This is a genomic window from Lachnospira sp. (genome assembly GCF_016290755.1).
GTDB lineage: Bacteria > Bacillota > Clostridia > Lachnospirales > Lachnospiraceae > Lachnospira > Lachnospira multipara.
Map to the genome: position 1 here is coordinate 1 of NZ_JAEEVD010000004.1, position 57,671 is coordinate 57,671.

A 57,671-nucleotide genomic window follows, 5' to 3' on the forward strand; every position below is an offset into this window, starting at 1 on the left:
CAGTGATTTCATCTCCTGCCACAGGAATCATGCCAAAGGCAATAATGCTGCCATCCTTAGTTAGGCAAATATCGGAAGTTCCAGCTCCCACATCCACCAAACCTAGATTAAGCAGTCTAAAGTTTTCTGGTACTGCAATATTAATAGCTGCAATAGGTTCTAGAGTAAGGCTAGCCACCTTTAGGTCAGCGTGCTCCACAGCCATATACAAGCTATCTACAACTTCTTCTGGTAAAAATGTAGCAATTAAATCTACTTCTATCTTCTTTGCCTTATGGCCTTCAAGATTGCTAATTTCAAAGCCATTAAGAAGATATCTTACAGCGGAATGACCTACGCAAAAGAATTTCGCTTCGGTATCCTCTTCGTTTACCTTTTTATGTGCATTTTCAATGGCCTGTAATTCCATAGAGAAAACGTGATCCTTAGTGATTCTTGTTTCCTCATCAAATTCCATTATGCCCTTTGTATTAATAGTCTTTAATACTCGACCAGCCGCAGCAATACACACATCCTTAAGTTTAGTGTCAAGTTGAGCCTCTAAGTCGTTTTTAACCTCAAGGATTTTCTCTCCAACCTTGTAGATGTCATGAATCTGACCATCAAGCATAGATCTGCTCTCATGCTCCCTCTCAGACATAGCTACAACCTTAAAGATGTCATTTTCTACACAACCAACCACACCTACAACATTTCTTGTTCCGATGTCCAACCCGAAAACAAGGCTGTCTAGACCAATTCGTGTTTCCATCCCAAATACCCCCTAAATATAAAGTAAGGTCAACTAGTATATTAAATTCACGTTTAAATTATTTTTAATATATCATAAATTTAGCAAACTAGCAAGTTTTCCTTTAATATTCTCTATACTTGTATCATTGTCTATTGTATGGTCTGTTCTATTTTTAAAGTCTTCTTCTGAGAGCTGGGCCTCAAAGATTTTGTCGATTTTCTCATCTGAGTAGCCACGACTCTCTCTTAATCTATGCCTTCTTGTTTCTTTACTTGCGAAAATGTACCAAGTCTCGTCACAAAATACATCATAGTGATCTTCTAGCAAAAGGGCAGCCTCAACAAAGCAAAAATCCACGTCTTCCTTAATCTTATGCTCAGTGATTTTCTTTATAATCTCCTGCTTAGTTAAGGGATGAACTATGCTATTTACAAGGATTCGCTTGTTGGGATTATTATAAATAATCTTTGAGAGCTTACTTGTATCAATGGCATCTTTTGTCTCATTTAGAATTTCTTCCCCAAAGAATTCTATTAAGTCTTCAAAGGCCTTATTTCCCTTAAAATACATGGACTTTGCCACATCATCTGCCATTATAATTTCGCAGTTTGTCATTTCCTTTAAAAGAGAAAGGACGAGGGACTTTCCAGCCCCCACGCCTCCTGTAATACCTATTGTTTTCATATTATTCCTTTTAATTAATGGCATTCAAGCCAGTTTTTACCAATATTTAAATCAATTTCAAGGGATACCTTTAATTTAGCAGCTTCCTTCATGCCCTTTTCAATGATTTCTCTTACCTTCTCGATTTCATCATTAGCAACCTCTACTAATAATTCATCGTGAACCTGTAAAACAAGGTGTGACTTTAAATTTGCCTTCTTTAATTCATCATAAACTCTAATCATGGCAATCTTAATAATATCTGCTGCAGTTCCCTGAATTGGAGCGTTCATGGCGATTCTTTCACCGAATTTTTTTTGCTTAAAGTCAGATGCCTTTAATTCAGGAATAGGTCTACGTCTGTTAAACATAGTGATTGAGTATCCATTTTCCTTAGCATTCTCAACTAAGCCATCAATAAAGTCCTTAATAGATGGGTAGCTTTCAAAGTACTGATCGATATACTGCTTAGCTTCTTTTTTTGAAATACTTAAGTCTTTACTTAAACCAAAGGAGCTAATTCCATAGATAATACCAAAGTTTACGGCCTTGGCATTTCTTCTTTGAAGGTCAGTTACATCTTCAAGCGGTGTGTTAAATACGTGAGATGCAGTAGCTCTATGAATATCTACGTCTGAATTGTAGCTTTCAATAAGCTTTTCATCCCCTGACATATGAGCAAGGATTCTAAGCTCAATCTGTGAGTAATCCGCATCAATAAAGCTAAAGCCTTCTCTTGGAATAAATACCTTTCTAAATAACTTACCCATTTCCATTCTAATTGGAATGTTTTGTAGGTTTGGATTAGTAGAGCTGATTCTTCCAGTAGCTGTAATTGTCTGGTTGAAGTTTGAATGAATTCTACCATCCTCTCCTATATATTCTGTTAAACCGTCAGCATAAGTTGACTTTAACTTAGCTAACTGTCTGTATTCTAGGATATCATTAACAATTGGATAATCCACTGCTAACTCTTCTAAGACATCAGAGGCAGTTGAATAACCACTCTTTGTCTTCTTCTTTACAGGCATGCCAAGCTTTTCAAAAAGAATAACACCTAACTGCTTTGGAGAATTAATATTAAATTCCTCTCCTGCAGCCTTATAGATGCTTGCCTCAAGGTCTTCTATTCTTTCTGCAAGAACTGCTGAGTAGTCAATTAATTCCTGTTTATCTACTCTTACGCCCTGCTTTTCCATTTCGTATAAAACAAAGATCAGTGGCATTTCCATATTAATAAATAAGTCATACATGTCCATTTTTTTCAAATTATCAAGGATATTATTGGCAACCTTTAAGTAAATGTATGACTGTAGGCAAGCGTACTTAACTAGATTCTCATTATTAGTCTGGCTAGCCTTTTCTAAGTTGTCCTTACCAATTAACTCAGCTCTTGCTGGCAGGTTAGTGTCCATATAAGTTCTTGCAAGGGCTACATAGTCGTAGCTTTCATTGTTTGGTGCAAGTAAATATTCTCCAACAGATACGTCAAGGAATGCATTTTCAGGGACATCTGAGTATTCATAAAGACTTGTTGTGTCCAAAAATTTCAAAACAGATTTCAAGCCTGAAGTAACAATTAATCTGCCATCTGCTAGCTTAATTGCCTCACGAAGTCTTGTTACAAGGTAGTTTTCATTCACAAAACCAGTGCATGGAATATAGTAAATCTCCTCATCTGAGAGACTAAGGGCAATGCCTGATAAACTTTCCTCTGCAAGTACTGCCAAACCGATTTGCTTGCTGCTCTCTACCATTTCCTTTACTTTATTAAAAATGTTTTCCACCTCGCTAAATTCAGTAACTTCCTTGAAATTATCGTAAACTTCAAGTTCTTTTTGAGGCATGTCCTTATCAAATTTAGATAACATATTCTTAAAGTTATAACGCTTAAATAATTCATAAGAATCTGCATTAAACATATCATCAAGGCCTGCTGACTCTAATTTAAAGCCAAGGTCTACATCTGTTTTAATTGTAACTAAGACTTTACTTTGTCTTAAAACTTCAATGTTATTTCCAATATTTTCCTTCTGCTTTGGCTTTAGTTCATCTAAATGCTCAAATACATTTTCCATAGACTTATACTGGGCAATAAGCTTAGTGGCTGTCTTCTCACCAATACCAGGAGCACCAGGAATATTATCAGATGTATCGCCCATTAAGGCCTTAACATCAATAAATTCAAGAGGTGTAACGCCGTAGGTCTCGAAAACATTTTCAGGTAAATAATCTTCAACCTCAGTGCCGCCCTTCTTAGTTTTTGGAATTCTAATCTTAATATGCTCCTCGCAAAGCTGGAGTAAATCTCTATCACCAGAGACGATTACTACATCAAGTCCGTCTCTTGCGCTTGTCTTTGCAATAGTTCCAATAATGTCATCTGCTTCAAAGCCTTCGCAAGTTACAACATTAATATTCATGCTTCTAAGTAGGTCCTGCATAAGGGGCACCTGCTGCTTAAACTCTGGTGCTGCGGCCTTTCTTGTGCCCTTATATTCCTTATACATTACATGTCTAAAGGTAGGGACAGGCAAGTCGAAAGCTACAGTTAAGTAGTCAGGCTTTTCCTCATCAAGGAACTTAAACATGATATTAAGAAATCCATACATGGCATTAGTGTGGATTCCTTCGCTGTTTGTTAGGTCAGGTATGCCATAAAAGGCTCTATTTAAGATACTGTGACCATCTATTAATACAATCTTCTTTCTCATTTTTCCTCCAATTAATTACAAATAGTTTATGATAAACCAGATTATACAAGTTAAAAGCATAAGCATATTAACTGTCATTAGGAAATATCGATTAAGCTTTCTGCGTTTCTTTATTCTTTCTTGTTTTTGCTCTTCAAGCTTTAATTTCAAGTCTACTATACCTGCAAAATCAAGAGAATCGAAGAGCTTTTGAAAAGCGTGCCTGTTGGCAAACTCTTCCTTTGATCTCATCTGATTATCTATTATATCATCATCGGATAATCCATATTTAACAATGTAATATATCTCAAGCTCTTCCCTACAATCGGGACAAGTTTTTAGATGATTAATAAAATCCTCATTCATTTTAAATGATAATCTTGATTTATCAAAGTCTTCGAATTGATTTTGAAAATCTTTACATTTCATATAAGACTCCTTTTTATCCCTGCTTAGGATTTCTCCGACTAAATTAAAAAAACCACCTAAGCCAACTGACTTAAGTGGTTAAGTTAATGCGGATGGCGGGACTTGAACCCGCACGATGTCACCACCGGCAGATTTTGAGTCTGCTGCGTCTGCCATTCCGCCACATCCGCGCGCTTAATTAGAATATCATAACTTTGCACTAAAATCAAGGCTAATTCAGAACAATTCTAACTTTCAACTATCTATTTTTTGAAGATAAAAGACATCTAATATTGTAAAGCGGACATTCGGAATCCGCTTCGCTACTTCCTCATGAACGCAGTGGCACTTTGTGCCACCTGTCAGAAGGGGCTTTAACCCCTTCTGACACTAGTAAGCTTTATACCCCCGCTTAAAGCTTACGCTTTTGAAGCGGGGATTGCTTACACTGCGTTCAAAAAACATTTTATTCATCTAGCCAAATTAATTTGACTAGATGAATAAAACAAAAATAAATTCTAAAATTAATTGTAATAGGAATTACAAAAGCAATTAGTATAAAGATCTATATAACTCTTCATACTTCTTAGCAGATGTCTTCCAAGAGAAGTCTGCATTCATGCCTCTATCTACAATCTTATTCCACTCTCTCTTGTGGTTGTAGTAAACGTCCTTTGCGTAGTTTACAATGCCAAGCATTTCATGAGCGTTATAGTTTGCAAAGGAGAAGCCTGTTCCCTTGCTTTCATATTCATTATAAGCCTCAACTGTATCCTTTAGACCACCTGTTTCACGAACAATAGGTACTGTTCCGTATCTTAGGGCCATTAACTGGCTTAAGCCACATGGCTCAAAGAGTGATGGCATAAGAAATGCATCACAAGCCGCATAAATCTTATGTGACATTGCTTCTGAATAGTAAATATTAGCTGAAACTCTGTCATTATATTTCCAATCGAAATGTCTAAACATGTTCTCGTAACGTTCTTCACCGGTACCAAGTACTACTAACTGAACGTCTTCACTACATAGCTCATCCATAACATAGGCAATTAAATCAAGACCCTTCTGATCTGTAAGTCTTGATACAATACCAATCATAAACTTTGACTTATCTTCCTTTAAGCCAAGTTCCCTTTGAAGTGCTACCTTATTCTTCCACTTTTCCTTACGGAAAGTAATCTGATTATAATTAGCAGCTAAGTTAGTATCAGTTTCTGGATTGTATGTTTCGTAGTCGATACCATTTACAATACCACTTAGGCAATTAGATCTAGCATTCATAAGTCCGTCTAGATTCTCACCATAGAATGGTGTCTTAATTTCCTGGGCATATGTTTCAGAAACTGTTGTAACTCTATCGGCATAAACAATACCACCCTTTAAATAATTAGCATCATCATAAGCCTCTAACTTATCTGGAGCAAAATATTCATCAGGAAGTCCTGTTATATCCTTTACCTTCTTTAAATCCCAGATACCCTGGAACTTAAGGTTATGAATTGTCATAATTGATTTAACACCTGAATAGAACTCACCCTGTGAGAAACGTTCTTTTAAATAAACAGGAATTAAACCTGTCTGCCAATCATGACAGTGAATAATATCTGGATTAAATCCGATTACTGGAATTGCAGAAAGAGCTGCCTTACTAAAGAAGGCAAATTTTTCAATATCTTCATGGATCCAACTATAAGGCTTTGGACCACCGAAATAGAATTCATTATCAATGAAATAAAAAGTTACTCCGTCCCATTCTAGTTCAAACACACCTACATACTGAGTTCTCCAAGCGAGATCAATATAGAAATGTGTCTTATAGACCATCTTTTCTCTGTACTCCCAAGGTATACACATAAACTTTGGAAGCATTACTCTTACATCGTATTCCTCTTTGTTAAAATACTTTGGAAGAGAACCTACAACATCAGCTAATCCGCCAGTTTTAATAAAAGGTACCGCCTCTGATGCTATAAATAATACGTTTTTCATTCCTTCCCTCCTAGAACATATAAAATATGCTTTAATTTAGCCTCTCCCTAAGGCTAAAAAATTAGCTTTATTACTTCTCCATTAAAGCTAATAATCTATGGCAAAAATAGCAAAAAAAATAAGTGTGGCCACAGACCACACTTATTATAACATATTTAACTTCCAAACACTAGTTAAATAACGAGATATTCTAAATTTACCAATATCTTCTAATTGATGTTATAGACATTCCTAATCCATATACATTAATTGTACATACCTTCTTACCAGGTACTGGTGCATGAATCATCATGTTATTACCAACGTAGATACCTACATGTCCTGGATAACATATGATATCGCCAGGTTGAGCTTCACTAATACTTGAAATCCTAGTTCCGCCTGATGCCTGTCCAGAGGATGTTCTTGAAACGGAAATTCCTAACTGATTGAAAATGTAATAAATCAATCCAGAACAGTCAAAACCTGTAGATGGTGAAGCACCACCACTTACATAACTATAACCAGTATATGAGTAAGCCATGCTTACAATCTGGTTTGCTACCGAACTGTTATTATTAGCTGTAACAGTTGTAGTTGTAGTTGTAGTTGTAGTAGTTGTTGTTGACTTCTTTGCTGATGCTGCTGACCTAGCTGCTGCTGCAGCGGCTGCCTTCTCAGTTGCATCTGCGATTAATTCATCGTAGTTTTCAATAGAGGCTTCCTGCTCTTCAATAGTAGTATATAGACTTGCTTGCTTGTCAGTTAATTCCTGACTTGTCTGTGCTAAAGCTTCTTCTTTTTCTTCAACTTCAGCTTTAAGATCTGCAACAGCCTGTGCTGTAGCTGCCATCTCATCTAACTGTTCACGATCATAAGTGTATACTGACTGTAAGTAGTTAGTCTTATTAAGTAATTCACTCATGTCTGCAGAAGATAAGAAAACATCTGAGATTGTTGCTGACTGATCCTCGTACATGTACTTGATACGTAACTTCATATCATCGTACTGCTGTGCAAGTTTCTCTTCAGCCTCTGCTAACTGTTGATTAACCTCTTCTTTCTCTTCAGTTAAATCAGCTGCTTGTTGTTCTAATTCATCAATCTGTACAAGCACGTAAGCTAACTGATTCTTTAAATCATCAAGTGTGCTTTCTGCCTGACTCTTTTGATTCTTTAGAGTTGTTACATCATCATCAGCAAAAACTGCTGAAGCTGCAAGTGATGTAATCAACAAAGTTGCTGCAAATGTCTTAAATACTCTCTTGCGCATACTCTTCCTCTCCATTATTTTATTACAGAATTATTAAAATCCTGTTAAAACACTTTTAAAGTATACTCCACCTTTAGGAAAAGTTCAAGTTTTTAGAACGACTTTTTAATTCCTTGGCATTAGTAAGAGTTGCTTTTGTCATCTCTCCATCACCAAGAAGTCTAGCAAGTTCCTTAATAGACTCTTCTTCAGATAAAGCTTTTATATTACTAATAGTTCTATTATTAGATAAGGCCTTTTCAATAATAAAATGCTTAGAGGCCATAGCTGCAATTTGTGGTAAGTGAGTGATACAAATTATCTGATTTGAATTTGATAGACTAAGAAGTTTAGCTGCAACCATAGAGGCTGTCTTACCACTAATACCTGCATCAATTTCATCGAAAATGTAACTAGTCTGATCATTTTTACTTGCCATAATACTTTTAAGCGCTAGCATAATTCTTGAAAGCTCACCACCAGAGGCAACCTTTGATAAAGGCTTAATCTCCTCACCTGGGTTTGTGCTAATCATAAAGGTAATCTTATCAACACCCTTTGCACTAAGTGGACTTTCACTAAAGTCAATTTCAAACTTAACATCAAGGAAATTAAGTTCCTTTAGAGCCTTAACAAAAGCAGCTTCTAATTTTTTAGCTCCAGCTTTTCTAAGGTCACTAAGCTTAGCTGCAAGTTTTTTACACTCTTCTTCTTTAGCTGTAACTTCCTTTTTCTTTTTACTATATACATTGTCAAAATCTAAGTATTCTTCAAGTAAAGCCTGCTTTTTATCAAGATTTTCTAATATATCCTCAATAGTCTTACCATATTTCATCTTAAGATTATTGATTAAATCAAGTCTTTCCTCAAGTTCATTAAATCTCTCTTCATCAAATTCTAAATCATCCATGTAATTTGAAACCTGATGTGCCACATCTGAAATTAAATCCTCAATAGATGATAAAGTGTTTGATAAATCCTCTAGGCCTTCATCATATTCAAGGGCCTTATTGGTATGTCTTAAAATGTCTGAAATCATATCAGATACATTAGTTTCACCATCATATAGATTTTCCGATACAAGGGCTAATTCAGAAACGATTTTTTGATAATTTCTCATCTTTGTGTATTCATTTTCCAAATCAGAATCCTCATTAGGACTTAAATTAGCGGCACTAATTTCATTAATCTCAAATTCAAGGAAAGAAGTTTGTCTATTTCTTTCTTCCTCGTTAATATTAAGTGCTTCAAGGGCCTGCTTAGCCTCTTTAAATTCTTTATAGGCAGACTTTAAGTCAGATAAAACTACAGCTGCTTCGTTTTTAATATATTCATCAACGGTCTCAAGCTGTTTATTCTCATCTATTAAAATCTGATTATCTCTTTGTCCATGGATATTAATTAAGAGATTGGCTAATTGCCTTGTTTGACTTGATGTAAAAGATTGTCCGTTTACTTTAATAGTTGAACGGCTTGGAGAAATTTTTCTAGAAATCACTAATTCCCCCTCATCAATATCTAAGATACCAAGCTCTTTAAGCTCTTGTCTTGTTTTTTCATCTTCTACATAAAATGTTACTTCGGCTAGGCCGTAATCGCAGCCCGTTCTAATAAAATCAGGGCTAGTTTTAGCACCAAGAGCTGCGTTAATTGAACCTAGGATTATAGATTTACCAGCGCCAGTTTCGCCAGTTAAAATATTTAGACCTTCTTCAAAGTCGATGTTCTCTTCCTCTATAAGAGCAAGATTTTTTACATGTAAATTAACTAACACCCCACTACCTCTCTTTACTCAAAGTCCTCATTTCCATCTTTGTGACTTGGTTCCTCAGCTACAAACTTTCTAATTCTACTCATAACCTCAAGAGCTTCCTTCTCAGTTCTAATAGCACAAAGAATTGTGTCATCACCTGCAACAGCACCTACAATTTCAGGCCACTTTAGGGCATCGAAGGCCGCACAAACAGCCATTGCCATACCTGAAACTGTCTTTACTACTAAAATGTTTTGAGCCACGTCACATGATAAGAAGCCCTGTCTTAAAACACCTTCGAATCTTCCGTTAAGGGCTACATTTTCATTAGTAGGAAGGGCATACTTCTGGCTTTTTGAACCAGAGGCTACTTTAGTTAAGTTAAGCTCTCTAATATCTCTTGATATAGTTGCCTGAGTAGCGTTATAACCTGCATCAAGTAAGGCCTTAGCTAATTCATCCTGTGTTGCTATATCGTAAGAAGTAATAAGCTCAACAATTTTTTGTTGTCTTGCATTCTTCATTTTAAAATTTTCTCCTTTTTTACATTTCTTTATTACATTTTATCCCTTATTCTTTCTAGGAAAGAAGCCTTGTTGGTCTTAATAAACTTGGCTATCTTCTTTGATCTACATACCTTAATTTTATCCCCTGGTAAGCAATCAATAAATTTTTCTCCGTCAAAGGTTGCAACTCTTCTATCTGCCGCCTTTTTATTGTCTTTAATAACTATAGTTACGCAATCCTCTGCTCCAAAAATAATACTTCTTGAATTAAGAGAATGTGGGCAAATTGCAGTCATTAAAATAAGATTGGCATTTGGCTGAATAATTGGACCACCTGCAGATAAGCTGTAGGCTGTTGAGCCTGTGGCAGTGGATAAAATCACGCCATCCGCCATGTAAGTAGTCAAATACTCATCATTTACATAGACGTCATACTCCATAATAGAGAGATTACCTGACCTATTTAATACTACATCATTAAGGGCGGTCTCTTCAAAGATAAGTTTGTCGTCACGATAGATTTGTCCATTGAGCATCATTCGCTCATCAATTAGGTATTGATCTTTAAAGAGCAAATCGATGGTGTCATAGACATTTGCCATATCTGTATCTGTTAAATAACCAAGAGTTCCAATATTAACCCCTAGAAACGGAAGATTTAAGCCATTTAGATCATCCGAGGCCTGAATTAGAGTACCGTCTCCACCAAGCACAATTATACACTCCACACCTTCAGGAATATTTTTGCAGTCCGTATAATTACAAGCATTCCCAATTAGCTCATAACTATAAATGCTACAAGTTCCGCCCATATTCTTTATATATTGGCATATTCTGTTGGAATAGAGTCCCTCCCTATCCTTTAAAGGATTGGCTACAATAAAAAAATTTTTCATTTGAGCCTCCAAAACACATTTATCTACTAATTTAAATTATTTATCTAATGAATCGTGTGCAGCATTTACCACATCACTAATATTAAATGGCATTTCTTCGTAACTGCCTTCTGTATGCTTCTGAAGATGAATTAAGTATTCAATATTACCTTCAGGTCCCTTAACTGGTGAGAAATCAAGGGCTAAGCACTCAAAGCCTATTGAGATTGCAAAATCAGCAACCATCTTAATTACGCTTTCATGTACTGACTTATCTCTAACTACGCCATGTTTTCCAACCTGCTCTCTTCCAGCCTCAAACTGTGGCTTAATAAGACAAACCATCTGGCCATCATCTGCTAATAATTCCTTTGCAGGGCCTAAAACCTTAGTAAGAGAAATAAAGGAAACATCACAGCTTGCAAGCTGAATCTTATCATCAATATCCTCTGGTGTAACATAGCGGATATTGGTTTTTTCCATGCAAACTACTCTCTCATCGTTTCTTAATTTCCAAGCAAGCTGACCATGTCCTACATCTACTGCATAAACCTTAACAGCACCATTTTGTAACATGCAATCAGTAAAGCCACCTGTTGATGAACCAATATCCATACAAACCTTGCCATTTGGTGTAACATCGAAGTTTTCCATAGCCTTTTCAAGCTTAAGACCACCACGGCTAACATACTTTAAAGTATTGCCTCTAACCTCAATATTAACTGTTTCTGCAAATGTAGTACCAGCCTTATCTTCCTTCTGGCCATCTACATAGACAATGCCAGCCATAATAATGCTTTTAGCCTTCTCTCTTGAAGGTGCTAAATTTCTTTTTACTAATAAAACATCTAATCTTTCTTTTGCCATTATATCTCCTTATGAACTGAAAGGATTCTCTCTTCAATGGAATCCACATCAATTCCAGCTTCTTTCATTAAAATATCAACACTACCATGTTCAATATAATCATCTGGTAGAGAAATTTCTAAACATCTAGGTTTTAATTTTGTATCATTAATCATCTGACAGACTGCTCTACCGAAGCCTCCAGATGCTACATTTTCTTCTAAAGTAACAATTAAACTATGATTCATGCTTAACTCTAATATAAGCTTTTCATCAATAGGCTTAACAAATCTAGCATTAACTAAGGTTACATTAAGGCCTCTAGCCTTAAGTCTTTTTCTAACTTCGTCCCCTAGTTTAACCATGCTACCAACTGCAAGAATTGCTATATCTTTCTCTTTATATAAAATCTCCGACTTAGCAAGCACAATCTCTTCCTTAAATTCGTGGAAGTCAGTGCAAGCCTCACCTCTTGGATAACGAAGGGCTATTGGACCGTTATGTTCTTCAAGGGCAAACTTAAGTCCTTCCTTTAATTCCCAGTCATTCTTTGGAGCAAAGATAGTCATGTTAGGAATTGAAGATAGGAAAGAAAGGTCAAATATACCTTGATGAGTCTCTCCATCTGCACCTACAAGTCCCGCTCTATCTATGGCAAATACCACATGAAGCTGTTGAATACAAACGTCATGTAGGATCTGATCGTAAGCTCTTTGAAGGAAGGAAGAATATACTGCAAATACGGGTTTCATGCCCCCTGCTGCCATACCCGCTGCAAAGGTTGTGGCATGTTCTTCTGCAATTCCCACATCAAAGAATCTGTCCGGGAACCATTTTGAAAATTTAGTAAGGCCCGTTCCATCTGGCATAGCCGCTGTAATTGCACAAATCTTCTTATCCTTCTTTGCCAAATGACAAATTGCATCTGAAAATACACTAGAATAAGTTGGATTCTTTGGCTTGTTTAAAACATTTCCAGTTTTTACATCAAATGGAGCAATACCGTGGAACTTACTAGGATTTCTCTCCGCCTGCTTATAGCCTCGACCTTTTTGAGTAACCACATGAACTATAACTGCGCCATTAATTCTTTTGGCTACCTTTAAGGTCTTAATAAGTTTTTCTGTATCATGACCGTTAACTGGTCCTAGATAAGCAATTCCCATACTTTCAAACAATTGATTTGGAAGGATAATCTGCTTTAGGTTATTCTTAGTCTTCTTTAGGGCGCTAACCATGCGGCTGCCCCCTGGAATCTTATATAAAGAATTAGCTAAATTTTCCTTAAAATCAATATATGAATCCGATGAACGAATATCACTTAACATATATGAAACACCGCCTATATTCTTAGATATAGACATGGCATTATCATTAAGAACAATAATGAAATTTGTCTTTAGTGAAGAGGCGTTATTTAGCGCCTCATAGGCCATACCCCCTGTAAGGGCACCATCACCTATTACTGAAACTACGCTGTAGTTTTGACCCTGACAGTCTCTAGAACAGACGTAACCTAGACCTGCCGAGATAGATGTAGATGAATGACCTGTATCAAAGGCATCATAATTACTTTCATTTCTCTTAGGGAATCCACTCATTCCACCAAACTTACGAAGCCCGTCAAACTGGTCCTTTCGACCGGTTAAAATCTTATGAGTGTAAGACTGATGTCCCACATCCCAAATAATCTTATCCTTTGGTAAATCAAAAGCCAAATGTAATGCAATTGTAAGTTCAACAACGCCTAAATTAGACGCAAGATGTCCACCTGTCTTACTAATATGATTAATAAGAAAGTCTCTTATTTCTTCTGCCAACTGATTATATTCAATTGGCGATAATTTTTTCACATCACCAGGTTTATTAATTTTCTCAAGGATCATAATTTCATCTCAACCACTTTCATTTTATTTAAACGAAAACTAATTTTAGCATTTAGCTGTATTTTTGGCAAATTTTAAACCTTTGTAAGGCTTATTATATCTACTTTTTTCTGCCAATTAACATAACTGCTAATTCAATTAAAAATTCGTTATTGCCAATTTCTTCTAGAATTTCAATTCCCTTTCTAGAGTAGGAATTAACATCTTCATTTGCCTTATCCATGCCATATAAAGTCACATAAGTTGTCTTATTGTTCTTATCATCAGAACCTACTGGCTTTCCAAGCTCATCCGTAGTACTTGTAACATCTAAGATGTCGTCCTGAATCTGGAAGGCAAGGCCAATAAATCTACCTGCAAGCTCTAATTTAGTAATTGTTTCTTCATTAGCACCTGCTAAATAACCGCCTGCCATAAAGGCACATTCTATTAAGGCAGCAGTTTTATTTTTGAAAATGTAATCTAACTCCTCTGCCTTAACCGGCTTATTAGTTAAATACACATCTAAACACTGTCCACCTACCATGCCGTAAACACCTGCCTTTGAAAGTATTACATTGGCGGCATTTGTAGCATTTGTAATTCTTCTAGTCTCTGCCTTAATCTTGTTCTTAACTATTGTCATATTAGCTTCATTAAGGTCAGAATCTAGAAGTTTATTAATCTTTTCCTTAGCATCCTTTGAGATTTCGTTAACTCTATTAAGAATTAGCTCAGCGGCATAATTTAAAAGGCCATCTCCTGCAAGAATAGCCATATCCTCGCCAAAGGCCTTATGTGTAGTTAACTTACCTCTTCTGTATTCATCATTATCCATGGCTGGTAAATCGTCATGAACAAGTGAATATGTATGAATGCACTCAAGAGCTGCCATAAAGTCGTAAAGCACATTGCAGTCATTACCACCGCAAAGTCTGTAGCTTTCAAGCATAATTAAAGGTCTAATTCTTTTACCACCAGCATCTACGCTGTAGTTCATAGCCTTAATTACCTCAAGGGCGTAACCCTCTTCCTTTGGCAATCTCTCATCAATTATATCATTAATAAAATCAACCTGACTAGTTAGTTGCTCTTTAAAATTCTCCATCTGTCTCTTCAATCTCTCCATCTTCATTAATAATAATAATTTCTTTTTCTACTTTATCTAATTTATTATTACAGTCCTTAACAAGGCTTACACCCTCTTTATATAACTTAAAAGAATCATCTAGGCCAATCTTTCCTTCTTCAAGGGCGCCAATAATTTCTTCAAGTCTAGTAAAAGACTCTTCTAGACTAAATTCCTTATTATCTTCTAAATTAAGCTCATTATCAGCCTTTGCTTCAATCACTTCTTCTTTAATCTTCTTTGCCACTTTTACCTCCTACTATAGCCTCTAATTTACCATCCTTTAGGTAGATATTTAAGCTATCCCCTGTGTTAACGTCCTTAATTGAGGATACATTTTTTCCATTATGCTCCACATAAGAATAGCCAGAACTTAGCTTCTTTAGAGGACTTGCCCCCTCAAGCCTTGTAATTAAAAGCTCTAGTTTGTTCTTTTTATTTTGTAAAATGTTACTAAAGGCGTCTTCTAATTGCTCTTCAAGTCTAATTAAATCCTCGCGATTTTTATTAGCTACATTGATTGGATCTAGGAATTTAAGTCTTAATTCATACTTAGAGATTAAATCCCTGTAGCTTGTAATTTTTCTTGACATAGCCAGGTCTAAGCGCCTATTAAGATTATCTATTGTATTCTCTATAACAGTTATATCGCTAACTGCAAGTTCTGCTGCCGCCGATGGTGTTGGGGCCCTTAAATCCGCTGCAAAGTCAGAAAGTGTAAAGTCAATTTCATGACCTACGGCAGAAATTATTGGTGTCTTAGAATAAAAAATCGTCTCAATAACCATAGGCTCATTAAAAGCCCATAAATCCTCAATGGAACCACCGCCACGACCAACAATAATAAGATCTAGGTCTAGTTTATTAAGGGTTTCAATGCCTTTTACAATTGAGTATTTGGCATTCTCTCCCTGAACTAATGCGGGATATAGAACAATCTCAATATAAGGATTTCGTCTCTTTGAAACATTAATAATATCCCTTATGGCAGCACCTGTTCTTGCAGTTACAACGCCAATTCTTTTAGCAAAGGCAGGAATAGGTCTTTTATATTCCGGGGAAAATAAACCCATTTCCTCATATTGTTGTTTTAATTCTAAATATCGTTTATTTAAATCTCCAATTCCATCTTCTTCTATGCTTGTGACATAGAGCTGATATTTACCATCGCGTTCATAGACATCTACTCTTCCATGTACATTTACAGCCAAACCATCCTTAAGGGTGAATTTAAGGCTTTTCGCATTGGAAGCAAACATAATACAAGCAATGGCTCCGGTCTCATCTTTTAAAGTAAAATAAATATGACCGGAGCTATGATACTTGCAATTCGATATCTCTCCCTTTACTTGAACGCTTTTAAGAACGAAATCTTGCTGAAACATGTTCTTTATATAGGAATTGATCTGAGTTACAGTATATACTCCGGCCATTTATTATCTCTCCAAATTAATTATTAAGCTTTGCAAGTACACCATTAATAAATGATGGTGCATTATCAGAACCATACTTCTTAGCAAGTTCAATAGCTTCATTAATCGCTACATTCGTTGGAATGTCATCATCATACATTACTTCATAGGTTGCAAGTCTCATAATTGATAATTCTGCCTTACCAAGACGAGTTGTTGGCCAACCTTCTGAAATCTCATTTATCTTAGCATCAATATCAGCTAGATTATTCTTGATAGCTATTGCTTTATCATGAATGTAGTTATAATCCGCTTCATTAATATCAATGCCTCTCTCTTCCTTAGTTCCTTCTCTTAAATTCTCAAAATACAAAGAAATTTGTTGTTCAAATTCGACAGTGTCATGGAATTCCACTCTGAATAAAAGCTTGAAAATATGCTCTCTCATCACTGTTCTGTTCATTCTAGACATATTATATAACTCCTAACATCTACGTAATTATCTATGCATTAAGCATCGATATTAACGCCTGAAATTTTGATATTAACTTCTGATACATCTAAACCAGTCATAGTTTCAACAGCTGACTTAACCTTTTCCTGAATTACAGTAGAAACAGCAGGGATTGATGTACCATACTTAATATTTACCACTAAGCTAACAGACACAGTCTGTTCGTTAACATAAACCTTAACTCCTTTAGCAAGGTTCTTAATACCAAGTTTAGCTACCATATCGTTAGTGATATTACCTGCTAAACTTACAACACCCTCTACTTCTGTTGCTGCAAGACCTGCAACAATAGCTACTACCTCATCAGAAATCTTAACTTCACCAATGTTATTGTTTTCTGAAACTGTATAATTAGCTCCTCTATCCTCAAACTCTTTAGTCATGTCTTAACCTCCATCGCTTTATTTTAAGCAGTTGTAATTTTAAAACATTATAACATATCACAAATTAGCTTGCAATTGCCAATAAACTACTCAACCGACTTAAGTGATTCTACCATTTTTATCTTAGATAATCTAGGGTACATTACCAAATCTACAATTAATGAGAAAATGAATGTAATTAGGTAGGTTAACACAAAGGATTTAGCACTTATATAACTACCAAACATAACATCTTCAAGTTCAACTGTAGTCATAATATACACATGTAATAGACGGCCAAGGATTAATCCAAATACACCACCAATTAAAGTAAGAAGAATAATCTCTCTATAGACATACATTCCTACTTCAAAATTATAAAAACCAAGTACCTTTGTTGTGGCAATTTCTCTTATTCTCTCGGAGATGTTTACATTTATAAGGTTATAAACTACCACAAAGGCAAGTAGCCCAGCAGATATTATAAGTACATAGGTTACAATGTCAAGGGACTTGATCATATTTTCAAAATGCTCCACATTAGTATTTAAAAATGTCAAAGCTTTAATCTGCTCTCTATCCATAAGGTCGCTACTTACAAGATTAATTGTCTCGTCCTCTGAATCTGGTAGCTTTACAAGCATTCTATTAACTCCAAGGTCTTCCCCTGTAATAGAGGTGTAATAATTTGCAGTCATGTAAATGCTATGGCCTACATACATTTCACATATGCCAGAAACCTTAATAGTTATAGGAGCGCCATTAGCATCATTAATTGTAAAGCTATCTCCCACTTTAACTCCTAAGTCTCTAGCTAACTTTTCTGAAAGGATTGCTCCCTCATCTGTTAAATTTACCTTCTTATGAGACTTTCTATCTCTAAAGCTTAGGTAATTTTTATAGGCATCAATATCAGAAACAATTGAAATGCCTGCATCGATTTCCTTGTCATTATTGCTAGCTGTTTCAGTGTAGCCATAATCAAGTAAATAATCAGTATAAAGTAAATTACTATCCATATCTGAAGTAAGAGAATTTAAGCTCTCTTCTTCTAAATTGCTATTTAGACTCACAACTAAATCATAATGGAAAATCTCACTAAACTGCTTTGTTACTAAGCTTCTAATACTATCCTTTATACCAAAGCCTGCTAAAATTAGTGCTCCACAACCTGCAATTCCAATAATTGTCATTATAAATCTCTTCTTATAAAGGAATAGATTTCTCATAGTTACCTTAGTTGTAAAGTTTAGTCTTTTCCAGATAAAGCCCACCTTTTCAAGTAATATCTTCTTACCACTAATTGGAGCCTTAGGTCTCATAAGTTCTGATGGAACTTCTGCTGTTGTTTCTCCACAAGCAATTATTGTAACAATCATTGTTGTAAGAGTTAGGCTTAAAACTGCAATTATTGATAAAATTGTGTGGTTAGCTGGCACAATATCAGGAATTTGATAAATAATATTCCAAGCATTAATAATGATATAAGGGAAAATCTTTAGTCCCACAATGCAACCAAGGATTCCACCTATCATTGAAGCAATTAAGGCATACAAGACATATTTAAGTGAAATAATAAATCTTGAGTAACCAAGGGCTTTATAAGTACCAATTAAGCCTCTTTGCTCATCAATTAATCTAGCCATTGTTGTAAGACAAACAAGTCCTGCTACCACAATGAAAAAGATTGGGAATACTGTGGCAATGGCTCCCATTCTATTAGCGCTCTGCTTGTAATCTACAAAAGAGTAGGATTCATTTCTTGTAAGGCTAAGCCATGTATAGTTAGAAATTCTATCCTCCACTTCAGTTAGTGCCTGATCAAAAGGCTCATTTACCAAACTATAGTCAAACTCTGCAAGAGCCTTTTGATAGTTTGGCTCAATATAAGGAGCAATCATATCTGAAACGTCTCTATCTGGATAATAAGACTGATAAATAGAAGTTAGATTAGCCACAACCTGGGCATAAATCTCATCATTAAGAGTTGCAAGTCTAGCCTCTCTTTTTTCTTCAATCTCGCTTACTAAACTATTATAGCGCTCTTCAAATCTTGAATCTCCCACTGCAAGAATTGCATCCTCGTAAGACTCTAAATATTCAAAATAGTCATTATCATAAGTTGAGAAATCCTTTGCTCCAGAAATATTTAAATAAACTTCTGAATAATATTGACTCTTAAAGTTTTCATCATTTACAAAAACAAGATATGACAAAGTGCCATTTCCCACTGTTGTTGAATCGATATAGTAAGATACATAAACCGGTGTATATACGTAACCAACTACTGTGTAGCTTGTATTGGCAATTTCATCTTCTAGATTTTCGCCACCCTCAAGTAAGGCGTTAACTTCAGATTCTTCTCCCTTTGAAAATGTTATCTCATCTCCAATTTCAGGCAAATCTGTTGTGCTTTCATATCTTATTACACATTCATTATCAGCTTCAGGTAATCTACCTTTAACTAGCTTTAGGCTGTTAACCCCGTCTGAATCTGGAAGACTAGTTACTCTTACAGCCTTTTCTACTTCGTCTACTGTAGTTAGTAGGTCTAGGTAGTGGCTTGCGAAAACATTTTCAACACCCTCCACCTGACTAATTTGATTCACATCCTCATTGTCAAAGCCAATTGATGATAAAATTCGTAAATCGTAAAGATTATAGTCATCATAGTAGGCATCAGATGAGGATTTCATATCGCTTGAAGAGGCGGTTACACCTGCAAAAAATGCTACGCCAATAAAGCAGATAGCAAATATAGCAAAGAATCGCCCAAAGCTTTGTTTTATTTCTCTTAGTAAATCTTTTATTAAAGCTAAACCCATATTCTCCTCCTACCACTCAATGTCATCTATAGATACAGGATTTTCATTAAGGGTGATGGACTCAACGGCACCATTCTTTACCTTAATAACTTTGTCTCCCATAGCTGAAATTGCTAGGTTATGGGTTATAACAACTACAGTTACCTTCTTCTCTTTACAGGTATCATAAAGAAGCTTTAAAATCTGCTTACCTGTATTATAATCAAGAGCGCCTGTTGGCTCATCACAAAGTAAAATCTTAGGGTTTTTTGCCAAAGCTCTAGCGATTGCTACTCTTTGCTGTTCACCACCAGAAATCTGTGATGGGAAGTTAGAAATTCTATCTTCTAGGCCAACGGCTTTAATAGTTTCATCGATATCTAAAGGATCCTTTACAATCTGTGTGGCAAGCTCAACATTTTCACGAACTGTTAAGTTTTGTACTAGATTGTAGAACTGAAATACAAAGCCAATATCATTCCTTCTATAAGTCGTTAATTTCTTGTTGTTATATTCGCTAATTTCTTTACCATCTACAATAATCTTACCTGTAGTCTGGCTATCCATACCTCCAAGTAGGTTTAAAATAGTACTCTTACCTGCACCTGAAGCGCCAGCAATTACAACGAACTCTCCTTCATCAATTGTAAAGTTAGTTCCAGTTAGGGCTTTGATTTTGACATTGCCCATTCTGTAAATCTTCCAAACGTTCCTAAATTCAATAAAACTCATGTTCTCTCTCCTTCTTTAGAAAAGCTTTATAGTAGCTCCTCCTGGTATTTCGATACATTTATCATTATTCGCCATAACAAAGACGCTCATAGCGTTTGGATTGTAAACGTAAGAATTTCTTGCAAAGAACTGTAGGTTATTAAAGGCCTCGTCGTATTCAACGATTTCTAAATTAGTGGCATACCAAATGTCATCTCTATTAGAAATAACCTTACAGAATTCCTCCATAAGCTCCCAATTGTCGTTTCTATCAAACTCAAAGCTATGTCCCCAAACATACATCATGTATAGATACTGCTTCTTTGTTAAATTTATAAAATCCTTAGCTAAATCTACTAAATGGTGATTGTGATGGCATGTTGGAAGCCAGTGCATATAATCTTCCGGAATTCCAAAGCCTGTCTCATCTCCAAGTAGAATTGGGCCTTCGGCTTCCTTTGCAAAATGTTTCGCTGCGCAAATGTTGGCATACTTATCACCTGCAACTCTTGCATACTTAAAGCCTAGTGACTTTGCTAAGTTAATTATCTCATCATTATAAGAACCGTTAGGGAAAGCAAGTCCTCTAACTGGTCTTTGCATAATCTCTTCTAGATTATTCTTATCCTCTAGTAATTCCTCACAAATCTGGTATGGAGTGCATCTTGCCATTGTTGGATGTGTCATTGTATGCACTGCAACCTCGTGATTCTTATAAAGTTCGCGCCATTCATCTTGACTAATATGAATGTCATCTTTTACTGCTGAGTTAAGATTAAAAGTAGCCTTAATATGGTACTTGTCTAGTAACTCTAACAAGCGGTAATCCTGAACTTTTCCATCATCATAACTAAGTGTAAGGACTTTGTGTTTACCCCCTGGATAAGCCTTATATATTCTGTTCATCTTTTCCTCCCAAAACAATTAAAACCTTTGGATTTAATCATCTTTTTTAAATATAACTTACCTTACAATTATACTACAATCCCTCAATTTATAAAAGGAAAAAGCCCTAAACCAACTAAGGTTTAGGGCCAAAAGGAGTATAATATTATTTTAATCTTTTCTTAATGATTTCAATCATTTCAGGATACTGATCTAGGATATTTGTTAATTCCTCGAAAATGAAACTCTTTTGTGTGATTTTAAGCTTCATAGAATCAATATTTTCTGAAACGGATTCGTAATATCTTTCAGAACTAAGAATAGTATCTGTAATTTCATCAATGTGCTCTGAACAAGAATTAATAACACTTTCAATACCCTTGTTGCCATCTTCGATTTCATCGGCAACAACCTTGATGTTATCTACAACTTCTTCAGTTTCATTGATATGGTTCATAGAATCATTCATAGCAGAACGTGTATCATCAATAGAATCCATAAGTCTTGAATTGTTTTGATTTAATCTGTCCATGCTATCCCCAATAGAACCTACTAATGTCTTAATATCAGAAGATAGTTTATTAACCTGGTCAGCTACAACTGCAAAGCCTCGTCCTGATTCACCAGCTCTTGCAGCCTCAATTGAAGCATTTAGGGCAAGTAAGTTAGTCTGATTTGCAATACCATTAATGGCATTTACCTTTTCTAAGATTTCATCAAAGCTCTTTTGGAATTCCTCAAATACTTCCTGAACAGCCTTGATTGTCTCATTTACAGACTGAGAAGAAACTCTTACATTATTCATGCTTTGATGAGTTTCATTAACAGTTCCAAGCATCTTATCAATAATTTCTTCGAAATGATTTAACACTTTTCTTACATCATCAAATTCATCTCTAAAATGTACTACTGAGTCATTGATTTCTCTTGATTGTCTCTTAACTTCTACGAATGAACTTGTGACATCCTGAAGGCTTTCTGATGTAATTAATTCTTCAGCAACTAATTTATTTTTCTGAATCATAATATGATTAGATGATTGCACAATTGGCATAAATACCTTGTTTAGATCAATTTTCTTTTCAGTTGTTGCTGTTTTTGTTGTATTATCTACTTTTCTACCAAACATTGCAAACCTCCTTAATTTAATCGAAAACAGCACATACCATTGTCTGATTTACATGCTGATTTAAATACTGTTCTCCACCGGCGATATATCCGAAATTAGGTGCTACTGTTGCCATGTTTTTTAGATATTCCGTTGTATAATTTTCGCTATTAAAGAAGAGATATCTAAAGCAACAGTTAAAGGAAATCATGCAAGATGGATTGCTAACTTTACTTCTAATATTTCTCTTAGTTTCTTCAACAACTTCTCTATAATCAAGAACATTTAAGATACTAATAGCATCGTTTTCATAAATCTTCTTGTAATTAATAAGGCCACCATTAGTTCCTGGTTCTTTCATGGAAGCAATGTAAACTTCATCTCCAACTACTCGACCAAATGGATTAACAAATACATTATCGCAAACTTTATTAACAGGTACACCAGTTTCCTCTGAATAAACTTGAGCAGCTGGTCTGCCATCAAGACAACAAAGCTCTCTCTTGTTTAAGTCTACTTTAGTCGCAATATGTACAGGATTATCAGATGGTGCATAGATATTTTCCTTAAACATATGAACTTTGCCTTCTGTATTCTTAATCATCATATAGCCTAACGTATCTTTATAAATTTTACCATTTACATATACTATAGGATCTTTTCCGTCAGGTACATCAAAAATTGATCCACCAATTAGACTAATTTTGTGCTTATCTAATACAACATTTAGAGTTGATGTAGCAACTTCTTCGTTGTAAGGACAAAATTCTAGACAAATTGTGTTATCAGTTCCTGCGCCTACCTCCTGTACACTCTTTTCAAGTGTATAGATTTCTGATAAAGGAGCTTTTTTAATGTGCTTAATAACACCTGCTGCCATTTTTGCTCCACCTGTTACAGCCATAATCTGAAGATGCTTATCATCAATTGTATCATTGTAATAACAAATTCCACCTGTTCCTAAAACCGGAACACCAGGGAATCTGCTAGTTAGTTCATTTCCCACTGATTCAATCATTTCATATGGGCAAATATAAACTAATCCGATTGGATTTGATACGCCTCCTAAAGCCTCCGTTACAGCCTTAGCAAAATCAACATTCTTACTAATTCCAAACTTAGATTTCATAAAGCCTCCTAATTTGTATTAATTTGTTACGCACTTAAACTAAATGTATTTTAACACAAAATATTTCATTTAGCTAGTAAATAGGGTGATAAAACTTAAAATTTTTGTGAAGATAGATATATGTATGAATCTAATTCTCTGGGAATTGTATAAAAATATATATTTATAAGAAGTTAGAAGATATAATTGGATATGTATAGAAAGTATGTAAATAAAAAAGAGGTGTAGCTACTGCTACACCTCTAAAATCTAAATCTATATACTAATGAAAGTTATAATTTAGTTTATTCTTTATTTAATTACTGTGGCTGCTTTCCGATGTAAGCAAGGATACCACCATCAACGTAAAGAATATGACCATTAACAGCATTAGATGCTTCTGAAGCTAAGAATACTGCAGGACCTGCAAGTTCTTCTGGCTGTAACCATCTTTCAGCTGGAGTCTTAGCAACGATGAATGCATCGAATGGATGTCTTGAACCATCAGCCTGTCTCTCACGAAGAGGAGCTGTCTGAGGAGTTTCGATGTAACCAGGTCCAATACCATTACACTGGATATTGTACTTACCATATTCAGAACAAATATTTCTTGTAAGCATCTTTAAACCACCCTTAGCTGCAGCGTAAGCTGAAACTGTTTCACGGCCTAATTCTGACATCATTGAGCAGATGTTGATGATCTTACCATGACCTCTTTCAATCATTGATGGAATAACTGCCTTAGATACGATGAATGGAGCATTTAAGTCTACATCGATTACCTGTCTGAATTCAGCAGCTGTCATTTCGCACATAGGAATTCTCTTAATGATACCAGCGTTGTTAACTAAGATATCGATAGGACCAACTTCCTTTGTGATCTTTTCTACTGTAGCGTTAACAGCATCTTCATCTGTAACGTCACAAACATAACCTGTAGCATCGATACCAGCTTCCTTATAAGCTGCAATACCCTTATCTACTAATTCCTGCTTAATATCGTTGAAAACGATCTTAGCACCAGCCTTTGCCATGCCAGAAGCGATAGCAAAACCAATACCATAAGATGCACCAGTTACGAATGCAATCTTGCCTTCAAGTGAAAAATTAACTGACATTTTATTAATCTCCTTCTTTTTTTAATTTATAAATGAAATTTGGTAAACCAAATAACATTATCTTATATAGCTTAAGATTTATACGTCTTTAAGAAAATGCCTTAGAAATCCTTTTATTTTCTAAGAAATTATCTTAAATCCTTCATGTCTACATCATCCATATCATCGAAGTCCTGGTTCTCGCCAACCATACCCCAAATGAATGTATATGCATGTGTAGCTGAAGCTGAGTGAATTGACCAGCTTGGAGAAATAACAGCTTCTTCATTTCTCATAACGATGTGACGTGTCTCTGTTGGCTCGCCCATGTAGTGGAATACTACAGCATCTTCTGGTACTTCAAAGTAAAGATAAACTTCCATTCTTCTATCATGTGTATGACATGGCATTGTGTTCCAAACTGAACCTGGCTCAAGGCAAGTCATACCCATCTCTAACTGACAGCTTTCAACCTGACCTGGAAGGATGTACTTGTTGATTGTTCTGTGGTTAGCAGATTCAAGGCAACCAAGTTCCTTCTTGTTTTCTGGTAAAATATCCTTAGCAGGATCGATAAATACTGTAGGATATGTCTTATGAGCTGGAGCTGAATTTAAGTAGAACTTAGCTGGGTTTGTAGGATCAGCACTCTTAAATGTAATATCCTTAGCGCCCATACCAATATACATACCATCTTTATACTTGAAATTATATTCTGTTCCATCAACAGTAACTGTACCATTACCACCGATGTTAATAATACCTAATTCTCTTCTCTCTAAGAAATACTTAGCTCTAAGCTCATCACCTGCTTCAAGCTTTAATTCTTTATTAACTGGAGTTGCAGCACCAACGATAATTCTATCGATCTGGCTGTAAGTTAACTTAATCTCATCTGGAACAAATACGTTCTCAATTAAAAAATCATGTCTTAATCTTGCTGTGTCGTAAGTCTTTACGTCCACAGGATTTGCACCTGGTCTAACTTCCATCTTAATATCTCCTTAAAATTACAAAAAATTTTAGTCCTTTTAACTTTCACTATAATAGTAAAAGTTAAAAAATCTAAATCGCAATGTCTATATTACCATAAACTTTGCCCTCAGACAAGTAATAAAGCACGTTACTTCTTTAACAAACTTAAAAATTTTGTGTTGAATTTTTAAGAAAATCTATCTCTATAGTGGATTTATTTATACATATATATAGATAAAATCCCATAAAAAATATTGTTTATTCTACGATTTCTTTAATTAAAACTGGCTCTTTAATCTCTTCTTTTTCAATTCTAAAGGCCTCATAAATATCATCTATGGCATTAGCTAGATTTGTCTCGTCGTTTACATAGATTTTAGCTAGCAATTCATTTTCAAGGACCTTATCAGAAACCTTCTTATTTAGCTCAATGCCAACGCCGTAGTCAATTGTATCCTCTTTTCTTTGTCTGCCGCCGCCTAAAATCATAGAAGCATGGCCAATTAAATCAGACTGGATGTGGGCTACATAACCCTCTTCTTTTGATAAAACCTCAATTACTCTTGGGGCAATCTTAAGTAAAGAATAGTCATTTGCTACATTTTCATCGCCGCCTTGAGCCTTAACAAAAACCTTAAACTTTTCAAGAGCTGTTCCCTCTGTTATAGAGGCTTCAAGCATCTTTCTAGCATCTGCTAGGCTAACTTCTGGCTTTGCAGACTTAATCATATAAGAACCAAGGCAGTAAACAAGTTCCATTAAATCCTTAGGGCCTCTGCCCTTTAAGCTTTCAATTACTTCCCTTACTTCAAGGGAATTACCTACAGCAAGCCCTAGAGGCTCATCCATCTCACTAATTATGGCAATAGTTGACTTACCAGCACCTTTGCCTATTTCTACCATGGCGCTAGCAAGCTTTTTAGCATCTTCAATGGTCTTCATAAAGGCGCCAGAACCCACCTTAACATCTAGGCAAATGCTATCAGCCCCAGAAGCTAGCTTCTTACTCATTATGGAACTTGCAATAAGAGAAATATTTTCCACTGTGGCAGTAACGTCACGAAGAGCATAAATCTTCTTATCCGCAGGGGCTAAATTTCCTGTCTGCCCTGTAATTGCAATGCCAAGCTCGTTTACCTGTTTTACAAAGGCCTCCATAGAAAGACTTGTCTTAAAGCCTGGAATGCTCTCCATCTTATCAATGGTGCCTCCCGTGTGACCTAGTCCTCTTCCACTCATCTTAGCAAGCTTAAGACCGCAAGCAGCAAGCATAGGTCCAAGTACTAAAGTAGTCTTATCTCCCACGCCACCTGTGCTGTGTTTATCCACCTTAATGCCCTTAATTTCAGATAAATCAAGAGTATCTCCACTATCTCTCATAGCAAGGGTTAAATTAAGGGTTTCTTCCTTGTCCATCTTGTTAAAATATATCGCCATAAGTAGGGCTGACATCTGATAGTCAGGAATCTCCCCGGCTGTATAAGACTTTATAATAAAGTCAATCTCCTTTTTTGATAGTTTCTCCTTATTTCTCTTTTTTTCAATTAAATCCACCATTCTCATAAGCTCTATCCCCTTTGCTATTTACTTTAAAATATCCCCAAGTCTGCTATTACCAATCATTGTAGGTCTAGTATTAAAGATATCAGCGATTGTTTGAGCTATATCTGCGTAGCTAGTACCTGTATGCAGATTAACATTTTCCTTTAAAGCCTTACCATACATAAGCACTGGCACGTACTCTCTTGTGTGGTCTGTGCCAGAATAGGTTGGGTCGCAACCATGATCTGCTGTAATAACAAGCATGTCATCATCACGCATAGCTGAGAAAATCTCTGGAAGGCGGCTATCAAAGTCCTCTAATCCCTTACCGTAGGCCTTGGCATCTCTTCTATGTCCCCAAGCTGAGTCAAACTCAACTAAATTAGTGTAGATTAAGCCCTGATTGTCCTCTCTCATGTAATCAAGAGTCTTATCAACCCCGTCCATGTTATCCTTAGTGTGAACTGCTCTTGAGATTCCTTCTTTTGCAAATATATCTTCGATCTTACCAACAGCTAAAACATCTAGACCTAAATCATCTCTAAGTCTATTTAAAATGTTATCCTTTGTTGGTACAAGGGAGAAGTCATGTCTATTAGAAGTTCTAGTGTAATTGCCGCTAGTTCCAACAAAAGGTCTAGCAATAACTCTAGCCACTGCCACATCTCCTTGTAAAACTTCTCGTGCAATCTCACAAATCTCGTATAATCTCTTAACACTAATTACATCCTCGTGGGCTGCAATCTGATAAACTGAATCAGCTGATGTATAGATAATTGGCTTACCAGTTTTTACATGCTCATCTCCTAGTCTATTAATAACTTCAGTACCTGAAGCTGTCTCATTACAAAGAATGCCAGGAAGTTTGGCTCTCTTAATGATCTCGTTATTTATCTCGTCGCTAAAGCCATTAGGAAATGTTGGAAAAGGATTAGGGGAATAAATACCAGCCATTTCCCAGTGACCAATAGTTGTATCCTTACCTGCTGACTTTTCCTGTAATTTTCCATAAGCGCCAATGATGTCTTTATCTTCTAATCTCTTTAAATTAGCTCCGTCAATATTTCCAAGGCCAAGCTTTAAAAGATTAGGAATCTCTAGTCCGTTATTAGCTTCCCAGGTATGTCCTAGTGTATCAACTCCTACATCACCAAAGTCCTTAGAATCTGGTGCTTCGCCGATACCTACACTATCAAGTACAATCCAAATAACTCTATTTATTCCACTTTTATTACTAATTTTTCCCATTAAAACTACCTCCGTTATTTCTTTTTTCTCACAAACCCTTGTTCACATTTTAACATATTTAGCTATAAATTCCTAGAAATGACATATGAATTGTTGTATGATATACATCAGAAGTTATTCTAAAAAATTATGTAGTACATGTAGGAGATGTAAAATGAGTTTTGAATTTGTAAAGCAGCTTCCAACTCCAAAGGAGATTAAGGAAGCTTATCCTTTAAGTAAGGAATGTATTGAACTTAAGAAGAAAAGAGATCAGGAAATCGCAGACGTTTTCACAGGAAAGTCTGACAAGTTTATTGCTATTATTGGCCCTTGCTCAGCAGACAATGAAGATGCGGTCCTTGACTATACAACCAGACTTGCAAAGGTGCAGGAAAAGGTAGCAGATAAGATTTTAATTATCCCAAGAGTTTACACTAACAAGCCTCGTACAACAGGCATTGGCTATAAGGGTATGCTTCATCAGCCTGACCCAGAAAAGAAATCAGACCTTTATGCAGGCCTTGTGGCAATTAGAAAAATGCACATAGACATTATTAAGGAGACTGGACTTACACCAGCCGATGAGATGCTCTACCCAGATAACTTCTGGTATTTAGAGGATGTTTTATCATACGTAGCTGTTGGTGCTCGTTCCGTTGAGAATCAGGAACACCGCCTTGTTTCAAGTGGTATTGACGTTCCAGTTGGTATGAAGAATCCTACTTCTGGTGATTTTAGCGTTATGTTAAATTCTGTTGTGGCAGCTCAGTCTAAGCAGACATTTATTTATAGAAGACATGAGGTTAATACTCAAGGAAATCCTCTTACTCACTGCATCCTAAGAGGTGCCGTTAATAAGCACGGACAGAACAATCCAAACTACCACTACGAGGATGTTATTCGCCTCTTTAACATGTATAAGGCAAGAGACCTTGAAAATCCTGCCCTTATCATTGATACAAACCATTCTAACTCTGGTAAGCAGTACATGGAGCAGATTAGAATCGTTAAGGAAATCCTCCACAACTGCCGCTACAACAAGGATATTAGAACTCTTTGCAAGGGCGTTATGGTTGAGAGCTACATCGAACCAGGAAATCAGAAGGTAGGCGAAGGCGTTTATGGTAAGTCAATTACTGATGCTTGCCTTGGATGGAAGGATTCAGAAAATCTTATTTACGAAATCGCAGATAGATTATAGAATCATTTTTAATCAATAAAGAATTTAAGAAAATAAAAGACCTAACGGAAGTTGTTTCCCGTTAGGTCTTATTTAATCTTATTAGTTTTTAGTAAATCTTAGTAAAATGCTGCATAAGCTAAAATAGCAGCCACTGTCTTAGCATCGATAATCTCGCCTTTGCGAATCATTTTCTTAGCATCATCAAGACTATAGCACTCAACATTAATATCCTCGTCTTCATCAAGACATCTATGTCCCTTTTCAAGGTCTCTTGCAATGTAAATGTCAATTAACTCGTTACAGTAAGCAACGGCAGTTACAATAGTAAAGAGCTTCTCAATATTATTTGCCTTAAAGCCAGTCTCCTCTTCTAATTCTCTTGCGGCAGCCACACTTGTCTCTTCATCCTTAAAATCAAGGCAGCCCGCAGGAATCTCTAAAGTAAGACCATCCACTGAGTTTCTATATTGTCTAACCATTAAAATCTTTCCGTCATTAGTTATAGGAATTACAGCTGCTGCATTTCCTCTATGATCAAGGTAATCCCAGTCTGATGTATGACCATCGGCAAACTCCATAGTATCCTTGTACATATCAAGGATTGAGCCCTTATAAACTAATTCTCTTCCAACACGTTTTACACTATCCATCTTCTTCTCCCTTTCTTTTTGAAAATGTGCAATTATAGGCACATTTTTTAAAATATATGATATAATCAATATATTAAACGTCCTGATTGAAATAATCAAGAAATAGATAGATTTGGAGGAGAAAAATGCACGTATTTCAACCATTACCATTAGACTTAATCGAGATTAATCCATTCCAAAAGTTATCAAAAGAATGGGCTATTGTAACAGCTGGTACTAAGGTAGAAGCTAACCCTATGACAGTAAGCTGGGGAGGCTTTGGAACTTTCTGGGGTAAAAGCGTTTTAACAATTTATGTAAGAGAATCTAGATTTACAAAGGAATTAATTGATAAGTCAGACTTTTTCTCAGTTAGTTTTTTACCTGATGATAAGAGAAATGCCTTAAGTGTTTGTGGTTCACTATCAGGCAAGGACAATAATAAGTGGGAGCAATCTGGTTTAACTCTTAATTCTAGACTTGGTATTCCATTTCCAGATGAAGCAAGCCTTGTTTATTTATGTAAGAAGATGGCAGCAGTTCCTATTACTGCTGAAACTTTTATGGATAAAGAAATTGACAAGAAATTCTATGCTGAAGGCGATTATCACACAATGTATATAGGTGAAATTATTGATGCCATGGCTAGATAATTTAACTCAGTCGGAGTACAAGCTCCGACTGAGTTAGACGCTTTGCGAGGATGCGCACGGATTCGGACAGGAATTCGGGGCTGCTTCAGCAGACCCGAATCCGGCGCTAGACTTACGAGCGAGTCTTGACAATTAATAATTAGATGAAAATAAAAAAGCAAGTTTGTGGCTTGGACTTTTAAAAGAAATCCTTAAGCCTAAACTTGCTTTTATATTTATTAGTTTTATCATTACTTAATCTTAGTACACTTTTCATAGCAGGCATCTGTTGCCTTAATTACTGCATTTCTAAAGCCTTCTGCTTCAAGTGCTGCAACGCCCTGAATTGTTGTTCCACCAGGTGAGCAAACCTTATCCTTTAATAGACCTGGATGTTCGCCTGTCTCTAAAACCATCTTAGCTGAGCCAAGAACAGTTTGAGCAACAAGCTTATAGGCATCTTCTCTTTTAATTCCGTACTTAACAACTGAATCAGCGAGAGCTTCAATAAACATGTAGACGTAAGCTGGTGAGCTACCTGATGCGCAAACTACACCATCCATCTGATTCTCAGCTACATAAACTGCCTTACCAAAGGCATTAAAGAAGCTATCAATTAAATCTCTTTCCTCAAAAGAGAAATCTTCCTTACAATAGCTAACTCCTGTCATGCCCTCTCCCACTAAAGCTGGAGTGTTTGGCATAGCACGCACGATTCGAATGTCAGCTCCAAGCTGCTTCTTTAAAGATTCGATTGTGATACCAGGTGCGATGGAAATAATAACGCTGTCCCCTGTGATTACATTTTTAATATTCTTTAAAACCTCTGGATATACCTGTGGCTTAACGGCTAAAACAACAAACTTCGCATTAGCAGCAAGTTCTGCATTAGTTTCAGCATAACGTACCCCTGTATCCTTAGCTATATTTTCACATTTTTCCTTATTAGGGCTAGTAATTATAATGTCGCTTGCTTCAAAGCTCTTTAAAACGCCTTTAAGCATTGCGTATCCCATATTGCCCATTCCGATAAATCCAATTTTACTCATATCTTCCTCCCAAGTTGATATATTGTTACTAAAAAAAATCTGTAGGTAACAGTTAGATTATACCAAATGATTACCTACAGATAAATTATTTTTTGAATTAAATGTTGTTTTTAGAAATTAGTTTAGAATTTAGAGTTTGTAGTTAAATTTATAAGTAATTACTTGCTTTCAAGTAACTTTTCAACGGATACTAACTTTACGCATAATACGAAAAGTTTTGCAGCCTGAGCCATCTCTTCTGGAGTTGGGAAAGATGGTGCAATACGAATATTGCTATCCTTAGGATCTGAACCATAAGGGAATGTAGCACCTGCGTTAGTAAGCTTTACACCAGCTTCCTTACACTTAGCAACGATATCCTTAGCACAGCCTTCTAAACTTTCAAAGCTGATGAAGTAACCACCGTGTGGCTTTGTCCAGCTACCAATACCTGTATCACCAAGTTCTTCTTCAAGTACTGCTAATGTAGCTTCAAACTTAGGTCTCATCATATCGGCATGCTTTCTCATGTGAGCCTTTAAACCATCGAGGTTCTTGAAGTATCTTACATGTCTTAACTGATTTAATTTATCATGACCGATTGTCTGAATTGTAAGCTGCTTCTTAACATCTTCGATGTTAGCGTGTGATGAAGCAAATACAGCAACACCAGAACCTGGGAATGAAACCTTTGATGTTGATGCAAATTCAAATACCATATCAGGATTTCCAGCCTTCTCACATTCTGAAAGGATCTCAAGAATCTCATCCTGATTGTCATCATATAAATGATGGATAACATAAGCATTATCCCAGAAAATTCTAAAGTCAGGAGCTGCTGGCTTTAAGTTAGCAAATCTCTTAACTGTTTCGTCTGAGTATGAGTAGCCCTGTGGGTTAGAATACTTTGGTACACACCAAATACCCTTAACTGTTGGGTCATTATTAACGTAGTGTTCAACAAGGTCCATATCTGGTCCCTTATCTGACATAGGAATTGTAATCATTTCAATTCCGAATCTTTCTGTAATCGCAAAATGTCTGTCATAACCAGGAGCTGGACATAAGAACTTAATCTTATCTAACTTACACCAAGGTGTGTTACCTAAAATACCATGTGTATAAGCTCTTGATACCTGATCATACATAATGCTAAGTGATGCATTACCATATACAATAACATGATCTGGAGTTGTTCCAATCATATCAGCCATAAGTTTCTTAGCTTCTGGAATACCATCTAAAACACCATAGTTTCTACAGTCTGTGCCATTCTCAGACTTAAGTAGTGACTTAGAGTTAATAGCGTCTAAAATATCAAGTGAAACATCAAGCTGTGTTGCAGATGGCTTACCTCTAGACATATCAAGGTTTAAGCCCTTTGCCTTAGCTTCACTATACTCCTTGTTTAATTCCTCTCTTAACTTAAGTAATTCCTCTTTACTTAAACTTGTATAATTCATAACTTCCTCCTAAATCATATTAGATTTACTACGACTTAAATTTATTAATGCATTGATAGGTTTATACTTAATAAAATAAAGTTATTTCTCAAAAAACTTTCTTAAGTCCCTAGTATCATACACAATAATAGGAGTTAATGCAAGGAAAAACATAGAAATTCTATATTTTATCTAATTTTATAAATAGAATTTGAAAATTCACTTTCATAAATTAAGTTCGTAAGAAAAACTCAATTTATGAAAATCAAAGATAATCAGAAAAAAGCTTAAAAAGGGCATCAAAAAAGGTGATTAAAGATTTCTCTTTAATCACCTTAGTTTAATTCTTTCTCGGCTTGAAATCTGATTACTTAGCGTAATCTACAGCTCGTGATTCTCTAATAATACTTACCTTAATCTGACCTGGATATTCCATCTGATCTTCAATCTGCTTAGAAATATCTCTTGCCATAAGTACCATGTCTGTATCACTCACGACTTCAGGAACTACCATTACTCGAACCTCTCTACCTGCTTGAATGGCAAAGGACTTTTCAACTCCCTTAAATGAGTTTGTAATGTCTTCTAATTGTTTTAGTCTGTTTGTATAAGTTTCTAACGTCTCTCTTCTTGCACCAGGTCTTGCAGCTGAAATTGTATCAGCAGCCTGTACAAGGCAAGCTATTAAGCTTTCTGGTTCAACGTCTCCATGATGTGCTTCAACCGCATTAATAATAGTTGGTGATTCCTTATATCTTCTACATAAATCCACACCTAACTGAACGTGAGATCCTTCCATCTCATGATCAACTGCTTTACCAATATCATGTAGTAAACCAGCTCTCTTAGCAGTCTTAATATCAAGTCCCATCTCTGCAGCAAGTAAACCTGCTAACTGGGCAACCTCGATAGAATGCCTTAAAACGTTCTGTCCGTAACTAGTTCTATATCTTAACTTACCAAGTAAACGAACCAACTCAGGATGAATTCCATGAACACCAACCTCAAGGGTTGCAGCCTCACCTTCCTCTTTAATTAATGCCTCTACTTCTTTTTGTGCTTTTTCAACCATTTCTTCGATTCTAGCTGGATGAATACGACCATCAAGAATTAACTTCTCAAGGGCAATTCTAGCTACTTCTCTACGAACTGGATCAAAGCCTGATAAAACTACTGCCTCTGGTGTATCATCAATAATAAGTTCTACACCTGTCATAGTCTCAAGAGTTCTAATGTTACGACCCTCACGACCGATGATACGGCCCTTCATTTCATCGTTAGGAAGCTGAACTACTGAAATTGTTGTTTCAGCAACGTGATCTGCAGCGCATCTCTGAATTGCATTAACAACATACTCCCTAGCTTTCTTATCTGCTTCCTCTTTTGCTCTGCTTTCTAATGTCTTAATCATTACAGCAGTATCATGTTTTACTTCATCTTCAACAGTCTTTAATAGAAATTCTTTTGCCTGTTCGGAGGTTAAGCCTGAGATTCTTTCAAGTTCCTGTTGTCTCTGTTTCTCAAGTTCTTCTACCTTTATTCTAGCCTTACTAAGTTCTTCCTCGCGCTTAGTTATACTAGAGTCACGCTTTTCTACTGCCTCAATCTTCTTATCAAGGGATTCTTCCTTAGAAGTTATTCTTCTTTCATACTTTGAAAGTTCGTTTCTTCTTTCTCTAGTCTCTTTCTCAAGTTCATTACGAGCCTTAATTGACTCTTCCTTTATCTCTAAAAGAGCTTCTTTCTTTGCAGCTTCTTTTTCTCTAATTGCTGCCTCCCTATCAGCGATTGCGGCATCCTTAGCAGTTTTGGCTGCTTGCCTTTCCTTAATAGCTTCATCAACAATCTCACGTGCCTTCTTATTAGCATTGCTAATCTTTGAACGATTACCAAGAATATAGGCAACAATTGCTACTATGACTACTAAGACAGCAAACACAACTATCAAAATAGGATCCACAGGAGCGCCTCCTTATTAAGTTTTATTGTACTCTACATACAACAATACCATATTACCTTGATTTGCGCATATTGTCAAGAAATTTGCACTATTTAAGATACATAACTAGTTTTCTAATAGTCCTTAATCAGTCTATCTAATGCTTTATTAATTATATCCATCGAATAACCCTTTCTAAACAAAAATGCCATTAATTTGTTCTTCTCTTTAAAGTCTAGATTCTCAATATACTCATCTTCTGCTAGTTTTAGTTTCTTTCTAATAAGCTTAATTGATTGATTTAGCTCACAATCTTGATTGTCTTCATAAAATCCGTCAGAAATTTCCTTGATAATATTAGAATCAATCCCCTTTTGCATAAGTTTCATCTCAATAATTCTTTTGGACTTATTAGCAGCCTTAAAGTTGAAATAATTATAGGCATATCTGTAGTCATCAATATAGCCATAGCTCTCTACGTAAGCCACGGCTTTCTTTATTGATTCCTTAGGATATCTACTCTTAGCTAATTTATCTATTAATTCTTGTCTTGCATAGTCTTTACTTGTAAGTAAAGACATGGCCCTAAGAGTTGCTCTCTTAGTTAGAGTGGCTATAATCTCCTCATATACAGACTCAGGAAGCACTACGCCTTCTTTTATATGTAAGCGTCTTACTTCGCCTTTATAAAGGGCAAATGCCTCTTCATAGTTAATTGATATTAATAGCTTCTTTTTATTTAGTTCTTTAATTGAGGTTATTGTAAGTTCGCTCATAAATTTACCAAACTGCCATGAAAAGAAATAACTATTGGACAATTAGCATAAAACTAGCTATCCAATAGTTATCTATATTAATCTAATATTAGTTACTAGATTATTCTTCAGTTGCTGCAGCTTTCTTTCTTGATTTTGTAGTCTTTGTTTCCTTAGCCTGGCTTTCATCAGATGCTACTTCTTCTGCCTGAGCATCTGTTTCATCACCTGGTTCAATACCGTAGAATACTCTTACCTTATGATCAATCTCTTCATAAAGAGCTGGATTGTTAAGTAAGAACTGCTTAGCATTCTCTCTACCCTGGCCAATCTTCTCGTCATTGTATGAGAACCAAGCACCAGCCTTGTTAATAATGTTAGCGTTAGCAGCTAAATCTACTAAGTCACCAACTGCTGAGATACCCTTACCAAACATAATATCAAATTCAGCTTCTCTAAATGGAGGAGCAATCTTATTCTTTACAACCTTAACTCTTGTTCTGTTACCAATAACTTCACCGTTCTGCTTTAATGTTTCAATACGACGAACATCAAGTCTTACTGACGAATAGAACTTAAGGGCTCTACCACCTGTTGTAGTTTCTGGGTTACCAAACATAATACCAACCTTTTCACGTAACTGGTTAATGAAGATAACTACACAGTTATTCTTACTTACAACTGGAGTAAGCTTTCTTAAAGCCTGAGACATAAGTCTAGCCTGTAAACCAACATGAGAATCACCCATGTCACCATCAATTTCAGCCTTTGGTACAAGGGCAGCTACTGAATCCACGATTACAATATCAATAGCACCAGAACGTACCATAGTTTCACAAATCTCTAATGCCTGTTCACCACTATCAGGCTGAGAAATATATAAATTATCAATATCTACGCCAATATTCTTAGCATAAACTGGATCAAGAGCATGCTCAGCATCGATAAAGCCTGCAATACCGCCACGCTTCTGTACTTCAGCTACCATGTGAAGTGCAACTGTTGTCTTACCACTTGATTCAGGACCATAAATTTCAACAACTCTTCCCTTTGGAACCCCTCCTGCTCCTAAGGCAATATCCAAGCTTAATGAACCTGTTGGAACACATTCAACATTAAGAGAAGCAGCCTGCTCTCCGAGCTTCATAACCGAACCTTTACCAAATTGTTTTTCAATGTTAGATATAGCTGCGTCTAATGCTTTAAGCTTTTCATCGTTATTTACCATAATCGTAATCTCCTTATAATCAAAACGTATTTTCGAAACATTCGTTCGTTTGTATTAATAATAATACCATTTAATTTCTTTGTCAATAGTTTTTCGAACATGTATTCGGAAAGTTTTAGACGAGAGTCTAAATAGAAAAAATGCAGATAAATACTGCTTTTGGATAAGATTTTTATCTTAATAATATACTGGAACAAGAAAAATTTTAACATAGCCACTATTTTTTGTAAACCTCAAAGTCTAAATTTGATTATTTGAGTTTGGACTTTGAGCTTTGAGATATATTTTCATAAAAAAAGGTGGTACATATTAAATGTACCACCAAAATTTCAGATATATCTACTTTACCGTATCAATTACAAGCTTAAGGGCATTGAAAGCAGCCTGATCTCTAACACTCTTTCTATCGCCAGTGAAGTTAAACTCCTTAACAATAGTCTCGTCCTTGTAATGACAAGCAATATAAACTAAACCTACAGGCTTTCCATCCTCCATTGAAGGACCTGCAACACCTGTAATAGAAACTGCCACGTCAGCTTTGGCCTTTTTACAAGCGCCCTTGGCCATTTCACTAGCAACTTCTGCACTTACAGCCTTGTATTTAAGCATTGTTTCATGGCTTACACCTAGTAATTCCTCTTTTGCCTCGTCACAATAAGTAACAAAGCCTTCTTTAAATACATTGGATGCGCCGCTAATATTGACGATTAAAGAAGAAACCATACCGCCTGTACAACTCTCTGCAGTTGTTAAGACTAGGCCCTTGTCCTTTAAAATTCGTACAGCTGCTGCATCTAAACCCTTAATAAAACTCTCGTTTGGCATTAGTGTGCGCCCTCAAGGAAAATCTTATAATTTTTCATAATATAATCAAGAAGTGAAATTACTGTTAATACAAGGGAAATGTAAATCAATACCTGATTTAAAATAGCAGAACCGGGGAATGGTAACTCAAGTACTACTAAAATAATTGTCACCATAGTTACGGCAGTCTTTACCTTGCCCCACCAGCTAGCAGCAATAACTACGCCATTGTCTGATGCAACAAGTCTAAAACCACTAATAATAAACTCTCTTGCAATAATAACGATTACAATCCAACCATAGATTTTTCCAAGGTCAGAAAGTGCGATAAGTCCTGAGCAAACAAGTAATTTATCTGCTAAAGGATCCATAAACTTTCCAAAATTAGTTACAAGATTATACTTTCTTGCAATCTTTCCATCAAGCATATCAGTTAAGCTAGCAATTATGAAAATTGCTGCTGCCCAGTAGTTATGTGCTGGAATCTTATCGATGTATAATAACACAAGAAAAACTGGCACTAATATAACTCTGAAAATAGTTAATTTATTAGGTAAATTCATCTTAAGCCTCCTATTAATTTCTTTTACCACGTATTAGCTTATATCAAATGTAAATATTTTTCCACATAAATTTATAAATTAGTCCATAATCTCTGCAAGTAAGTCATATTCTGTGGCGTCTGTGATTTTAACCTTTACAATTGAACCGCTAATTAACTCATAGTCACATGATACAAATACGAGTCCATCTACATTTGGCGCATCCTTATAGGAACGTCCAACATAAGTGTCATCATCAGGGATATAGCCTTCAATTAAGACTTCTAATTCCTTGCCTATCATAGCCTGTGACTTCTCAATAGAGATTTCCTGCTGTAATTCCATAATTTCATCACGACGACTAGCTTTAATCTCTTCTGGCACCTGGTCTTCAAATTCAGCTGCTGGTGTGCCTTCTTCCATAGAATAAGTAAATACACCAAGTCTATCAAATTCAAGCTCATCAACGAAATTATAAGTTGTTTCAAAGTCTTCCTTGGTCTCTCCTGGGAAACCTGTAATAAGTGTTGTTCTTAAGGCAATATCAGGAATTTCTGTTCTAAGTTTATTTACAATATCAATAATATCCTGTCTTGATGTTCTTCTACCCATTCTCTTTAGGATATTATCAGAGCCTGACTGAATAGGTAAATCAAGATAATGACAGACCTTAGGCTCATTTTTAATAGCCTGAATTAATTCATCATCAATTTCTTCAGGATAACAGTAAAGAATTCTAATCCACTTTAAGCCTTCAATCTTAGAAAGTTCATGAAGAAGCATAGGAAGAGACTTCTTGCCATATAAGTCAACACCGTAAAGTGTTGTTTCCTGTGCGACTAATATAAGTTCGCTAGCACCATTTTCTACTAAATGCTTAGCTTGCTCAACTAAATATTCAACTGGATAACTTCTAAAGCTTCCTCTAACATAAGGAATGATACAATAAGTACATCTCTTATCGCAGCCCTCAGCTATCTTTAAGTACTCAAAATATCCAGGAGTTGAAATAACTCTCTTATCCTTAACCTGAGGTAATCTGTTATCATCATCAATAAAATTAATATTTTTCTTAGCACATACGCTCTCAATTGCCTCCGCAATCTTATCAAAACTTGTTGTACCGATAAATGCGTCAACTTCAGGAATCTCCTTAATTAATTCGTCCTTATATCTGTGAGCTAAGCAACCTGCTGCAATTAAAATCTTGCATTTAGCGTCTTTTTTTCTTTGACCCATCTCAATAAGGGTATTAATGCTTTCTTCCTTAGCATCCCCAATAAAACAGCATGTATTAACAACGATAATATCTGCACTGTACTCATCATCTGTAAACTCATAGCCCTTGTTCTTTAAAATACCTAGCATATTTTCAGTATCCACTAAGTTCTTATCACAACCAAGGGAAACAAACATAATCTTCATATGATTTCTCCTAAATTCTAATTGTTCTAATAATAAAAAGCCCATTATATCACTTAATGGGCTAAAATTGTCAAGACTCAGTCGGAGCTTGTACCCCGACTGAGTTAAAATATACTGTGCTATTCTAACATATTTATGTTAAATGCGCTATTTTATTTTAAGTGTTCTTAAAAATGTCTTCTGATTTGTAGAAAGTCTATTACTTTCAATGGCTTTTTGAATAGTTTTATTGTGAACCCATTTATCAAGACATTTATTTGTAAGAAAAGGAAGAACTACATCGTATTGTTTAGCAAGCGCTGTGGCAAAATACCAAGCAATCATCATATTTACATAATATTCATCTGATTTGACATCAGAAACCATTCTTACATAATTAAGGTCAAAGTCTTCATCAAGATAATGCTTCATTAACATTTCTATGGCAAATCTAACAGTATAACATCTATTTGACTTTATCCAGACATTGATATATTTAAGAAGTTCTTTTTTATGTCTTTTAAAAACACATGGAGACATCTGATCTGTAGTAGCCCAATTATCTATAAAAGGCAAAAATTCATTAACTTTTTGTATACATAAATCAAAATCCCTAATATCAGAAATAATAAAGGCATGTAGCTGATTTTCTTCAAAAAATCTGTGGGGCAAACTATTAAGAAAAATTTCAATATCTCCATTTGACTTAAGAGATTTTGATAGTTTTCTTAAATCAGGGGTTCTAACCCCTATAACGCAAGATTTTTCCACGTTAGGAATTAGCTTTGATTGAAAGTCCTTATATTTTTTATCTTCTAATTCAAAAAGTTTATGTTGAATGTCATTCACTATCATTTATACCTCCAAGTTTAACATACTATTTCTTCTTATTTAAAACTAATTTCATTATAATTTAAAAAGCCTATTACAACAAATGTAATAAGCTTTTTATTCCAAGTATTATCCAAAATGCCTTCTTCATCTAGATACTTTCCTTTCCTTCATATTTTCTCACCTTTCCAAAAACTAAAAAAGAGCGTAGCAACCCCACGTAAGATGGACTTACGCATTACTGCAACGCTCTTGAGGACGATGTTAGCATACACTAACTCTTTTTGCATGAAATATTTATTGTTCTCCCAAAATTTTTATCTGCTTCCAAATTGATATAACAATTTTGTTTTCGTCAGATAAATTATATCATCTATCTGACGAAATCAAAAAAGTATATATTCTCACTCACTATCTTTCAATTTTTTTATTTCATTAGGCAGTAAGTTAGCTCAAAAAAAGCCAGTAAATAAGCTGCTTTTCGCTATTTATTTTTTTCCCTAGACAGCAAGCACACTGTCTCTGTATGTGCTGTATGCGGAAACATATCGAACGGTGTCACAGGACTTACCTTATAGCCGCCCTTAATCAAAGTCTTTATATCCCTCACCTGAGTTTCAGGATTACATGAAATATAAACCACTCTATCTGGCTTAATCTTAAGTATAGATTTAAGAAATTCTGGACTTGAACCAGATCTTGGTGGGTCCATTACAACAACGTTAGCCTTACGGCCGCTTGCTGCGTAGTCTACTAAAAACTCCCCTGCGTCTGCTGCCTGAAAGTAAATGTTTTTGATATTGTTAAGTTTAGCGTTAACTTTTGCGTCCTCGATTGCATTTTCATTAAGCTCAACGCCAATAACTTGGCCAGCAGCCTTGCTCATAGCCATTCCAATAGTGCCGATGCCGCAATAAGCATCAATTACAGTGTCTTGCTTAGTAAGGTTTGCAAGCTTAATAGCTTTCTTGTAAAGCTTTTCTGTCTGGTCGTGGTTAATTTGATAAAATGAGCTAATGCCGAGTCTAAACTTAAGTCCGCAAAGAATGTCCTCAATATAACCCTTACCAAAAAGAGTTACTGTTCTTTTGCCAAGAATCATACTAGTTTTTGAATTATTTACATTTTGCAAAATTGTAGTAATTTCAGGATGGCGCTTTCTGATTTCCTTAAGGAAATTGTTCTTTGATGGAAATGCAATGTCGCCGGTTACAAGGCACAACATAACTTCCTTTGTTACAACGCCACGTCTTATAAGAATGTGGCGCAAAAAGCCCTGTCTTGTGTCTTCGTTGTAAGCCTTGTATTTAAAGGACTTCATAAGCTCCTTGATGGTGTTAATGATACTACGACAGACTTCATCTTCAATCATGCAGTCCTTGATGTCTACTACATCATGGCTATTTTCCTTATAAGTGCCCATTCGGATATTGCCCTTTTTATCAGCGGCAACCACGGCATGAACCTTGTTTCTATAATAAATTGGTCTATACATAGAGACAATTGGCTCCACCTTAGTAATATCCTTAAAGAGCTTTTCCATGTCTCTAGTCTTAATTGCAAGTTCGTTGTCATATTTCATTCCTGCATAGGCGCAAGCCCCGCAATCCTCAAAATAAGGACAATTTATTGCTTTAGTTTCTTCGTTATAACTACTCATATCTTACCTCGAAAAAATTGAATCCTAACTAATACTAAATTAAGCAGCCACCTAAATACTAGATGACTGCCTATTATTGTAATCATTATATATTAGTTTTATTAGAACTGCTCGTCGCTGTTACCAACGATCTTAACCTTACCCTGGTATAATTCACTTACAGCGATAGATAAAGGCTTATCATTATCTGTTGAATGAATAAGAGGAGTACCAATAATTAACTTTCTTTCGTCTTCAGCAGAAATCTTCTTCTCTTCTACTTCCTTCTTGTCCTTGTCCTTATCCTTTTCCTTTTCCTTAACTGTAGCATCAGCCTTAGCCTTGTTAATCTTCTCCTGGATTGATCTTGCATCAATGATTTCCTTAGCACGTGTAGCTGTTGCCTTAACGATAGAATATCTTGATTGTACTAAAGGCTGCTCGCCCTCTTCAACCTCGCTGTTAATAACTGCCATTAATTCAGTATAAGATGGATGTATCATTATTGTTCTCCTTTCGAATAAGCTTTAAGCTCTTCCTTTACTTTGTTAATTAATTCTTCATTGTTAGCTGTCTTCATCTTCTCAGATGTAACAACTCCCACTATTCTTTCTACACACTTCTCAACTTCATCATTAAGAATTATGTAGTCATATTCTTCTAAGCCCTCAGACTCGTCATAAGCTCTTGAAAGTCTTGCAAGAATTGTAGCCTCATCCTCTGTGTTACGACCACGGAGTCTGTTCTCTAATTCCTTAGCAGATGGAGGTGTGATGAAAATAAGCACCGCATCCGGATAAATCTTCTTAATATCAAGTGCTCCCTGCATCTCAATTTCAAGAATTACATTCTTACCAGCTTCAAGCTGACTCTCTACATAAGCCTTAGGTGTGCCGTAGTAATTGCTTACATACTTTGCATACTCTATTAATTCATTCTTGTCTATCATAGCCTCGAATTCTTCTACTGTCTTAAAGAAGTATTCTCTGCCATTCTCTTCACCTGGTCTAGGATTACGAGTTGTTGCTGAAATACTTAAACAGTATTCATCCTTATGACTAGCAAGTAAGCTCTTAACAACTGTTCCTTTACCTGCTCCTGAAAAGCCAGATAAAACAATTAATAAACCTTTATTGTTCATAACATAACCTCAAATCTTAAATTATGTTGCACCAATAAAGAATAAATCTTTACATAATGCGCAAAGACTATTATACCTAAGGGAGAAAAAACAATCAAGTAAAATTTATTCGATATTCTGAATTTGCTCTCTTACTTTCTCGATTTCTGTCTTTAAATCAATTGCTGCATTAGAAATATCAATATCATTTGCCTTAGAAAGAATTGTATTAGACTCTCTGTTCATTTCCTGAGCGATAAAGTCCATCTTTCTACCAACACCACCGTCTTCAGAAAGACATTTTCTAGCATGATTAATGTGACTTCTAAGTCTAACTGTCTCTTCGTCAACGCAAATCTTATCGGCATAGATTACAAGCTCAGTAGCAATTCTTTGCTCGTCAATATTAGTATCCCCTAGAACTTCCTTAATCTTATTATCAAGCTTACCTCTGTATTCCTTCATGATTTCAGGACTTCTCTTCTCAATAAAGTCCACAAGCTCTTCCATGTGATCAAGCTTTAAAAGTAAGTCCTTCTTTAGGTTCTCACCCTCTAAGATTCTAGTTTCAACAAACTGGCTAAAGCACTCCTTTAGAGCCTCCTCAATAAATGCCCATAATTCGTCTTCATCTACCTGAACCTCTTCCATTGTAATAACCTCAGGGTATCTTGAAAGCGCTGCGCAATTGACATCATTTTCGATATTAAACTCTTCGCTCATCTTCTTGAAAATGTCCATATATTCCTTAGCAATTGCATCATTATATTTAATATTAACCTGATTCTCGTTATTGTCCTCATAGTTAATAAAAATATCCACCTTACCTCTATTAGCGTACTTCTTTAAAGTCTCACGAATTCTAGACTCGAAAGAATTGAGCTTCTTTGGCATCTTAATTCCTGCTTCTAAATATCTATGGTTAACGGATTTAACCTCAACTAAAATCTTTCTATTATCTCTTAAAATCTCGCTTCTTCCAAAGCCTGTCATACTTTTAATCACGTATTTTCACCTCGTAAATGTATTTATTTGAATAACCCCACAAACTTCTATAATTATAACAATATATTGCAAAAATCACAAGAAGAACTAGGAATTTATACAAGAATTTGCTAAACTCTTTATACGAGACAAAAGGAGGCAAAATAATGGCATTCGACGGAATTGTAATTTCAAATATTGTTGATCAATTAAACAAAACCATTAAAAATGGTCGATTATATAAAATCGCTCAGCCGGAAAACGACGAGCTTTTTCTTACAGTAAAAACTTCTGAGGGTCAGTACAGACTACTTTTATCGGCAAATCCTACTCTTCCTCTTTGCTATCTTGCAAAGGATAATAAGACAAGCCCTATAAAAGCGCCTAATTTCTGTATGTTACTTAGAAAGCATCTAAACAATGGTCGTATTATTTCAATCACTCAGCCAGAATTTGAAAGAATTATTGATATTGAAATCGAGCACCTTGACGAGCTTGGTGACCTTTGTAGAAAGCACTTAATTACAGAGTTTATGGGCAAGCATAGTAACATTATCCTAGTTAATGAGGACAATATGATTCTTGATAGTATCCGCCACGTATCCGCTCAGATGAGCTCTGTGCGTGAGGTTCTACCGGGTCGCCCATATTTTATAACTAACACTAACAACAAGTTAAACCCTGTTGCTACCACTAAGGATGAGTTTTTTGAAAATGTATTCTCAAAGGCACAACCTATCTCTAAAGCAATTTATCAGACATACACCGGTTTTTCTAGCCTTGCAGGCGAAGAACTTTGCATAAGAGCTAAGATTGATAGCCAACTACCAGCGAATTGTTTGGAAAATGCAGACAAAGAGGCGATTTTTGACACATTTTCAAAATTACTTGCTGATATTAAGGCAGGCAACTACAAGCCTAACATAGTCTTTTCAAACAACATTCCTAAGGAATTCTGGGCTTTTGAGCTTGAGATGTTTTCAGGTTCTAATAAGACTAGTGATATTGCCATTTCAAATTATGAGTCAATTAGTGATTTGATTCGTGATTTTTATAAGAAGAAGGAAATCTATACTAGAATTCATCAAAAATCTGCGGATTTAAGACGAATTGTCACTACTATTTTGGAGCGTGACATTAAGAAGTTAGATATTCAGGAGCGACAGTTAAAGGACACTGAGAAGAAGGAAAAATATAAGATTTACGGCGAGCTACTATCTGCCTACAGCTATGATGTAACTAGTGGAGATGAGAGCTACACTTGTAACAATTACTACGATAACAGCGAAATCACTATCCCACTTGATAAGGATTTATCTGCTATTGAAAATGCTAACAAGTATTTTGCAAAGTATAACAAGTTAAAGAGAACTTACGAGGCCACAACTATACTTATTAAGGAAGTTAGCGCAGACATTAACTATCTTGAGTCTGTTCTTAATTCTCTTGAAATTGCAGTTAGCGAGGACGATTTAAATCAGATTAAGGAAGAGCTTCACGAAACAGGCTATATAAAGTCTTCTAAGAAGAAAAATTCTAAAAAGATTTCAAGTAAGCCACTTCACTACATTTCTTCTGATGGTTTTGACATCTATGTTGGTAAGAATAACAGTCAGAATGACGAGCTTACTTTTAAGTTTGCCAATGCCAACGACTGGTGGTTTCATGCTAAGCAAATGCCAGGTTCCCACGTAGTTTTAAGAACTAACGGCAAGGAAGTTCCTGATAGAGCTTTCGAGGAGGCAGCAGCTCTTGCAGCCTACTACTCTAAGGGCAGAGAACTTGAAAAGGTAGAAATAGACTACGTTGTAAAGAAGGAAGTTAAAAAGCCAGCTCAGGCAAAACCTGGATTTGTTGTCTATTATACAAACTACTCTCTTATTGCAAAATCAGACATTTCTATGTTAAAGGAAGTTGAGGACTAAGTCCTATTTTTACAAAGGAAGGTTAAGTTTTGGAATTTCCAGCAACTTGACCTTCCTAATTTTTATTATTTCTTATGGACGTAGATTTTTACTTACCCCAGCTTCTCGTCTCTTTCTCTTTCTATACTTATGAATATTAATCATAAGAACTAGGACGATTACGGTACTTATAATATCTGCCACGCTCCACATAATAAAGTGAATTGCAATACCACTAAAATTTTTAGCAATTATTTGACCAATTAGATTTAAAATGATGTTAATGGTAATTAAAATTAACATCTGAGTTTTGTTGCCCCTGACGCTTATAATGTAGACTAGCATTAGGTTTATATATAGACAGGTAATAAGGAAATTTGCTAAAAAGGCAAAGTAAGCAAAATCCACCATGTCGCATATATTCAAATCCGTAGTTACATTTCCAAGAATCACAGGCTTATTAATTATGTTAATTACAATGATTACAATTGAGATTAAAGTCGGTATTAAAACCGAGATAATTCCTGCAATTTTCTTTTTTAGAAACTTATCTGTTATGATTCCAAGGCCAATAATCAGTATTAAAATATAGGAAATTGGCAAACTTAGAATCTTATTATTATCTATATAAAAGGTTCTTAGGTAATTTAAGGAATTCATGCAAGCTAGGTCCTTTTTATTCATAATCATATAACTTAAATTGTTTCTAAGCACGTCAATTCCCACATATCCATACATGGCAACCATGTAAATACTAGTTCCACTTAAGGCGTTGGCTTTGTTATAAAGTCGTATTTTTTCAATTTTACTTGACTTAACCATAGCCAAACATAGCAGTGACAAAATTATAATAATTATTGGCACAACAAGTAATTTAGGCAATGCCTGCATGGTGACAAAATCGTCTCCATTGATACCTAAAAACAAATTTGTAATCTTTCTATGTACGCTTTTATTCCCCTCTAAGAGTCTAGCAACAATTACAACTACTGCTGTGGCAATGCTTGATAAATTTGCAATAATAGCGATTCTTCCTGCTTTACTAAGCCTAAACAATACTGCGATAAATGCAATAAATACCGCAAGGATTGCAAAGGAAAAGACAAATCTATAAATTATATTAAATGCCAAGTAATATTGCATATTGTAGAGATTTTTCTCAGCTTCTGTTAATTTGTCAGAATTTAAGCTTATTAGATTTAAAATGTCCTGAAACAAGCCACCACCCAAAAAGCAAAGCAGACAAATAAAATCTAAGCAGAACAAAACCATTATAGAGACTAAGCGAATGTAAGTCTTTTGCGCCTTATCCATATAAATCCTCTTTTATTTTTTTATTCACGTCTATTGGTTACAACTATAAATTTAACTATATTATACACTATGCACCTTGCTAAAACAAGAATAACCCCGGAAGAAATGCTTGGCACTCCCACCGGGGTTAGTAAGTTTAAAGTCTAGATATACTAGACTCTTTATTACATTTTCATAATTATAAGCTAACTCTTACGAAGTTCTTCTTACCCTTCTGAACTACGATTCCTTCGCCTTCAAACTTATCCTTAGCAAATGTTTCGTTGATATCAGTTACCTTGTTACCATCAACGCTTACACCACCCTGCTGAATAGCTCTTCTAGCTTCTGAATTAGACTTTACAAGGCCTGTTGCAGCAACTAAAGCGATTGCATTGATTGAACCATCAACAAATACATCTTCTGAAATCTTAGCTTCTGGCATGTTAGCTGCAGCACCTGCACCACTAAAGATAGACTTTGCAGTCTCTTCTGCCTTCTTAGCTTCTTCTTCACCGTGAACTAACTTTGTAAGCTCAAATGCAAGGATTTCCTTAGCTTTGTTAAGCTGAGCACCTTCCCACTTGTCCATCTCATCGATTTCTTCAAGTGGTAAGAATGTAAGCATTCTGATGCACTTAAGAACATCGTTATCGCCTACATTTCTCCAGTACTGGTAGAAGTCGTATGGAGATGTCTTCTCAGGATCAAGCCAAACAGCACCTGAAGCAGTCTTACCCATCTTCTTACCTTCTGAGTTAAGTAAAAGTGTGATTGTCATAGCTGAAGCATCTTCGCCTAACTTTCTTCTAATAAGCTCAGTACCAGCAAGCATGTTAGACCACTGATCGTCGCCACCAAACTCTAAGTTACAGCCGTACTTCTGGTATAACATATAGAAGTCATAAGCCTGCATAATCATGTAGTTAAATTCAAGGAATGATAAGCCCTTTTCCATTCTCTGCTTGTAGCATTCTGCACGAAGCATGTTATTTACTGAGAAATGAGCACCTACTTCTCTTAAAACTTCGATGTAGTTTAAGTTCATTAACCAATCAGCATTGTTTACCATTAAAGCCTTGCCATCAGAGAAATCAATGAACTTCTCCATCTGCTTCTTAAAGCAATCGCAGTTGTGCTGAATTGTCTCTGGTGTCATCATCTTTCTCATATCTGTTCTACCAGATGGGTCACCGATCATACCTGTACCACCACCAACTAAGGCAATTGGCTTGTTACCTGCCATCTGAAGTCTCTTCATAAGGCAAAGTGCCATGAAGTGACCAACGTGAAGGCTATCTGCAGTTGGATCAAAACCAATATAGAAAGTAGCCTTACCATTGTTTACTAAATCTCTAATTCTTTCTTCATCTGTTACCTGAGCGATTAAGCCTCTAGCAACTAATTCTTCATAAATACCCATATTTATGAACCTCCTAATTATAATATGATTGTGCCTCAATTATTATAAAAATGAGACTGAAAGGACGAGATTGTATCGCTTCTAAATCGCAATAAAAAAACTCCCATCCTTAATTAAAAGGACGAGAGTGAAATCCCGTGTTACCACCTTTATTCACAAGAAACTCGCGCTTCTTGCCTCATCAAGTCTTAGAATCCTTAGATTCCTTAACTCTTAGTACTATAACGTGTACCAATACGTCGCCCCTAGTCTTATAACTTTTATGAAAATGTATCTCATCCTCAAAACAAAAATTATAATTTCAGTTAAACACTCCGGAAGGTATTCAAAACTTGCTTTCCCTAACGCCTCTCATCAACCGGCAATTCTCTGTAGCTTCCACAAATTTCTACTTGTTTCCATCAACGCTTTATATTAAATTTACTTTAAAAGAATATCATAAAAGAATATAATCTTCAAGCCTTATTTAAGGGAATTTGTCTTACTTTAAATCTAGCTCACTAAATATATTCTTTTCTTTCTTTACTTCTAGATGATGATGAATCAAACTTACTATTCCAAGAAAAATTAAAGAGCCAAATGTATCAATACATACATCTAAAAATCGTCCTGCTCTACCTGCAACAAACAATTGATGGATTTCATCTGAACTAGCCCAAATAATAGTTAATAAAAGACTAAGTATTCTAGACCATCTAAAAGCAACTCCATTAAACATAAAAGCTATAAATAAACACATGGTAAGAATGGCATACTCGCCCATGTGAGCACATTTTCTAATAGGAACCTGTAAGTCCTCTATCATGTTAGCTTTAGTATTATTATCTGTAAACTCTACAAGTCCTAAATTGTCACCCGCTGTCAAAATAACCTCAGCAGCCTTGTTACTTAGACCCTGTGACTCATCACCATTCTGATTAGAAAAACTAAAAATAGTGATGGCTATAAAAATAGCAGGGAGCCATATAAGCACCCTGCCGCAAATTTTAAATTTATCCATTAAAGAGTAACAACTCTCATTGTGTTAGTTAAACCGCGCTTAGCAGTTGGAGCTGAAGTTGTAGCAATACCTGCTGAAATGATTACTGTATCGCCTTCTTCAATGTATCCAGCCTGTTCAGCAACTTCTACAGCATGCTCAATGATCTTATCTGTATTAGTTTCTGGAGCAGACTTAACTGGTCTAACACCTCTATAAAGCTGCATCTTTCTAAGAACGTTATCATATGGAGAGCATCCAATGATCTCAGCTTCTGGCTTAAGCTTAGATGTTAATCTAGCTGTAAATCCTGAAATTGTTGGGCAAAGGATAGCCTTTGCATTTAAGTTAGCAGCTGTCTGAACTGCTGCGTTACAAACTGCAGAAGATACGTTTCTCTTAGCATGAACGTTAGTTAATTCAGCTTCTCTACCTGCTAAATCAGCTTCTGTTCTTTCTGCAATCTTAGCCATCATTGTAAGAGCTTCTAATGGGTACTTACCGTTAGCAGTCTCACCTGATAACATAACAACATCTGTACCGTCGTAAATAGCGTTGGCAACATCGTTAACCTCAGCTCTTGTAGGACGTGGGTTTCTAATCATAGAATCAAGCATCTGTGTAGCTGTAATAACTGGCTTATAAGCTGCATTACACTTAGCAATGATTTCCTTCTGGATATGTGGAACATCTTCAGCTGGAATTTCAACACCCATATCACCACGAGCTACCATGATACCATCAGCAACCTTAATGATTTCATCTAAGTTGTCGATACCTTCAGCATTCTCAATCTTAGCGATAACTGGAATGTCTGAATCATGAGCCCAAAGTAACTGCTTGATTTCCTGGATACAAGCTGCATTACGAACGAATGAAGCTGCAATAAAATCAAATCCCTGTTCAACACCAAAGATAATATCGTCCTTATCCTTGTCTGTGATACCTGGAAGTCTAATTGAAACGTTAGGTACGTTAACACCCTTCTTAGATCCTAACTCACCACCGTTAACTACTGTACAAATAATATCTGTTCCATCAACAACGTCATCAACTCTAAGTTCAATTAAACCGTCATCGATAAGGATTGTGTTACCTGCTACTACATCATGTGGAAGTCCTTCGTATGTGATGCAGTTAATTTCATTAGTTGCTTCTACTTCTTTTGTTGTAAGTGTATACTTCTGTCCAGCTACAAGAGTAACCTTCTTATCACCTGCTACTGCACCTGTTCTGATTTCTGGACCCTTAGTATCAAGAAGTGTTGCGATTGGCTTTCCAATCTCCTCTCTAACGCTCTTAACTAATGCCATACGGCCTGCCTGTTCTTCGTGATCACCATGGGAAAAATTAAATCTAGCAACATCCATTCCTGCTAATGCTAACTTCTTAATAAGTTCTCTGTCGTTAGTATTAGGACCCATTGTACAAATAATCTTAGTCTTCTTCATACTTTCCTCCGAAATTCTCTAATCTCTAATTCTACTTAAATTTAACCAAAAACATCTGTCATTATAATATAGCATGCGCTATAAATCAAGCATTAATTCCATTTAGACAATTATTTCACGTGCACATGAGTATATAAATGATCCTGACAATACTCATAATTACCATTGCACTTTGAACAATATCTAAAGATTAAGTCTCCATCCTTTTCAGTTCTTCCGCAAATTGCGCATCTGTGACGTGCTCCACCTGGATTAATTGGTCTGTAACTGTTTGCATCCTCCCAGTTAGTCTTCTCACTATTAGCATTGTAAAAACGCTCATTAAAAGAAGTCTTATTAGAATTCTTTGTTGCCTTGCGGAAATTCTTTTGTGTCTTACTCTTAGCTGGTCCCTTCTTATAAAGAATTATAAAGATAATGAAGTTTAACATAGCAATCAAAGCTGCTGTTGCGCTAAACCATTCAAAACCAAAGTTAAGATACAAACGAGCAAATAACGTTGTATTGCCTGTATTATATGCTATTAAAGCTGCATATCCACCTATTATCTGAGCCCCTAAAAAAATCGCATCAAAAATTCCGAGCCATTTAACCTTGATTGGAATAATATAGAAAAGTAAAACTTCCATATCAGGGAATTCAACAGCAAAAGCCATAAATAGAGCAAAATTAATAAAGTAAGTATTTAGATCCATACTTACGCCCCAAATTAAATAAATGATAAGAGCTGCGATTATATTAAGAATAACGCCGCTAAAGAAATAGACATTAAACTTAAAAGAACCCCAGAGTCTTTCTAAACTTGTTCCTATCATGTAATAAAAATATAGGGCAAAAAATATAAAAATAATACTAGTTGAAGGTGGCTGAATGATATAAGTAACAAGTCTCCAGACCTGCCCTCTCATAATCATCCTGAAATTAAGCGAAAGAAAGGTAGAATAAAGATCTACTCCCGTAACTTGTTTTGAAATATACAAAACATAACCTATGATATATAAAACAATAATGTAATTCATAAGGTTAGGAATTGCGTATTTACCGTACTTTCTTTCAAATTTTCTCATAAAATTCATTAGTTTTTACCTCTAGTAATTTTTTATGTCAAATTGTACAGACATCACTATAAATAGTATAAAAAAGACACCCCATCTTTGTCAATTAATCATATAATTAATTCACATTTTATTTAGCTTAATTTCATAATTTCCAAGATTGTATACAGTTGAAATTTGACTTGCTTTCCACTATAATAAATCAGATTGCATATTTTAAAACTTTTAGGAGGAGGTGCGGAAAATTCCGCAATGAATATGAATAGATATAGACTCGGTATTGATATTGGTTCAACAACAGTTAAGATCGCAATATTAGCTGATAATAACGACATTTTATTTTCTGACTACGAGAGACATTTTGCCAATATCCAAGAAACTCTACAATCTTTGCTTGAAAAGGCTAAAGAAAAGCTAGGTGACTTTGAAGTATATCCAGTAATCACAGGTTCTGGTGGACTTACACTTGCTAAACATTTAGGCGTACCATTCACTCAGGAAGTAGTTGCAGTATCTACTGCCCTTCAAGACTACGCTCCACAATGTGATGTAGCTATTGAACTTGGTGGTGAAGATGCCAAGATTATATATTTTACAAACGGTATTGATCAGAGAATGAACGGTATCTGTGCTGGTGGTACAGGTTCTTTCATCGACCAGATGGCCTCTCTTTTACAGACTGATGCTATGGGTCTTAACGAATATGCTAAGAATTATAAATCTATCTACCCTATCGCTGCTAGATGTGGTGTATTTGCAAAGACTGATATCCAGCCACTTATTAACGAAGGTGCCACAAAGGAAGATTTATCTGTTTCAATTTTCCAGGCCGTTGTAAACCAGACTATTTCAGGTCTTGCACAGGGTAAGCCAATTAGAGGTAACGTTGCCTTCCTTGGTGGCCCACTTCATTTCTTATCAGAGCTTAGACAGTGCTTTATTAGAACTTTAAGCCTTGGCCCTGAGAATATTATTGCACCTGACCACTCACATTTATTTGCAGCAGTAGGTTCTGCTATGAATTATGATGAAAATGTTTTCGTGGCCGTAGATGATATTATTACACGTTTAAAGAACAAGGTTCAGTTAGAATTTGAGGTTGCTCGTATGGAACCTCTATTTAAGAACCAGTTAGAATATGATGGATTTACTTTAAGACACAGCGCTCACAAGGTAAAGACTGCCCCACTTGAAAGCTATGAGGGTAATTGTTACTTAGGTGTTGATGCTGGTTCTACAACAACTAAGGTTGCTTTGGTTGATGATGAAGGAAATCTTTTATATTCATTTTACTCAAGCAACAATGGTTCTCCACTTGCTACAACAATTAAGGCTATTAAGGAGATTTACTCTAAGCTTAGTCCAAAGGCTAAGATTGTTAGCTCATGCTCAACAGGTTATGGTGAAGCCCTAATTAAGGCTGCTCTTATGCTTGATGAGGGTGAAGTCGAGACTGTATCTCACTACTATGCCGCTGCTTTCTTTGATCCACAGGTTGACTGTATTATTGATATCGGTGGACAGGATATGAAGTGTATCAAGATTAAGAACCAGACAGTTGATTCCGTTCAGTTAAATGAAGCCTGTTCTTCAGGCTGTGGTTCATTTATTGAAACATTTGCAAAATCACTTAATTACTCAGTTCAGGACTTCGCAAAGGCTGCTCTTTTTGCTAAGTACCCTATTGACCTTGGTACTCGTTGTACAGTTTTCATGAACTCTAAGGTTAAGCAGGCTCAGAAGGAAGGCGCTGAAGTTGCTGATATTTCTGCAGGTTTAGCATACTCTGTAATTAAGAACGCTCTTTATAAGGTTATTAAGATTTCTGATCCAGGTGATTTAGGTAAGCACATCGTTGTTCAGGGTGGTACATTCTACAACAACGCTGTACTTCGTTCTTTCGAGAAGATCACAGGTGTTCAGGCTATTAGACCTGATATCGCTGGTATTATGGGTGCTTTCGGTGCTGCCCTTATTGCTAGAGAAAGATATGATGGTATTTCAGATTCATCAATGCTTTCAATTGATCAGATCAACAACTTAACTTATGAAACAACTCTTACAAGATGTAAGGGATGTACTAACCAGTGTCATTTAACAATTAATAAGTTCTCTGGTAACAGAAGATTTATCACTGGTAATAGATGTGAAAAGGGACTTGGTAAGGAAAAGAATAAGAATAAGCTTCCTAACCTATTTGATTATAAGTTCCATAGATTATTTGACTACGAGCCACTTAGCGAAGCTGAGGCAACTCGTGGTACAGTTGGTATTCCAAGAGTTCTTAACATGTATGAGAACTACCCATTCTGGTTTACTTTATTTAACGACTTAAAGTATAGAGTTGTTTTATCACCAAGCTCAAACCGTAAAATTTACGAACTTGGTATTGAATCAATTCCATCAGAATCAGAGTGTTACCCAGCTAAGTTAGCACATGGACATATTTCATGGTTAATCAAGAACAACGTTAAGTTCATTTGGTATCCATGTATTCCTTACGAGCACAAGGAAATTGAGAATACTAATAATCATTACAACTGCCCTATCGTTACTTCTTATGCTGAAAATATTAAGAATAACGTAGAGGAAATCAAAACTGAAAATATCGACTTTAGAAATCCATTTATGACTTTTGAGAGTAAGGAAATTCTTACAAAGCGCTTAGTTGAGGAATTATCTGATATTCCAGCTAAAGAGGTTAAGAAGGCTGTAAGTCATGCTTGGGATGAATTAATGCAGTCTAAGGAAGATGTTAGAAAGAAAGGTGAAGAGGTAATTAATTACCTTCACGAAACAGGTAAGCATGGTATTGTCCTTGCTGGTAGACCTTACCACGTTGACCCTGAAATCAACCATGGTATTCCTGAATTAATTAACTCTTATGGAATTGCCGTATTAACTGAGGATTCAATATCACATTTAGGTAAGGTTGACAGACCACTTGTTGTTATGGATCAGTGGATGTATCATTCAAGACTTTACGCAGCTGCAAGCTATGTAAGAACTGATGATAGCCTTGATTTAATTCAGCTTAACTCATTTGGTTGTGGTCTTGATGCTGTTACAACAGATGCTGTTAATGATATTTTATCTAAGGCAGGTAAGATTTATACTGTCTTAAAGATTGATGAGGTTAATAACCTTGGTGCTGCAAGAATTAGAGTTCGTTCTTTAATTGCTGCCCTTAAGGTTAGAGAACTTCATAACTACAAGAGAAAGGTTGAAAGCGCTGCATTTAACAAGATTGAATTCACTGAAGAGATGCGTAAGAATTACACAATTCTTTGCCCTCAGATGTCACCAATTCACTTTGATTTACTTGCACCAACCCTTAATGCTTGTGGTTACAACTTCGTTGTCCTTGATAACGATAACAAATCAGCCGTAGATGTAGGTTTAAAGTACGTTAATAACGATGCTTGCTACCCATCTCTTATGGTTGTTGGTCAGATTATGGATGCTGTCCTTTCTGGTAAATATGATATGAAGAAAACTGCTATTATCATCTCTCAGACAGGTGGTGGTTGTAGAGCTTCTAACTATATTGGATTTATTAGAAGAGCCCTTGCTAAGGCTGGCTTAGAATATGTACCTGTTATTTCACTTTCTGCTCAAGGAATTGAAAAGAACTCAGGCTTTACATACACTATCCCAATGCTTAAGAAGGCTATGATGGCTATTGAATATGGCGATGTATTTATGAATGTTGTTTATAGAACAAGACCTTACGAGGCCGTTCCTGGTTCTGTAAATGCACTTCATGATAAGTGGAAGAAGGTTGTTATTGAGCAGTTAACTAAGAAGCGTGTAAATATGAGAGAATTTAACAAGAATCTCCACGCTATTGTAAAGGATTTCGATGAAATTCCATTACTTGATATCAAGAAGCCAAGAGTTGGTATTGTTGGTGAAATCTTAGTTAAGTTCATGCCAGCTGCTAATAACTATTTAGTTGAGTTACTTGAATCTGAGGGTGCTGAGGCCGTAGTTCCAGACTTAATGGGCTTCCTACTCTACAGTGCAGAGAATACAAACTTTAAGCATCAATACCTTGGTGCTCCAAAAAAGACTGCCCTTATTGGTAACACACTTATCAGCTTCCTTGAATGGTTCAGAAAAGAAGGTAACAAGGCTTTAGCTGCAAGTAAGCGTTTTGATGCTCCATCATCAATTAAAGAAACTGCTAACCTAGCTAAGGACTTAGTTTCTCTTGGTAACCAGACAGGTGAAGGTTGGTTACTTACTGGTGAAATGATTGAATTAATTCACAACGGTGCCGGCAATATCGTTTGCTGTCAGCCATTTGGTTGCTTACCTAACCACATCGTTGGTAAGGGTGTAATTAAGGAATTAAGAGCTGCATTCCCTGAATCTAATATCATCGCAGTTGATTACGATCCAGGTGCTTCTGAAGTTAACCAGCTTAACAGAATTAAGCTTATGCTTTCAACAGCTAATAAAAACCTTAAGAAAGAACAAAAAATTTCATAATAGACTTTAGGAAATTTTGACTTTGACTTCTGTTTAACAACTAACCTAATAAGATATTGATAATCTTTGCAACAAGATATATAATATAACTAATCTATGAATGGAGGTCGTGACAAAATGTTTTTATTATTTTTAGGACCAATTATTGGTGTTTCAATTGCTATAATTGCAAGTGTTGTTTTAGTTTCAGTAATCTCAGGTGTGATTGCTGCTGAAGAAGACGATAATGAATAAAAATGTTAATGAAGACTCTAGCGAAAGCTAGAGTCTTTTTTTATAGGCTTCTGGGACTAAACAGAGAAGCTTATTATTCTCTCTCGATTTTGCCTTAGATTTCCGGGGTTTGTGCTTCTATTACTGTATTTTCGGGTCTTTAGCCACTGCTAGCTTGCTTTCTTTCTGGAACTAAACAAAGAAGCTTATTATTCTCTCTCAATTTTGCCTTAGATTTCCGGGGTTTGTGCCTCTAT

The 57,671-nt window shown here is 35.8% G+C and carries 47 protein-coding genes, 1 tRNA gene and 1 pseudogene; 4 read left to right on the forward strand and 45 right to left on the reverse strand.

The genetic code is table 11. The annotated features are described in order from the left end of the window. The 26 genes and pseudogenes from QVA17_RS02215 to QVA17_RS02340 all read right to left on the reverse strand — a co-directional run. Nucleotides 1–751 (reverse strand): annotated as a pseudogene (locus QVA17_RS02215) (cell division protein FtsA); the annotation flags it as partial. A 72-nt stretch (nt 752–823) separates the two neighbouring features. After that, a complete protein-coding gene (coaE, locus tag QVA17_RS02220; protein ID WP_287386157.1) occupies nt 824–1,417 on the reverse strand; it encodes a dephospho-CoA kinase in 594 nt (197 codons plus the stop codon). A gap of 14 nt (nt 1,418–1,431) precedes the next feature. Continuing rightward, nucleotides 1,432–4,110, reverse strand: a complete 2,679-nt coding sequence (polA, locus tag QVA17_RS02225) for a DNA polymerase I (protein WP_287386158.1) — start codon at nt 4,108–4,110, stop codon at nt 1,432–1,434. Nucleotides 4,111–4,125: 15 nt separating this feature from the next. Beyond that, nucleotides 4,126–4,518 carry a hypothetical protein gene (locus QVA17_RS02230; RefSeq protein WP_074521210.1) on the reverse strand — a complete coding sequence of 131 codons (393 nt, stop codon included), beginning with the start codon at nt 4,516–4,518 and terminating at the stop codon, nt 4,126–4,128. Between the two features lie 87 nt (nt 4,519–4,605). Beyond that, nucleotides 4,606–4,688 (reverse strand) — tRNA-Leu (locus tag QVA17_RS02235). A gap of 361 nt (nt 4,689–5,049) precedes the next feature. Beyond that, nucleotides 5,050–6,489 carry a glycogen synthase GlgA gene (gene glgA / locus QVA17_RS02240; RefSeq protein WP_287386160.1) on the reverse strand — a complete coding sequence of 480 codons (1,440 nt, stop codon included), beginning with the start codon at nt 6,487–6,489 and terminating at the stop codon, nt 5,050–5,052. A gap of 196 nt (nt 6,490–6,685) precedes the next feature. Further along, entirely contained in the window at nt 6,686–7,741 is a 1,056-nt protein-coding gene (locus tag QVA17_RS02245; RefSeq protein ID WP_287386162.1) for a C40 family peptidase, read from the reverse strand. A gap of 73 nt (nt 7,742–7,814) precedes the next feature. Then, nucleotides 7,815–9,494 (reverse strand): DNA repair protein RecN, encoded by a 1,680-nt coding sequence (recN, locus tag QVA17_RS02250; protein ID WP_287386164.1) that lies wholly within the window; start codon nt 9,492–9,494, stop codon nt 7,815–7,817. A gap of 14 nt (nt 9,495–9,508) precedes the next feature. After that, nucleotides 9,509–9,997 carry an arginine repressor gene (argR, locus tag QVA17_RS02255; RefSeq protein ID WP_051195344.1) on the reverse strand — a complete coding sequence of 163 codons (489 nt, stop codon included), beginning with the start codon at nt 9,995–9,997 and terminating at the stop codon, nt 9,509–9,511. Between the two features lie 32 nt (nt 9,998–10,029). Beyond that, nucleotides 10,030–10,875 (reverse strand): NAD(+)/NADH kinase, encoded by an 846-nt coding sequence (locus QVA17_RS02260; protein WP_103952042.1) that lies wholly within the window; start codon nt 10,873–10,875, stop codon nt 10,030–10,032. A 36-nt stretch (nt 10,876–10,911) separates the two neighbouring features. Then, a complete protein-coding gene (locus QVA17_RS02265; RefSeq protein WP_027430700.1) occupies nt 10,912–11,721 on the reverse strand; it encodes a TlyA family RNA methyltransferase in 810 nt (269 codons plus the stop codon). Further along, nucleotides 11,721–13,586: a 1-deoxy-D-xylulose-5-phosphate synthase gene (dxs, locus tag QVA17_RS02270; protein ID WP_287386166.1), complete on the reverse strand. Its 1,866-nt coding sequence runs from the start codon at nt 13,584–13,586 to the stop codon at nt 11,721–11,723. Before dxs ends, QVA17_RS02265 begins: the two co-directional genes overlap by 1 nt. A gap of 100 nt (nt 13,587–13,686) precedes the next feature. After that, nucleotides 13,687–14,673, reverse strand: a complete 987-nt coding sequence (locus QVA17_RS02275; RefSeq protein WP_287386167.1) for a polyprenyl synthetase family protein — start codon at nt 14,671–14,673, stop codon at nt 13,687–13,689. Then, complete coding sequence (gene xseB, locus QVA17_RS02280; RefSeq protein WP_287386168.1) at nt 14,660–14,941, reverse strand: exodeoxyribonuclease VII small subunit; 282 nt, start codon at nt 14,939–14,941, stop codon at nt 14,660–14,662. The genes QVA17_RS02275 and xseB overlap by 14 nt, the downstream gene beginning before the upstream one ends. Beyond that, the gene (gene xseA / locus QVA17_RS02285; protein ID WP_287386169.1) at nt 14,925–16,127 is read right to left on the reverse strand and encodes an exodeoxyribonuclease VII large subunit; all 1,203 of its coding nucleotides are present in this window, start codon (nt 16,125–16,127) and stop codon (nt 14,925–14,927) included. Before xseA ends, xseB begins: the two co-directional genes overlap by 17 nt. A 16-nt stretch (nt 16,128–16,143) precedes the next feature. Continuing rightward, the gene (gene nusB / locus QVA17_RS02290) at nt 16,144–16,578 is read right to left on the reverse strand and encodes a transcription antitermination factor NusB (RefSeq protein ID WP_330361974.1); all 435 of its coding nucleotides are present in this window, start codon (nt 16,576–16,578) and stop codon (nt 16,144–16,146) included. Between the two features lie 38 nt (nt 16,579–16,616). Beyond that, nucleotides 16,617–17,003 (reverse strand): Asp23/Gls24 family envelope stress response protein, encoded by a 387-nt coding sequence (locus QVA17_RS02295; protein ID WP_027430694.1) that lies wholly within the window; start codon nt 17,001–17,003, stop codon nt 16,617–16,619. Between the two features lie 86 nt (nt 17,004–17,089). Then, complete coding sequence (locus QVA17_RS02300) at nt 17,090–19,807, reverse strand: ABC transporter permease (protein ID WP_287386172.1); 2,718 nt, start codon at nt 19,805–19,807, stop codon at nt 17,090–17,092. 9 nt (nt 19,808–19,816) lie between these two features. Next, nucleotides 19,817–20,518, reverse strand: a complete 702-nt coding sequence (locus QVA17_RS02305) for an ABC transporter ATP-binding protein (protein ID WP_027430692.1) — start codon at nt 20,516–20,518, stop codon at nt 19,817–19,819. 15 nt (nt 20,519–20,533) lie between these two features. Beyond that, on the reverse strand, nt 20,534–21,403 hold the full coding sequence (locus QVA17_RS02310) for a polysaccharide deacetylase family protein (protein WP_287386173.1): 870 nt from the start codon (nt 21,401–21,403) through the stop codon (nt 20,534–20,536). A gap of 145 nt (nt 21,404–21,548) precedes the next feature. Then, on the reverse strand, nt 21,549–22,511 hold the full coding sequence (locus tag QVA17_RS02315) for a methyl-accepting chemotaxis protein (RefSeq protein WP_287386174.1): 963 nt from the start codon (nt 22,509–22,511) through the stop codon (nt 21,549–21,551). A gap of 16 nt (nt 22,512–22,527) precedes the next feature. Beyond that, nucleotides 22,528–23,619, reverse strand: coding sequence for an FIST N-terminal domain-containing protein (locus QVA17_RS02320; protein ID WP_287386176.1), 1,092 nt, complete (start codon nt 23,617–23,619; stop codon nt 22,528–22,530). Between the two features lie 299 nt (nt 23,620–23,918). Further along, entirely contained in the window at nt 23,919–24,716 is a 798-nt protein-coding gene (locus tag QVA17_RS02325; RefSeq protein WP_027430688.1) for a gluconate 5-dehydrogenase, read from the reverse strand. A gap of 128 nt (nt 24,717–24,844) precedes the next feature. Next, complete coding sequence (gene kduI, locus QVA17_RS02330; protein WP_027430687.1) at nt 24,845–25,687, reverse strand: 5-dehydro-4-deoxy-D-glucuronate isomerase; 843 nt, start codon at nt 25,685–25,687, stop codon at nt 24,845–24,847. Nucleotides 25,688–25,928: 241 nt separating this feature from the next. Continuing rightward, nucleotides 25,929–27,233, reverse strand: coding sequence for a pyrimidine-nucleoside phosphorylase (locus tag QVA17_RS02335; RefSeq protein ID WP_287386178.1), 1,305 nt, complete (start codon nt 27,231–27,233; stop codon nt 25,929–25,931). Nucleotides 27,234–27,254: 21 nt separating this feature from the next. After that, complete coding sequence (locus QVA17_RS02340; protein WP_287386180.1) at nt 27,255–28,460, reverse strand: phosphopentomutase; 1,206 nt, start codon at nt 28,458–28,460, stop codon at nt 27,255–27,257. A 154-nt stretch (nt 28,461–28,614) separates the two neighbouring features. On the opposite strand from QVA17_RS02340, the gene QVA17_RS02345 reads away from it, so the two are divergent. Then, on the forward strand, nt 28,615–29,643 hold the full coding sequence (locus tag QVA17_RS02345; RefSeq protein ID WP_027430684.1) for a 3-deoxy-7-phosphoheptulonate synthase: 1,029 nt from the start codon (nt 28,615–28,617) through the stop codon (nt 29,641–29,643). Nucleotides 29,644–29,741: 98 nt separating this feature from the next. Here the strand turns inward: QVA17_RS02345 and QVA17_RS02350 are convergent, their stop codons facing one another. After that, nucleotides 29,742–30,275: an NUDIX hydrolase gene (locus tag QVA17_RS02350; protein WP_287386182.1), complete on the reverse strand. Its 534-nt coding sequence runs from the start codon at nt 30,273–30,275 to the stop codon at nt 29,742–29,744. Nucleotides 30,276–30,400: 125 nt separating this feature from the next. On the opposite strand from QVA17_RS02350, the gene QVA17_RS02355 reads away from it, so the two are divergent. Then, entirely contained in the window at nt 30,401–30,907 is a 507-nt protein-coding gene (locus tag QVA17_RS02355) for a flavin reductase family protein (RefSeq protein WP_027430682.1), read from the forward strand. 230 nt (nt 30,908–31,137) lie between these two features. On the opposite strand, the gene proC is transcribed toward QVA17_RS02355, so the two are convergent. The 13 genes from proC to QVA17_RS02420 all read right to left on the reverse strand — a co-directional run bounded on the left by proC (nt 31,138) and on the right by QVA17_RS02420 (nt 44,623). Next, entirely contained in the window at nt 31,138–31,935 is a 798-nt protein-coding gene (gene proC, locus QVA17_RS02360) for a pyrroline-5-carboxylate reductase (RefSeq protein WP_287386183.1), read from the reverse strand. A 158-nt stretch (nt 31,936–32,093) separates the two neighbouring features. Continuing rightward, nucleotides 32,094–33,377: an aminotransferase class I/II-fold pyridoxal phosphate-dependent enzyme gene (locus QVA17_RS02365; protein WP_027430680.1), complete on the reverse strand. Its 1,284-nt coding sequence runs from the start codon at nt 33,375–33,377 to the stop codon at nt 32,094–32,096. A 346-nt stretch (nt 33,378–33,723) separates the two neighbouring features. Further along, nucleotides 33,724–35,316, reverse strand: a complete 1,593-nt coding sequence (gene rny / locus QVA17_RS02370; RefSeq protein WP_027430679.1) for a ribonuclease Y — start codon at nt 35,314–35,316, stop codon at nt 33,724–33,726. 113 nt (nt 35,317–35,429) lie between these two features. Further along, entirely contained in the window at nt 35,430–36,071 is a 642-nt protein-coding gene (locus QVA17_RS02375) for a regulatory protein RecX (protein WP_287386186.1), read from the reverse strand. A gap of 100 nt (nt 36,072–36,171) precedes the next feature. After that, nucleotides 36,172–37,278, reverse strand: coding sequence for a recombinase RecA (gene recA, locus QVA17_RS02380; RefSeq protein WP_287386188.1), 1,107 nt, complete (start codon nt 37,276–37,278; stop codon nt 36,172–36,174). Between the two features lie 339 nt (nt 37,279–37,617). Next, nucleotides 37,618–38,103 carry a CinA family protein gene (locus QVA17_RS02385; RefSeq protein ID WP_287386190.1) on the reverse strand — a complete coding sequence of 162 codons (486 nt, stop codon included), beginning with the start codon at nt 38,101–38,103 and terminating at the stop codon, nt 37,618–37,620. Beyond that, complete coding sequence (gene pgsA / locus QVA17_RS02390; RefSeq protein ID WP_027430675.1) at nt 38,103–38,645, reverse strand: CDP-diacylglycerol--glycerol-3-phosphate 3-phosphatidyltransferase; 543 nt, start codon at nt 38,643–38,645, stop codon at nt 38,103–38,105. Before pgsA ends, QVA17_RS02385 begins: the two co-directional genes overlap by 1 nt. A gap of 78 nt (nt 38,646–38,723) precedes the next feature. Further along, the gene (rimO, locus tag QVA17_RS02395; RefSeq protein WP_287386191.1) at nt 38,724–40,049 is read right to left on the reverse strand and encodes a 30S ribosomal protein S12 methylthiotransferase RimO; all 1,326 of its coding nucleotides are present in this window, start codon (nt 40,047–40,049) and stop codon (nt 38,724–38,726) included. Between the two features lie 147 nt (nt 40,050–40,196). Continuing rightward, complete coding sequence (locus QVA17_RS02400) at nt 40,197–40,883, reverse strand: DNA alkylation repair protein (RefSeq protein WP_287386193.1); 687 nt, start codon at nt 40,881–40,883, stop codon at nt 40,197–40,199. Nucleotides 40,884–41,343: 460 nt separating this feature from the next. Next, nucleotides 41,344–42,519, reverse strand: coding sequence for a 23S rRNA (uracil(1939)-C(5))-methyltransferase RlmD (rlmD, locus tag QVA17_RS02405; RefSeq protein ID WP_287386195.1), 1,176 nt, complete (start codon nt 42,517–42,519; stop codon nt 41,344–41,346). 101 nt (nt 42,520–42,620) lie between these two features. Continuing rightward, entirely contained in the window at nt 42,621–43,001 is a 381-nt protein-coding gene (locus tag QVA17_RS02410) for a DNA-directed RNA polymerase subunit omega (RefSeq protein WP_287386196.1), read from the reverse strand. Beyond that, entirely contained in the window at nt 43,001–43,639 is a 639-nt protein-coding gene (gene gmk, locus QVA17_RS02415; protein WP_287386197.1) for a guanylate kinase, read from the reverse strand. Before gmk ends, QVA17_RS02410 begins: the two co-directional genes overlap by 1 nt. 105 nt (nt 43,640–43,744) lie before the next feature. Further along, nucleotides 43,745–44,623: a YicC/YloC family endoribonuclease gene (locus QVA17_RS02420; protein WP_287386199.1), complete on the reverse strand. Its 879-nt coding sequence runs from the start codon at nt 44,621–44,623 to the stop codon at nt 43,745–43,747. Between the two features lie 146 nt (nt 44,624–44,769). Here QVA17_RS02420 and QVA17_RS02425 point away from each other — a divergent pair, with 146 nt between their 5' ends. Further along, complete coding sequence (locus QVA17_RS02425; RefSeq protein ID WP_287386201.1) at nt 44,770–46,527, forward strand: Rqc2 family fibronectin-binding protein; 1,758 nt, start codon at nt 44,770–44,772, stop codon at nt 46,525–46,527. Between the two features lie 72 nt (nt 46,528–46,599). Here the strand turns inward: QVA17_RS02425 and QVA17_RS02430 are convergent, their stop codons facing one another. The 5 genes from QVA17_RS02430 to QVA17_RS02450 form a co-directional block, all read right to left on the reverse strand. Next, entirely contained in the window at nt 46,600–47,820 is a 1,221-nt protein-coding gene (locus QVA17_RS02430) for a hypothetical protein (RefSeq protein WP_287386203.1), read from the reverse strand. 178 nt (nt 47,821–47,998) lie between these two features. Beyond that, nucleotides 47,999–49,222: a tyrosine--tRNA ligase gene (gene tyrS, locus QVA17_RS02435; RefSeq protein ID WP_287386204.1), complete on the reverse strand. Its 1,224-nt coding sequence runs from the start codon at nt 49,220–49,222 to the stop codon at nt 47,999–48,001. A 481-nt stretch (nt 49,223–49,703) separates the two neighbouring features. Then, entirely contained in the window at nt 49,704–50,222 is a 519-nt protein-coding gene (locus QVA17_RS02440; RefSeq protein ID WP_287386206.1) for a VanZ family protein, read from the reverse strand. Continuing rightward, nucleotides 50,222–51,652, reverse strand: coding sequence for a pyruvate kinase (gene pyk / locus QVA17_RS02445; protein WP_074521247.1), 1,431 nt, complete (start codon nt 51,650–51,652; stop codon nt 50,222–50,224). The genes QVA17_RS02440 and pyk overlap by 1 nt, the downstream gene beginning before the upstream one ends. A gap of 110 nt (nt 51,653–51,762) precedes the next feature. Next, entirely contained in the window at nt 51,763–52,728 is a 966-nt protein-coding gene (locus tag QVA17_RS02450; protein WP_287386208.1) for a PHD finger domain-containing protein, read from the reverse strand. A gap of 231 nt (nt 52,729–52,959) precedes the next feature. On the opposite strand from QVA17_RS02450, the gene QVA17_RS02455 reads away from it, so the two are divergent. Further along, a complete protein-coding gene (locus tag QVA17_RS02455) occupies nt 52,960–57,201 on the forward strand; it encodes an acyl-CoA dehydratase activase-related protein (RefSeq protein WP_330635138.1) in 4,242 nt (1,413 codons plus the stop codon). Nucleotides 57,202–57,671 lie beyond the last annotated feature (470 nt).

Coding starts and splice junctions, on each gene's coding strand:
- coaE (WP_287386157.1), bottom strand. CDS start 1,417: ATGAAAACAATAGGTATTACAGGAGGCGTGGGGGCTGGAAAGTCCCTC.
- polA (WP_287386158.1), bottom strand. CDS start 4,110: ATGAGAAAGAAGATTGTATTAATAGATGGTCACAGTATCTTAAATAGA.
- QVA17_RS02230 (WP_074521210.1), bottom strand. CDS start 4,518: ATGAAATGTAAAGATTTTCAAAATCAATTCGAAGACTTTGATAAATCA.
- glgA (WP_287386160.1), bottom strand. CDS start 6,489: ATGAAAAACGTATTATTTATAGCATCAGAGGCGGTACCTTTTATTAAA.
- QVA17_RS02245 (WP_287386162.1), bottom strand. CDS start 7,741: ATGCGCAAGAGAGTATTTAAGACATTTGCAGCAACTTTGTTGATTACA.
- argR (WP_051195344.1), bottom strand. CDS start 9,997: ATGAAGAATGCAAGACAACAAAAAATTGTTGAGCTTATTACTTCTTAC.
- QVA17_RS02260 (WP_103952042.1), bottom strand. CDS start 10,875: ATGAAAAATTTTTTTATTGTAGCCAATCCTTTAAAGGATAGGGAGGGA.
- QVA17_RS02265 (WP_027430700.1), bottom strand. CDS start 11,721: ATGGCAAAAGAAAGATTAGATGTTTTATTAGTAAAAAGAAATTTAGCA.
- dxs (WP_287386166.1), bottom strand. CDS start 13,586: ATGATCCTTGAGAAAATTAATAAACCTGGTGATGTGAAAAAATTATCG.
- QVA17_RS02275 (WP_287386167.1), bottom strand. CDS start 14,673: ATGGAGAATTTTAAAGAGCAACTAACTAGTCAGGTTGATTTTATTAAT.
- xseA (WP_287386169.1), bottom strand. CDS start 16,127: ATGGCCGGAGTATATACTGTAACTCAGATCAATTCCTATATAAAGAAC.
- nusB (WP_330361974.1), bottom strand. CDS start 16,578: ATGTCTAGAATGAACAGAACAGTGATGAGAGAGCATATTTTCAAGCTT.
- QVA17_RS02295 (WP_027430694.1), bottom strand. CDS start 17,003: ATGACTAAAGAGTTTGAGGATAGAGGAGCTAATTATACAGTTTCAGAA.
- QVA17_RS02300 (WP_287386172.1), bottom strand. CDS start 19,807: ATGGGTTTAGCTTTAATAAAAGATTTACTAAGAGAAATAAAACAAAGC.
- QVA17_RS02305 (WP_027430692.1), bottom strand. CDS start 20,518: ATGAGTTTTATTGAATTTAGGAACGTTTGGAAGATTTACAGAATGGGC.
- QVA17_RS02310 (WP_287386173.1), bottom strand. CDS start 21,403: ATGAACAGAATATATAAGGCTTATCCAGGGGGTAAACACAAAGTCCTT.
- QVA17_RS02315 (WP_287386174.1), bottom strand. CDS start 22,511: ATGTTTGGTAGAAAAGTAGATAATACAACAAAAACAGCAACAACTGAA.
- QVA17_RS02320 (WP_287386176.1), bottom strand. CDS start 23,619: ATGAAATCTAAGTTTGGAATTAGTAAGAATGTTGATTTTGCTAAGGCT.
- QVA17_RS02325 (WP_027430688.1), bottom strand. CDS start 24,716: ATGTCAGTTAATTTTTCACTTGAAGGCAAGATTGCATTCGTAACTGGT.
- kduI (WP_027430687.1), bottom strand. CDS start 25,687: ATGGAAGTTAGACCAGGTGCAAATCCTGTGGACGTAAAGACTTACGAC.
- QVA17_RS02335 (WP_287386178.1), bottom strand. CDS start 27,233: ATGAGAATGGTGGATTTAATTGAAAAAAAGAGAAATAAGGAGAAACTA.
- QVA17_RS02340 (WP_287386180.1), bottom strand. CDS start 28,460: ATGGGAAAAATTAGTAATAAAAGTGGAATAAATAGAGTTATTTGGATT.
- QVA17_RS02345 (WP_027430684.1), top strand. CDS start 28,615: ATGAGTTTTGAATTTGTAAAGCAGCTTCCAACTCCAAAGGAGATTAAG.
- QVA17_RS02350 (WP_287386182.1), bottom strand. CDS start 30,275: ATGGATAGTGTAAAACGTGTTGGAAGAGAATTAGTTTATAAGGGCTCA.
- QVA17_RS02355 (WP_027430682.1), top strand. CDS start 30,401: ATGCACGTATTTCAACCATTACCATTAGACTTAATCGAGATTAATCCA.
- proC (WP_287386183.1), bottom strand. CDS start 31,935: ATGAGTAAAATTGGATTTATCGGAATGGGCAATATGGGATACGCAATG.
- QVA17_RS02365 (WP_027430680.1), bottom strand. CDS start 33,377: ATGAATTATACAAGTTTAAGTAAAGAGGAATTACTTAAGTTAAGAGAG.
- QVA17_RS02375 (WP_287386186.1), bottom strand. CDS start 36,071: ATGAGCGAACTTACAATAACCTCAATTAAAGAACTAAATAAAAAGAAG.
- recA (WP_287386188.1), bottom strand. CDS start 37,278: ATGGTAAATAACGATGAAAAGCTTAAAGCATTAGACGCAGCTATATCT.
- QVA17_RS02385 (WP_287386190.1), bottom strand. CDS start 38,103: ATGCCAAACGAGAGTTTTATTAAGGGTTTAGATGCAGCAGCTGTACGA.
- pgsA (WP_027430675.1), bottom strand. CDS start 38,645: ATGAATTTACCTAATAAATTAACTATTTTCAGAGTTATATTAGTGCCA.
- rimO (WP_287386191.1), bottom strand. CDS start 40,049: ATGAAGATTATGTTTGTTTCCCTTGGTTGTGATAAGAACTTAGTGGAT.
- QVA17_RS02400 (WP_287386193.1), bottom strand. CDS start 40,883: ATGATAGTGAATGACATTCAACATAAACTTTTTGAATTAGAAGATAAA.
- rlmD (WP_287386195.1), bottom strand. CDS start 42,519: ATGAGTAGTTATAACGAAGAAACTAAAGCAATAAATTGTCCTTATTTT.
- QVA17_RS02410 (WP_287386196.1), bottom strand. CDS start 43,001: ATGATACATCCATCTTATACTGAATTAATGGCAGTTATTAACAGCGAG.
- gmk (WP_287386197.1), bottom strand. CDS start 43,639: ATGAACAATAAAGGTTTATTAATTGTTTTATCTGGCTTTTCAGGAGCA.
- QVA17_RS02425 (WP_287386201.1), top strand. CDS start 44,770: ATGGCATTCGACGGAATTGTAATTTCAAATATTGTTGATCAATTAAAC.
- QVA17_RS02430 (WP_287386203.1), bottom strand. CDS start 47,820: ATGGATAAGGCGCAAAAGACTTACATTCGCTTAGTCTCTATAATGGTT.
- tyrS (WP_287386204.1), bottom strand. CDS start 49,222: ATGGGTATTTATGAAGAATTAGTTGCTAGAGGCTTAATCGCTCAGGTA.
- QVA17_RS02440 (WP_287386206.1), bottom strand. CDS start 50,222: ATGGATAAATTTAAAATTTGCGGCAGGGTGCTTATATGGCTCCCTGCT.
- pyk (WP_074521247.1), bottom strand. CDS start 51,652: ATGAAGAAGACTAAGATTATTTGTACAATGGGTCCTAATACTAACGAC.
- QVA17_RS02450 (WP_287386208.1), bottom strand. CDS start 52,728: ATGAATTTTATGAGAAAATTTGAAAGAAAGTACGGTAAATACGCAATT.
- QVA17_RS02455 (WP_330635138.1), top strand. CDS start 52,960: ATGAATATGAATAGATATAGACTCGGTATTGATATTGGTTCAACAACA.